Source organism: Pseudomonas chaetocerotis (assembly GCF_015712105.2).
GTDB lineage: Bacteria > Pseudomonadota > Gammaproteobacteria > Pseudomonadales > Pseudomonadaceae > Aquipseudomonas > Aquipseudomonas chaetocerotis.
The window spans coordinates 112,953-170,623 of record NZ_JACFYX020000012.1 but is presented as its reverse complement, the minus strand read 5'-3'; the positions used below and the strand labels follow the sequence as shown (position 1 = coordinate 170,623).

Genomic DNA, 57,671 nt, shown 5'->3' with positions numbered 1-57,671 from the left:
TCGCGCATGACGCCGGCAATCAGGGTCAGCGGGTCGCCAATGATCGGCACCCAGCTCAGCAGCAGTGACCAACGACCGTAGCGGTGGTAGGCCCGCTGCGCGCGGGCCAGCTTGTCGTCACTGACTGGAAACCAGCGCTTGTGCCGGTAACGCTCAATGTAGAGACCGAGCAGCCAGTTGAGCGCGGAACCCAGAACGTTTCCTGCTGTAGCCACCACCAACAGCATGACCACCGAGTAGTTGCCACTTATCAGCAGGCCGGTGAGCACTGCCTCGGACTGTGCAGGGATCAAAGTCGCGGCACTGAAGGCCGCGAGGAATAGGCCCAGGTAGCCTGATAGCTCCCACATTTAGGCGGTCAGACCGACCCAGCCATGAACGCCGACATAGATACCGACACCAATGATGAGCACGCTCGAGAGGTAGGGCGCACGACGCGCGACTGCCCCCAGCCATGGCCAACGATTAGAGGCCTGGCGAGCGCCTACTGCGGCAGCTGCACCGACGGACACCAGCGTCAGCGCCAGACCGACACTAAAGCACAGCACCAGAACAGCCCCGAGTGCGACTTCCTTCACCTGCAGGCACAGCAACAACACCGTGATTGCGGCGGGACAAGGGATCAGTCCCCCGGTCAGGCCGAATAGGATGATCTGCCCAGTGGTGACGTTGCGGTTATTGAAGCGGTTGCGGATGTCGTTGGCGTGGGCTCGCTCATGAGCGTCCTGATACCCCTCCACCGACAGCTCTAGACCCTGCAGATCGGAATGGTTGTGGCCGTGGTCGTGCTCATGCTCATGGAAATCGAGGTCGTAATCGTGCGAATGGCCCACGTGACCAAGGCTCAGGCGCGCGGTGAACTGATGTGGTTCGGGGATCTCTGACTCCGACTCCAGGTACTCGCCGCACTGCACAAAGCGGAATTGCTGAGCTGTTCCGTCTGGGCGTGTCGTCGACAAGCTCACGTCCTCTGCCGGCCAGGAATGGCCACTCAGGGTGCGCAAGCGCCAGCGCGGGGGAACACCTTCTTCAAAGATCGAAAGCTCGATGCGCCCGTGTCCGGTATCGATTCGGCGGGTCTCATCGTGATGGTGATCATGCGCGTGATCACCTTCTTCGAAACGCCACATCTGCTCGCCACGCCAGGTGCGCCAGAGCATCCACAACGCGATGGTGATGATGATCGCGGCAGAAGCGAGCTGGAAGTACGGCTCTGTCGTTTCGGCATTCAGGTTCTGGCCCAGATACATGCCACCCATGGCCACCAGCCAGACCACTGCTGTGTGCGAGATTGTCGCTGCCAAACCCAGCAGGATTGCCTGCTTTACGGTGCCCCGGATGGCGACGATGAAGGCCGCCATCATGGTCTTCGAGTGGCCGGGCTCCAGGCCATGCAATGCACCCAGGAGGATAGCGCTGGGGAAGTACAGCCAGGCGTGAGATGCACCCTGCTGCAGTAATTCGGCAAAGCTCGACATGGGGTTACCTACAGGTACTTCGTGATCTGCTTGAAGTCTTCAAGGGAGGTACGCTCGCCAGTGGCGAGGGCGTCCATCGTGTGCTCCAGGCAGTGATCGATGTGATCTTGAATCAGGGTGCGCTTGGCTTGGCATACGGCCTTCTCAACAGCGTGCAGCTGCTGTGCGATATCCACGCACTCACGACCATCCTCGATCATGGTGATGATGCTGCGCAGATGACCCTCGGCGCGTTTCAGGCGCTTCATGACATCGCTGTGGCTCTGGTGTCGGTGGCCATGGCTGTGTTCGTGATCGCTCATGCCTTGAGTCCTATGCCTTGATGATTTACGCTCGCATCCTATCCCCCTGGGGGGGATACGGTCAAACGACCCCGTTGGCCCTTTGCAAGATGCAAGACATAGGAAAATGGCTCGCCGTAGTGCCTCGAAGAAACCCGTTATCGTATTGATACTGGCCTTACTGTTGGCCTGGGTAGGGCATTCGCTGGCCGCCATCAAGGCACCGCTGACAACGCGGGATTACTCTGGCGTTGTGTCCCATGGTCATTCCCATGACGTGGACGCGCCAGCGTTAACGAGCCACAAACATGCGGCTGACCATAGCCATGAGATCCCCTATCTCGGGTCGGTGCTGACGCTGCCGTCACGCCCCGAGCGGGAAACCCCTCCCAGCTCGTTGCGGACAACTGTCCCTGAAGTGCCGATCTACCTGATCGAACGGCCACCACGCTCTAGGTTCGTGTTCTGAAACCGGCCGCCTTGCGGCCCAGACCACTACAACCTAGGAAATCGTTATGAATTCGCTTCCCATGAGCGGGGCAACGGCGCTGATCGCACGCCTGCGTCGACCGCTTTTTCTGCCCCTGCTTGCCTTCGCTCTACTGATGGCAGTCATGCCTGAGGCGCTGGCCCACGGTGTGCCCGAAGGCGACAAAGGCTTCATCCAGGAAAGTACCGGCGTGATGTTGATGCCCTTCATCTACATGGGCGCCAAACACATGATCACCGGCTACGACCATCTGCTGTTCCTGTTCGGTGTGATTTTCTTTCTCTACCGTCTGAAGGACGTAGGGCTGTACGTCACGCTGTTCGCAGTTGGCCACTCGATCACTCTGCTCTTTGGAGTGCTCAGCAACATCAGCATCAGCTCGTATGTGATCGACGCGATCATCGGCTTTTCGGTCGTCTACAAGGCCCTAGATAACCTCGGCGCCTTCCAGCGCTGGTTTGGCTATCAGCCCGATACCCGCTTAGCAACGCTGATCTTCGGCCTGCTTCACGGCTTTGGTCTGGCCACCAAGATCCAGGAGTTCGAGATCTCCCCTGACGGCCTGATCGCCAACCTGATTGCCTTCAACGTAGGTGTCGAGATCGGCCAGTTACTGGCTCTCGGCGGCATTCTCATTCTGATGGGCTACTGGCGACGTACTGCCAGCCTCTGGCGCCATGCCTATACCGCGAACGTCGCCATGATGAGTGCCGGCTTCTTGCTCATGGGCTACCAGATCACCGGCCTGATCGTCTCTCAGTAAGGAATTCTTTCTATGTTCAATACCAAGCTTCCGACCCTTAACGAACTCCCCTCGACAGCACAGCTACTGCGCTCCACGATCATCGCGGCAATCATTGCCTGCGCGCTTCTGGTTACCGTGGTAATGCCTTCGGAGTATGCGATCGACCCCACTGGCGTGGGCCGAGCACTGGGTCTCACTCAGATGGGTGAGGTGAAGATCCAGCTGGCTGAAGAGGCCCGCGCCGATGAGGCCGCAGCTCAGACTCCCACTCCGCCGCGAGCTGAAACTATCGCCACAGAACCTGCAGTCCCTGCCACTACCCCGGCCGCTCCTGCCGAGGTCATTTCCGCTCCGGAGCAACCGGCTGCGCCTGAGCAGGCTGCCCTGCAGCATGAAATGAGCATCACCTTGAGCCCGAACCAGGGCGCCGAAGTGAAGCTGGAAATGAAGCAAGGTGCCAAGGTGAACTACCGCTGGACTGCCAATGGCGGCGTCGTTAACTACGACACCCATGGCGATCCTTACAACGCGCCGCGCGACTTCTACCACGGCTATGGGAAAGGACGTTCAACCCCGGAAGACTCGGGTGTTTTGGAGGCCGCATTCGATGGTAAGCATGGTTGGTTCTGGCGGAACCGCTCGAACAAGCCGGTTACCGTCACCCTGCGTACTCAGGGTGAATACATCAGCATCAAACGGGTGATCTAACACATCACCAGGCAGCCCCGTATGGGGCTGCCACTAGCCCCTGCGCCGGCGGATCTCTTGGAACAGGGTGTGGACAGCCTCGATGTCCTGCAGAAGTTCGGGCGGTTGCGTTACGGGACGCTGCTGGCCAGCCGCGTGTGAGTGCGCACGCACATTGCGGCAGCATCTGTCGTGCAAACGCTGTACTTCGCGGTACTCAGCCTCCTGCACGATCATCACTCCATCTAGCCGGCCGACCGAGATGCCGTCGCGGAATCGCACCACGGTTTCATTGAGGATCGTGTCCTCGATACCTACCTCGATCGTGACGCGAAGATCGTCGTAGGCATTTCGCATCGCGAGCCGCTCAGTATCCCCTGGTGGATTATTGAAGCTGGCGGCAATCCGCTGGTGGTCAGCACGATGGTATGCAATGCGATCGCGGTGTCTGCGCATGTCATACGGCAAACCAGCATCGATGTAGCCCGGACCTTCAGCCCGGTAGGTGATCGACCTGATCTCGGGAACCAACTGAGCATCTTGGCAAAGAGTGACCAGCTCTCCGAAGAACACTGCATCATGAGTAAACACAATGACCTGCCGTAGGGTGGACTCCTGAACAATCCGCCGCGCGACGGCGGTTCGATGGTTGTGATCGAGGCTGGAAACCGGATCGTCGAACACGATCCCGGACGAGGAGCCAGACTGCTGGAGCTCTGCGAAGAAGTACGCGAGCGCACACATGCGCTGCTCCGCTTCGCTTAGGACCAAATGGGGATCAAGCTGGCACTCCTGGAGCTGGATACCGAGCCGTACCGCTCCCGCATCACCGCTTGAGCTAACGCCGGCCCGGATGTGGTACAGGTCTAACCTGTTGAGCTCATCGTTCATCGTGCCGGCCAACGTCTCGCTAACATATGTCTTGGCCAACTGGCCCGCGAGCATGCTGATAGCGCGAGTGTTACTGAGATCCTCCTGGCAGCGCTGAAGCTTTGCCTTCTGAGCGAGGTTGTCAGTCACTCTCGCGATGGCCTCGATATGCTCGGAAAGTGTCCGTCTGGCCTCCAACTCCTTCAGTCGTAGCCTCTTTGCCGCGAGGGCTGCAGCATCAAGATTCGCGCGCAGTCGAGCCGCTTCGGTGCGCAAGTCTTCGGCGATTTGATGGAGTGAAGCCGTTGGGTTTGCACCGCGATACGCCGGGCGATCCTGCCATTCACCGCGGAGAACAGCGGCTTTAAGCCACTGCTGCCGAGTGGTTAGGTCTTCCTGGAAGAGCCTAATCTCGCCAGGCAGCGTTGCTACGCGTGTGCTTAAGCTTTCCATCATGTTCGGCGGAGCAGTGAAGGCAACGCTCTCTTGGCCGACATTGCGCACGATCTGCTTCCAAGCGTTACGGGAAAGCTGGGCGGTTTCCGCCGCCTTGTCCCGAATGTAGCGATCAAACCGCTCCAAACGATCCTTCGCTTCCGGCGTCAGATCCTGCTGGCAAAGCACGCAGACAGCTCCTTCGCTGGTAACCGGGAAGGCCTGCCCAGGATATGCCGTGCTGGTCGAATACTCGCGCGCAGCGTTGAACAGCGACGCCCAGGGACCTTGCCCCGTTCCGGCGAGCAACTGCATGGCATCTTCCGCCTGCAGCAATTCAGAGGCCGCGCGCTCCGCTGCTTCTGCTTCGACCAGATTACGATGCGCCGTCTGCCTGGCATCCAGTGCCTCATCAGACACGATGTCGGCGGCTGCGGTAATTGTGTTGGCCAGCTCATCTACCCTCGTTGCAGCGTTATCGAGGACTGCTGCCTTGGCAGTGGGGTCTGCTTCGCTGATCTCTTGCGGCAGCCTCGCGAGTTCTGCTTGCTCCTCCGGCGTAAGCACGGCTAAAACGTGGGCCCGCGTCAGATCGGTGGTTGGACCAATCGGGTGCACGGCCCGGCCGGCCTCAGTATCGGCGGGAACGACATTGAACGGCGCAATGTCTGTGGCGAGACCTGCGATCTCTGCCTGAAGCCGTGGACGCAGAGCCTGATTGAGACCATTAGCCAGTTGCTGGAGATAGCTCAGAGCGGACGGCTGAAAGGTAGCGGTCTCTTTCGACTGGAGGTAGTGGCGTGCGCAGTCGCCATCGAAGACGGAGATGCCCCTGAGTTCGGGCCGCGAAACATGGCCTCGCTGGCCACTCCAGATTGCCTGCTCTGGGACGCCATTCAGCTCGAAGTCGATAGTGGCACTCGGTGTGAGCTGCTTATAGTCCTCGGCATAGGCATTGGCGTAGACGGTTCCCGGGCTCCTGGCTCTGCATGCCTGTTTCAACACTCGCGCATAGCCGGACTTTCCGGTGCCATTGCCCCCGTACACGATAGTGAGCCCCTGGGCCTGAAATTCCAGAGCTTGGTCGCTCGGGATTTTCCCCACATTGGTCAGCGTGTGCAGGGACCTGAGAACAACGGCCTGGTCCTGATTGGCTTCTGCGGGAAAGTGTTCTGCAGCGAATCTGATTGGCTGTGGAGAAGGTGCGAATGCACTGGCAACTCCATGATGCTGCTTGGCGAGGTCAAGAATTTCTCCAAGATCCTCTTCGCTCCAACCGCCCTGAACGCATAAGCGACGCAGGGCATCGTGGCGCCACGGCGGCAGCCTATCCGCCCACGCCAATACTTCCTCGTAAATGGCCATATCCATGCTCCGTGTCCCCAAAGGGGATTAGCACAGGAACTATCACCACGCCATCAGTTGGCCGCTGCAGATAATGGCCTAGGTCTCTGAGGTGAGTGCCCGGAGCGAATGCTCGACGGTGGCGTTTGACGCGAGGCGCCAAATAAAAAAGCCCGCCATAGGAAGGCGGGCTTTCGGATGTCTCCAAGGGGAGGCTAAACGCCAACGAATTCTCGGAGCAAGCAGCCTGAGGATACACGGTGCGTTACGCGCGCTGCTACTGACTGGAGTGCGGCTGGATATGGGCCACAGGCGACCAGCAAATGCTGCCGCGACAATTACGGGCTGAAGAGCTGGCTAGAAAGCGATCAATTATCTATGCCGAGATAATTGTAGATAATTCCCCACAACGCCCTGGGCCTGGTTAAAAAACGTTCAATTATCTAAGTCGAGATAATTGCAGATAATTCCTGCAATCCCTGGCCTGGCAGGCTGTCCAGCGCTGAAATGCTATCTCAGAAATGACAAAGGCGGCCTCAACGAGACCGCCTCAAACCAAGTTTCATCACCGGTATACACACCCGGGAGAGGAAGCTCTTGGGCAGGATCCAAGAATAACACCGATCAAGGCTTCACCGCGAAGACGATGCCGCCACGTCGAGCCGCCTTCAGGTAGACCGCAGATCCGCAACCTCAGCGTGGATACCACGGAGAATCTGATCTGCCTCTCCCTCCGGTGCCTGTTTTAGATAGGCCAGGATGAGTAAGGAGGCTGGGTGAACCGAAAGAACTGCTGCGACTTGCTCGATCTTCTCCAGCGAAGGCTTCCACTTGCCGCGCTCAATCGCACTGATGTAGCTCTGGCTGGGGCCCAGTCCTTCCTGGGGCAATTCCCTCTGTTGCCGAAGCTCTTTAATCACCAGCCCAAGCGCTTCATTCAGTTCCACTTTTGCTGCCTCGCAAAAGGAACGATGAAGCCTTTTCGAGGACGAATGAGCTATGCTGTATATAGCTTAAATGTGGAAAGCCATCGATGTTCACCACCCACCGGTATGCTGAAATCCCGCTCGCGCCAATATTTGGGGAGCCTTACCAGCTGTGGCGCTTTGTTGAGCTCGAGCAGCATCGTCCCTGGTTCTGCGTAACCCTGAACATCGGCAAGGGGCGAGCAAACTGGAGAACGATGTACCTTGTTGCGTCCGAGGCCGAGCTGGAACAAATGCTGGAAGATACAGCTGCCAACGCCAAGGTAGAGGATGTTCAAGTCATCACTCCCGCACGGCTGAATGGAACCGGCGCATGGCAGATGGAACCGCTTGCAGAGCTGGTTCGCATCTTCGATACCGATGACAAGGTATTGGGCTATGACCTCAAGACCGCGTCAGGGATTATCTACTCGGATAGAGATCACATCCCCTCGGCCGACGTGGGACGCGCTCAAATCTACCGCTCCACGGCTGCCTAACTGCACGCGCCATGAGCAGTCTCGCTGAGCTAATACTCACGCGAGTAGGGCGTCTACCTGAAGGGAGTCTGCTGTCGACTCGAGACCTTCTGCACCTAGGTAGTCGCAGTGCAGTGAACCAGGCTTTTTCCCGGCTAGCGAAGGATGGGCATTTGCTACGAGTGGCGCGCGGTCTATACGTAGCGCCAGTAACCACACGCTTCGGTAAGCGTTCTCCTGTGCCGGAGATGGTGATCCGTTCCCTGGCTGTGGCAACCCGAGAGGTGATCGTCGCCAACGGTGCATGGTCGGCCAATGCCTTAGGCTTGACGCGGCAGATGCCTGTCCGGCAGATATTCCTCACCGGTGGTCGGTCGCGAATCCTGTATTTGGGTAAGACCGAAATAGTGATCAAGCATGCGCCGAAGTGGCAGATTGCTCTCGGAGACTCCTTCGCGGGTCAGGCGGTTCGAGCACTGGCCTGGTTGGGGCCACCTCACTCACGTGGGGCCGCGGTGAAGCTGAAAAAACTGCTGCCTGCTAGCGAATGGCGGGCTCTGCAATCAACTAGATCCCTGCTCCCGGCCTGGATGGCGGAGCTTATCTGACACACAAGGCGGGATCTCTGAGATATGACAGTCGGAGCACTTCATCGTCGGTTGGGTTTACCAACAACGCATTACCAGATGCACCATGCTGCTCTGGATGGACTCCCGACAAAACTGGCTGCAGATCTAGCACATGAGTTAGGCCTGCCATGCTCTCAGGTCGCAAAGTGGGTCGGAGCATCATCTCGCCGGGCCGTCATGTCTCCACGGTCAAGTGAGGTCCTCTATCACCTTGTCGAGGTTTTGGATGCTCTTCTGGATCTCTATGACGGCAATCTTGATGGAGCCCTTCGATGGCTGACCTCGCCTAATCTGGCGCTGGCAGCTGAAGGGCCGGTAGATCTGCTTGTTACGGAGCCTGGCTGCCGGGCAGTGCTCCAAGTCATCCGTTCAATGGAGCATGGCCTGCCTGTCTAACAGCCTCTGATCGGTTTAAAGAAGCGCACGCCTGGCCCATCTGGCCCGACGTGCGCTCTGGTTACACGGAAGACTTCTCCAGGGCCTTGGTCACAAGCCCCTTCACCTTCCGCAGGGACTCTCCAGCGAACTGCATGTGGTGCGAGTTGTGAATCACGCGATCCATCACTGCATCGGCGATCGTCTTGTTATCGAAGAGGTCATGCCACAGGTTCATCGGTACCTGGCTGGTGATGAGCGTAGAGCGTGCTCCAAGACGCTTGTCTATCAACTCAAGGAGGTTGCTTTGCGTATGGCGGGAGAACGACTCCAAGCCCCAATCGTCCAGAATCAGTAGGTCGAAACGATGTAGCTGCGCCAATTTCTGCGCCAGATTGGTTGTCGCTCGTGCCGTCGTCAGCATTTCGGTCAGAGCTGACATGCGAATGAAGTGACAGGACAGCCCTGCACGACATGCGGCATTTGCAAGCGCGCAAGCAAGCCACGTTTTGCCTGTGCCGGTTGGCCCCGTCAGAACCAGGTTCTGCTGGTGTCTGATCCAGTCCAACCCGGCCAAAGTCAGAAATGTGGCCTTATCCAAACCACGCTGCGCTCGATAGTCCACATCCTCAACGCTGGCTGCTGAGATTGGCAGGCAGGCCTTCTTGAGTAACGCCTGTAAATGCTTGTGCGCGCGAAGAGTGATTTCGTGATCAGTAAGGCTGTTCACTCGCAGCTCGAACGGCAGGTCGTTCGCCCCAGGTGTCATGAGCTGCCGCTCAAACTCTTCGGCCATGCCCGGCAGCTTCAGGGAGAGCAGCTTGTCGATGGTGGGATTGTTCATCATGACTAGGCCTCATCCACGTCGGTGGAAAGCAAGTTGTTGTAGTAGTCGGCTCCGCGAATATTTTGATGGTCACTCACGAGCGCTTGAGGGGGGATGGGGTCCTGGGCGAAAAGGCGATCGAGACGCTTATCCAGCACATTGCGCAGGTCAGTGCCCTTCGTTATGCCGTGTGCAGCAGCGTAGGCACAGACCTCCTCCAGGCGCACTTGGCCATGGGCTTTGAGCAGTGCCTTCATGGTCTGCGTTGCGCGATAACCCATTAGCACACTGCTGACCCCCTCGAGCTTGGCCTGCAGAACCGCAGTAGTGTTCGGCCCGATGGCAGATGCCCAAGCCAAAGCCTCATCCCGGTCCCATTGCATTTCACGATGTTCGCGTGGCTGATGCGAAGACTGGGTGCTCGTTTGATCCTTCTCGAAGCTGCGAGGATGAACGGCCTCCGATTGGCCATTGAAGATCAGCTCCACCACCGTGTCTGTCAGGCGGTAGTCGAACTCTTTCCCACGGAGTTGATATGGCACGCTGTAGGCGTGCCCATCGATGCGAACATGGTAATCAGTACCCGCGCGAACTTTGCCCCATTCAGCGAATTCGTAGGGCTGAGCTGGAAGTGGTTGAAGAGTAGGAAGCTCATGCTCCAACCACCGGCTATGCCGACTGCCGACCCGCTTTTGAAACGGCTTGTGGTTGAGTTTGTTAAGCAACTCGCGAATCTCGCGATTCGCCTCTTCAAGGGAGTAGAAGGTACGTTTGCGCAGAGAAAACAGAATCCATCGCTGCGACAGATTCACTGCACCTTCGGCTCGTGCCTTATCTTTGGGCTTTTTTGATCGAGCAGGAAGCGGAGCGATGCCGTAGTGGCGGCACAGTGCCTCGTAGCTTGGGTTAATTTCCGGCTCATGACGGTGAGCCTTAGTCACGGCAGCTTTGAGATTGTCAGGCACCAGAATGCGCGAGACGCCGCCGAAATACTCAAACATGCGGACGTGCGAACTAATCCAGTCGCGAATTCGCTGTGACCAGGTCGCTTCGCAGTAGGTATAAATGGAGCCTCCCAGCACACCGACAAAGACCTGTGCCGATCGCGTTTCGCCAGTTTCCCGGTTATGGATAATGATGGTCATGCCGGAGTAGTCGACGTAACAGTTCTCTCCAAAGAGCTCTGTACGTCGCATCGAGAGGCGTAGTGACGCCACATATTCGTTGTAGCGCCTGCAGTACTGCGAGTAGGAGATAGGGATCTCCATGGAGGTATGTTCCTCCCACTCTGCGTGAAGTACCGATAGCGAGGAGCCACGCTTTCGCATCTCGGCATGGACATAATCAAAATCGATGTCGTCGGCCTGGCCTTGAACCACTACACCAGGGAAGAGCTTCTTTTCCAACGCGGCATCGTCAAGCTCCTCCGGTAACGGCCAAGGGAGTCCTGACGCTCTGTAGCGATTCAGGTAACTGCAAACCGTTGAAGGGTGAATGCCGATGATTCTTCCAACTTTGCGGGAAGGAAGCCGTTGATCAATTGAATACACCAGAGCATCGCGGATTTTCCGCATGTAGATCCTCCTATTAACCATAGAACGCAGCCTTGAAGACAGCATGCTTCGGTACCCATGGCCGCCATTCGGCGGGCAGCCGAGCAGATAGCAACCAAGGGAAGGTCGTTGTTGACAGGGGTATAGGGGAGGAAGATACTCAGCGTCAGATTGGTGCCAACCAATGCGCTGTACAAGGGCTGATGAGCTGTAACTCATCGGCCCTTTTCTCTTTCTGCCCTCTCAAAATTAGGGCTAGATCATGGTGTACCTCCTTTCGCGATTGACTCGGCAACGGCACGCTCACGTTGCGATGCGAGCCAAGCAGCCACATCCTTTGTCAGCGCGAATTTTCCACGCCGCCTCTCCAACGTAAAAACCGGGATCGGAATTAGGTTCCGCGCATACGCCTGGCGAAATGCCTCTTGCGAGGAATACCCCAGCGCAGCCCTAAGGGCTTCGCCTGTCATCATCGGCCCCAGTTGTGCAGTCAGCTCGCGCTCAAGCACAGTGGCGAGTGGTTCATCCAGATTGGGCTCAGTCATGCGAGGTTTGCACCAGTCACGCAAAGATATCGCCGGATGCTACTAACTTGCAGTGCAGTTACATACCTACGTCTGCGCCGTTAAAGTTGCTCTCGTGGCAGCAAAACCCGAAGGATAAAAATAAGCCCAACTAGTTGATTTTATTAGCAATCATCTCTGGCCGCCCTCACACCTTTATGACAACGATGACGCGAAAGTCGCGCGCTCCAAGGCGAGACGATGAGGTCGACGCCGTAAGGACGATCTTCTGGTTTCAGTGCTTGGCAGAACGTTTGGGAAAGCATGAGGCACGTGCAATTCAGCGTGCAGTTGCGCCCGACACCATCGGCGTGGATGACCGCGGCGAACCCATCAAAAATGGTAAGTTTCTGGCTTATGAGAGAGGCGAGAGGACACCGTCCACCCGGCTAGTAGAGCAAATTGAGCAGCAGGTACCGCGATCAGCGCGTAACCTGGATCATCCGCTTTGGCAGGTCTTTCGGACGTCAAAGCCGATCAAAACCTCAGCGTGCCATTGGGTCCGCCAACTTGATCCTGAGATTCAGCGCTTTGCGTTATCAAACGGAGAGGTGTCGATGGGCTGGGGGCGCCACACCTTGGAGCCTTTGGAGCGGCGTGCAAGCCTGGATAGCCTTACCGCTCTCACAATTATGCTCCGTCTCCATCATGAGCAAGGAAACCTGCTGGCGGTGTCGGATTGCGCTCAAGTGGTTTTTAGAGTGCTGCTTATGTTGGGCCCGATGTTCGAAGAACGTACTATCGCAGAGCAGATCTTCAAAATTTACGTCTCTAGGGTGTTCAGCCTGGTAGTGCTTCCAGGGAAGCGTATTGCATTGGAAAACTACGACTACCTAACAAGGTCCCGCCTGCTGAGTCTGCTAGCTGATGAAGTACGCGCACAGTCCGAAGCACAAGCAGCTCGTCGATTGCCGACCTTCTATGCATTGCAGGTATTGGATGGTAAGCGCCAGCAACGAGCCCGATTGCTCTTCACTCTGCCGGTGACAGAGGTGGCTTGAGCCGCTCTAAGATGGGCTTTATAGGTTTTTATAGTCGATTATAGAGCGATTATAGAATTCGCTCTGAACGCCTGATTGGCGCTGTCCGCTTACTGGGTAGAGCAAGGCAAAGGCCAAAGGGCCCAGGACCCTAGCGGCGGACTATGCGAAAGCCTGTCGGTTTTGCGTGCGGCGGAATGGCGGCGGCCGATGCGAACGCCTGACGGTTTTCATGCGAATACTCAAGCTATGGCTCCGCTGGTCCAGTTGCACAATCAGATCAAGTGACAGCTCGGTGTTTTCGGGGCAGAACCCAAGAGTGTTATTTGATTGGCGAAATCGTCGTCGAGACGGCCAAGCAATGATTTGCGTGGCCTCGTATTCAGAGTGCGACTTCGAATGTCGCAGATTACCAAGTTGCATAGCAAGGTATTGACTGACGCACCTGGACTGCGGATTCCACGCCATCCGGCCACCCAGTCCGCTCTCATCTGGCCAGGCATTCCACTCTCATCTGGCCACCTGTTCCACGGCCATCCGGCCGGGCAGTCGGAGCGCAGCAACCTGGACCATTGCGACTAACACAAAAGCCGCGCATGCGAGGTTTTTGTATGAGCGGATCCTATGACTCTGACTGACCTCAACAGGCCGGTCACGATCGATGTGGGCCAGCAGATCTGTCTCGTAGCGCCGCGTTAGAGACATGACGATTTTTCCGCGCATGCGCGGAATTTTGAACAACTCAAAAAAATTAAATTTACCTGAAGCGCAGCTCTACCCCAAAAACCGTGCCCTTTGCTCTCCCACTACCAGGTATTAGTCCAAATAGAGAGAGCCCAGAAGATGCAAAATACATTCAATCATTCGGCGAGTGGAGATCAGCCACACATCAGCCCTGACTCACGGCATGCACAGCTGCTAGCGTTGGCTGCAGATGCTGGGCGTGATGTTGGTGTGATAGCGGAGATGCTGAGGTTTCTGGATGTTCATTCGCAGCTAATTGATTTCCCGCGAGTCATGCAGGGGTTTGTGAATGCGCTTGATGCCATGGACGTAGCGCCAGAGCTCAGCCTAGGTGCGCGCGATCTCAGAGCCTGGCGGGACGAGTGCTGCTGGATTATTTCAATCCGAAACAATCCTGATTTTATTGCGACTTTGGGCCCCATGTTTTACCAGGGAGATGAGCGGCGTACGCGCAATCCGGTCATCGGTAAGGGCGTACAGGATCACGCCTTCCCCTACGCGACGCTGTGGCATGAGCCTGCGGATTCAGAAAGCCAGCTGGATTACTACCGTCTCATTGGTCAGCTTCTTGTAGCCTATCAGCAACGGGCAGATGATCTGGGACTGCGCGGTCAGAGATACAGCGCTTACCTTGAACTCCGAGCACTCTGCGCACTGCAGATACTGTCTATACCAGATGATCTTAATATATGGTCCAGCTCTGCTGTATTTGCGCAGGGTTGCCGCCAATTCGACGCCGGCAGTTCAATCGATTACCTAGCGGAGTACTACCCGCCAATAGTTCGTCTCGTCCGCTACCTCGGTGGTGAGGAACCGCCGGAACGTCACGGTGGTGGTGGCCATCGTCAGCATGGCGGCTCAAATAGCGCAGGCCTAGGCGTACTAATTAGCCAGGGTGCCACCGAGTTCCCGCTCGAGGATCCAGACGACCCAGATTTGCTCCCTGGATATATAACTTTTGTGGCGTCTCAACCGCTAGACGATAATTTAGATGAAGCACTGCCGCCTGGCGAAAGAACTGCTGCACGTGAAATATGTTTGATCGATACAAGAGGTGAGGTCAGGCCATATGTAGCTGAATTGCTCAGCCATGAGGGTATGCTCGCTCATATTGCTCGCAGTCGGCAGTTTTTACCGTTTGGCTACAACCTGCTCACGCAGTATGAACTAGCAAACCTACTATTCGGTGTCACTGATGAATTTTTGCTCTGTCGGGAGCGAATTCGTAATGCTCCTGCCCAAGAGCAGATAAAGAATCGGAGGCGCTTGGAGGCACTGCTGGTACTTCATCTCATGCTCTGGTTCGGTCGTTCACTTGAGGACTGCAAAAAACTACGGATAACTGAGCGCAATGCGCGCCCGAGCTCGGTGCTGGAGTTGGTTCTGGCTGATGAGGCAGGGCCGGCGGAGTTCAGATTTTTTGCACCTACACCGGACTATGCAGCGGAAGAGCACTTGCCTCGAAAGGCCGTTCGAGCATCTCAGCCAACAATATCGGTACCGGACATGGTTGGGGCAGCTGCGCTAGTTATGGCAGTCAGGGACCTGTCGCCGGTGAATGGTTCTGCCGTTATCACCTGCAAGATCAAAGACCTAGAACGTGAAATCCGCACTTTGTTGAGCGAGCTTGGGGGCGAAGATCCTCGCTACACGATGCACAAAGTGCGCTCCTACCTACATCGCCAAATCATCACAGACTCTCACGATGTGGTTGCAGCCACCATGCTATCGGGGATGCCTTGTCTATCGGCCAACACACCACTGTATTACAGCCAGTACAGCATTAACTATTTACGAGGCCTTTATCACCAGTCGGTTCAGAAGGTTTTAAATGGGGTTTATGCCACCGTGGGGCTGGAGGCGCCGAGTGCCCCAATGCCCTCCGTTCCGGAGGCGGCTGTTGGTGCCCGAAATTGCCTTAGACTGGATACGGTAAAGGCTAATCTCGAGGCGTTGCTGGTAGTGCTGCGTAAACGCCCTCGAAAAAATCTTCAGCAGCTTGTCCATTGGCATAACTGCTTTTCGCTGTGGACGGTTCAAATGTTCTTTATGGCGACCGGATGTCGAGCTATTCGCGACCCGTTGAAGCAGGAAGACGAATTTATATCGCCTGGGGGACACGGCGCACTGGGGGACAAAGGCTCAGATGATGGGCATATGAGCCGCCTAGTAGTGTTGACTGACCTGCTAAAACGACAGTTAAAAGCCTATAAGGTTCACTGCAGAGCAATTACCGCACAACTCGAGTTACATGCACCGGCTCCTACCAACGGATTTTTCCTGCGCTTAACCGATGATGGTTGTCTTTGCTACGAGGAAATTCGGCCGCTCCATATCAAAGCTGTAATGCGCCAAATTGAGGGTTTCACACCTCATGCAGTAAATGGCTTCCGTAAGTTCTTGAGAACTGAGCTCGCCGAGCGCGGATGTCCGCCTGAGACACTGTCGGCTCTGATGGGCCATTGGCTGAGTGGCGAAGAGCCACAAGATATTTACTCGAGCTTTTGTCCGCGTACCTATGTCCAGGGCCTTCATACCTGCTTGTTGTCACTCATGCGGGAGCTCGGTTGGACGGTTCGCAACAGCCACCTGGTTGTGGAGGCTGATGCATGAATAGCTCACGACTTTCGGATGAAATGCTGTCTGTTGTCTGGAGCCCGGATAAACATGATCCAGAGTGGAAAAGCGAATATCTGATAACACTCCGGGAGCGCTGCCAAAACTCCGGCAACAGCATTGGTGAATGGCTCTGCGGACAACGTTCGCTGCGTAGCTTTCCCATCAAGGAGATGCAAAATCTCGAGAATCAGCTCGAAAGCTCGACATTGCGCAACACACTGCTAGATGTGACGCGTCGGGCACAGCGTTTTAATCCGAGCTTGCCGCTGGCTCGAATAGCGATCGAAACGCAGCGCCGCCCTAATCCGATTAACCCAGACCTGTACAACTCAGAGAATCTGTCGGCCAGTCAAGACTTGGTTGATTCGATGGGGCGCGCCATCAGGCGTGATCTAGATGAACTCACACCCCATGCGCGGATTGGGCTGCTGCTACTGAGTGCTGCCTATTATGGCGCTCTGATGGACATTCCCCAACTGAACGCGCTGACTCAGCTTGATCCTGGGCAGGTCATTTGGATATCCGGAATACCAGAGTTCCGGTTGCAACTCTCAATCCGAGGTCAACCTGAGGCTGAGAACCGGCAGTGGTTTCCAGACCCAATAACACTCTCGCTTCTGTCGCGCTGCGCTGCAGATTTAACCGAGAACCGGTCTTACTTGGCTCGAAAGGACGGGAAGTTAAAGTGTATTCAAGCGGCGCTGGCCACAGGAAAAGTTTGCCCTGATAACCAGCCAGCCTCTCTAGAGCGAATGTTTGAGTTGCTGCGTATCAAGCGTCAAACACAGTTGCCACAGTTGTCAATAAATTATGCTACAAGATCAAACTTTGTGTCGCATTCTGTTTTGTCGGACTCTTGGCAGCATTTGAACAGGAATGCACCGGTACCAAGTAGCGAAGAGAAGCAGAAACGGAAAAAGCACCGGTTTCGCAGACCCCGACAAAATGTTCCCGAATGGTTGACTGTATTGTGCCGAAAAGTCCGCAAGCGGCAAATTTCACCAGTCGATAATATACCTCCACCTCAGACGCTCGAAGCTTTGATCAATGGCTGGGCGGCACTCCTGCTTCACGGCCGCTCGTTTTACGGCAACATGTTACAGCCCAAAACAGTTGCCAACTATGTTCGGGATGTCGGTGTAGGTTTGGACAATCTGCTCTGTGCCGACTCGATCTTGGAAGTTTCGCCGGATGCGCTTGAGGAGCTCTATGAGCTGATGCTAGAGGCTCAGCCCACCTCGTCTATGAGGAGGAATCTCGCCAAGGGATTGTTGGAGTTTCATGGTCACCTGCAGAAAACTTTTGCGTATCCGCCAATCAGCCCCTATAGCACGCTGGGCATTGGGAAAACACCTCAGTTCGTCGATGCTCAGATCCTCAATGAGGACCAATATCGTCTGGTCCTCCGGGACTTAGCCACAGGCCCTTTGAGCCTGCGCTCACCACGTCTCGCCATCGTTGCTCAAGCCATGATGATCTTCGGATTTCGTCTGGGATTGCGCCGCAATGAGGCGCTGAAATTGCTGCGCAGAGACCTGCAATTGCCTTCGCTGCCTGATGCGCGAGCCGCTGCAGTAAGGCGTCGACATCAGAACCTCAAGCGGCTATCGCCTGAGCGATTTACTGTTCTTGAGCGAGCGATCAACTTGCTTATTCGACCACATGCCCAGCGTGCGTTAAAAACACGCAACGCGACACGGACGCTGCCACTTCACGTGTTGCTTGAGCCAGATGAGTTGCAACTCATTGAGCGCCTGGCCCAGCTGCGCGATGACGAAGAGATGAAGAGCCCATATTCGGAATTCTTGTTCTGTATCCCGGAATTCCAGACTCGATGGGTATCTGAGTCGACATTGATGCCGGCTATTCATGACGCACTACGCCGTGTCACTGGGTGCAGCGACATGCACTATCACCACCTGAGACATTCCGCCGCGACGTGGTTGACGTTCAAGTTAGCCGCGTCAGCATTCGGTGCTGCTCAGGAGACTGGATTACTGTTCGGTGAGCATCCGCAAACCATGAAATGGCTGCTGGACACAGAACGGTTCAACCGGGCCTTTCTTCACTCACCGAAGTCCGCCACTCGACGCGTGGTCCACATCACCAGTGCTATTCTAGGGCATGCGAGTCCCAAAACATCCCTGCTCCACTACATCCATTGTATGCCATGGTTATCAGCGCTGTGCTGGCAGTGGAATCCTGCACTTTGGCCGCCTGGCCATGTCATCGCGAAAATTGCCCAGGTCAGTTTGCCAAACAAGCCGGACGACCTACCTGCACCTGGCCTGCCTGCAGAGATTCGGCACATGCGGAGAATCATCGGCCGCATGCGGGTCTATAGGCGCAGCAACCAAGGAAAAATTAAGCGTCCGCTGATTTCCCATCAGACGAGTGAGGGTGGATGGGCACTGACGAGAATGAATGAAATCTCATCCATGCTCTCCTATGAGGCATACGCGGAGGCATCGGGGCAGTCGGTCAACATGGACTGGGTTGAGTTTACCGAGGCTGATCGATCAGCCATGTTGGAACGGGCGAGGTACATTAGCCACCTCGGCAAGCATCGCCTGCAGAGCCCAGCAATTTCTGACTCAGATCATAGAATTGAGCTTGTCCCAAGACCCCCTAAACACGGAGGTCTGGCCGGGGTGGTGGCCTATGCGGATCAGCTCTATCGCCTGCTAAGCAGCCGGCATAAAGCCAAAGCTGGTCGAGTGCTGGACGATTTCGTGGAACGCTGCTGGGCGAGCGAGACGACACTGCGCTTCTACCCCGGTAGGGATGATCAGAGTGCTCGTGAGTACCTGTGGCTGTTATCTGAGCTGGGCGTCCCTTGGGCTGATATTGAGTTCATCATTTACGATGAACGCACGCCCAGGCAAACCAAAAGTCGTTGGCGCACGGTTCTGGGAAAACCTCGTTTGAGGATCATTGAACAAGTCCCGGAGAATCGAAGCAGCCAGAACAGTCACATAGGCATTCGAGTGATGCTGCGTTTGCCAGGTGCCAAGCCCACTGCTCAGGAGCAGAACCATCACTCCGGCGCCGCCTTGCGCTACCTGATGCTGATGGCCTCCATCGACTGGCATTTCCGTGCCTGACCAAGTCCCGGAGGGCATTCAGCCCTCCGGATCATCCTGCAATTCCAGCAAATCTCCCACCTGGCAGTTCAGGTACTGGCAGATTATTTCCAGGTCCTTGAGCTCCACCCTCTGCGCGGTCTCGTGATAGAGCCGCGTGAGGGTTCCGCGGTTGATCCCCGTGTCCCTGACCACGTCACTGATCTTCAGTTTCCGCTCGCCCAGTAAGCGAGACAAATGGCACTTGACCATCTAAATCTCCAAAAATGATCTACAGAGGATCATTTTGTCCTTGCAAAGCTCAAAATGAGCGTTATATTGATCTGCAGGAGATCATTATGAGGCCTCAAGAGCTCATAAGAATCCGCTGTCGTTCAATTTAGCAGAGAGGGCATTGCTATGTCTCACACCTATCTGACCACCGAGGAGCTGGCCACGCGTATGAAGTACGACGTGCGCACCATCCGTAACCGCCTGAAGGACTCGGTACTGCTCGAAGGCATCCATTACTTCCGCCCGTTTGGTGGTCGAAAGATCCTGTTCATTTGGGAGGCCATCGAAAAGGACATGCAGAAGCATTCTCGCACTTCCAGTTTGATACCTATGGCCGGCGGAGGCATTTGCCATGGGTAAGATTCGTGCCCGTGCCGACAACGAAAAGTTGTTCTTCGACTTCACTTATCTGGACAAGCGCTGCCGTGAGCAGACCACGCTGCCTGATACGCCAGCTAACCGAAAAAAGCTGGAGAAAATCCTTGAGCGCATTGAGGCAGAAATCACGCTGGGAAGCTTCGACTATGCCACTTACTTTCCGCAAAGCAGTAAGGTTCAGGAGTTCGCAAGACTGCAGGCTGGCTGCGCGATACTGAAGACTCCACCGTTCAGGGACTTCGCCGAACGCTGGTTCGACGAAAAGCGTGTGGAGTGGCGCGACACACATACGACGACGGTACGTCAGACCCTTGATAAATACCTGCTACCAACATTCGGCAGACAAGAAGTCAGTGCCATCACCAAGGCAGAAATCCTGTCCTTCCGCTCGGCACTCGGCAAAGTTCCCGGGCTGAAGGGGCAGGCTCTGTCAGCGACGCGAATCAACCACATCATGACGCCATTGCGCATGATCCTTAGTGAGGCGGCTGACCGGTTCGAGTTTACTTCACCGTACCTCAACATCAAATCGCTGAAGGTTCCCAAGACCGATGTGGAGCCGTTCACTCTGGATGAAGTGCTGCAGATTCTCGGTGCCGTGCGCGAGGATTTCCGCAACTACTACACGGTGCGCTTCTTCACTGGGATGCGCACGGGAGAAGTTGACGGCCTGCAGTGGAAATTCGTCGACTTTCAGAGGCGGCAAATCCTTATCCGCGAAACTTGGGTTGGTGGCCGGCTCGACTACACGAAGAATGATGGCTCGCAACGCGAAATCGACATGTCTGGTCCGGTGTACAAGGCCCTGCTCGATCAGCAGAAGAAGACGGGCAGTGGTCAGTTTGTCTTCTGTTCTCGGGAAGGTACGCCTTTTTCGTACCGCAACATCAACAACAGGGTTTGGTTTCCGCTGCTGCGTCATCTGGGACTGCGCCAGCGACGCCCTTACCAGACCCGCCATACGGCTGCGACCCTTTGGCTGGCTGCAGGCGAAAACCCGGAATGGATCGCCCGGCAGATGGGCCACACAACTACCGAGATGTTGTTCCGCGTCTACTCGCGCTACGTACCTAACTTGACCCGACGTGACGGAAGCGCATTCGACAACCTGATCCAAGCCAATTTGAAGGTCTGAGGAGTACTTACATGAAACTGATCAAGCGCAGCAACGTCACGCACCTGCATCCGGCGATGGAAGCTCGTGAACACCAGTACTTGAAGCATTTGGCCTCGGCCATGGGCCACTACCTTGAGAATCCTCGCGGAACCGAGTTGATCTGCATTCTTGGATCCGGTTTCGAGAAGGACAACCGTCAGGCACTCGATACCTGGGTTGCCTACCACCGCAACGAGGTCTTCGAAAAGCGCCTTGAAGGCCGCAGCCCGCTGGATTTCCTGATCGCGAAGCTGGAGGACCTGCTCAACAACTGAAGTGATGGCGGGGCCGCGAGGCCCCGCCACCACTTCAGGCGAAGAGGACTGCTCTTTCCTCCTCGATCTTCTGTCCCGCAAAAGTTTAGAATGCACCACACTAGGGGGATTTCTGACCATGATCGATGCCGTTGACCTTTTCTGTGGCGCTGGGGGCCTGACCGCTGGCATGCGTGCGGCCGGCATCGCCGTACGCGCCGGCTACGACATCGAGCGTCAATGCGAGTACGCCTACACCGAGAACAACGGTGCTGCGTTCGTCGCCAAGGACGTCACGAGCGTCGAAGCGGATGAGCTACGAGCTTGGTATCGCCCGGGACGCTACAGGCTGCTCGCCGGTTGCGCCCCTTGCCAGCCGTTCTCCACCTACAACCAGGGTAAGGACACCCGTAACGACCGCAAATGGCCGCTGCTCTATGCCTTCCGCCGGTTGATCGAGGAAACGCAGCCTCATCTGGTCACGATGGAGAACGTACCGGACGTGACCAAGCATGAGGTCTATCACGACTTCGTCGCTGGTTTGCGAGCACAGGGCTACGAGATCTGGGAAGGCCGTGTTCACTGTGTCGACTATGGGCTACCGCAACAGCGTCGCAGGCATGTCCTGCTGGCATCGAAACTGGGTCCCATCGTACTCATTGAGCCGACTCACAAAGGGCAGCCGGTCAGCGTAGAGGAAGCGATAGGTAAGCTACCTCCTATCGCTGCCGGTGAATGCCACCCGGATGATCCGCTGCACAGGGCGGCTGCGCTGTCATACCTCAACCTAAAGAGAATCGTTCACTCCAAGCCTGGCGGCACCTGGAAAGATTGGCCGCCGCACCTGGTTGCCGATTGCCACCGCAAGGCCAGTGGCAAGACTTACCCGAGCGTCTACGGTCGCATGAAGGCGGAAGAGCCCAGTCCGACGATGACCACCCTTTGCTACGGTTTCGGCAATGGCCGCTTCGGTCACCCGAACCAGCACAGGGCGATCTCCCTGCGCGAAGCGGCGATTCTGCAATCGTTCCCGAAGGACTACGTCTTCCTCCCGCCCGATAAGATCAACTTCAAATCCGTCGGCCGGATGATCGGAAATGCAGTTCCGGTGCGCTTGGGCGAAGTGATCGGCGAAAGCCTGGTGCGCCACGTCAGGGCGTTTGGCTCGGATCAGCAGCCTGCTCAGGAAGACCGAATTCGTGCCTGAGGCGCGTCACCAGCTCTCCACGACCGCGTGTCTCGCACTCCCATACGACCAAGACCCTCCAGCCCAGCTCGCGTAGCTGGGCCTCCTTTCGGGCGTCCCGCTCGACATTCGCCATGAACTTGGGCAGCCAGTATTCCTGGCGGGTCTTGGGGGTGGTCGCATAGCGGCAGCCGGGATGGCGGTGCCAGAAACAGCCATGGACGAAGATGGCCGTACGGAATCGGGGCATGACGATGTCCGGAGAGCCCGGTAGATCGCGGCGCTGGAGTCTGAACCTGAGCCCTAGTGCATGCAGCATCTGGCGTACGATGATTTCTGGTGCGGTATGCGCATGCTTCACCGCCCTCATGATGTCGCTGCGTGACATTCGTTTCCCCATCAGACCCCGGCTGGTGCGATCACTCCCGTGACTACAAGCGCCTCCAGGTGGCGATGCAATTGGTCAGGCAGCTGCTTTCCTGAAACGAGAACCCCAGCTTCCATATTCTGGTCCATGGCATAGCCGGTGAGGTTGGCGCTGGTGATGAAGCAAAGCGTCCGATCGGCGACGGCGACCTTCGCATGCACGCTGCCATTCACGAAAGCTGCGGCCTTGTTCTTCCAAACGTAGAAGTTCGCGTCGGGAACGATCTTACGCAGGTTGGCGATCGGGTCCGTACTGACCTTGCCTCCCTGTGCGCTCGACATCTCCACCAGGAAATCGATCCGGACATCCCGCTCGGCCGCCGACCTCAGTGCCCTGGCGATGGATTCGATGTCGTAGGCGACGTAGCTGGTGATGAACAGCCGTTGCCGCGCCGCATCGATCACCTGGATCAGCGCCTGCTCGGTCCTTCGTGCAGGAACCAGCTCGGTGGTCGGGCCTGTCCATACCAGCTCGACCTGCTGGCTGCTCTCGGCCAGACGATAGGCGTCGCTGGCAGCCAGGAGCATGGCCGCCAGCGCTCGACCATCGATGGTGGATACTTTCCAAGCTTCGATCAGCGTCTTGAGCGCATCGCTCGCCTGCGCAGACTGGACGTTGGCACTCAGGCTTCCACCTTTCGAAGCGTCAAGGTTGCTGATCCGAGCCGCCAGAGCAGCGACCCGGTCAGCGGAGACGATCGATACCAGCGCAGAGATCGCCTTCAGCAGTTCCTGCATCTCAAGCGTCCTGGAAGAAAGCTGTCGCCGCGTTCTGTACCGTGGGTACGACCATCGCTCGATCGAGGTATCGGTTGCTGGACTCGCATGAGGTTTCCGCGACGAAAGAACAGGCATGGCAAGCTGCTGCGTGCAGGCTCTGATCCTTCTGTGGATCGTGCTCGGCGCAGAGTGGATCGGAGGAGCAGATCCGTGCCCGGCGCAGTGCCTGCGTGAGCAGTCGCTCAAGATTCTCCGGTTTACCCAGCTCCACCAGCCCCCCCAAGGTGCCGTCGGAGTCGGCTGCGGCGGTGTAGATGATGAAGCCGGCCTGATTGCCGTCCTCATTCACGCTCGCATAGATCCGCTCGCGAATGCTCGCTGCGTTGTACCCGCACTCGAGTGCCAGCTCGCGGATCAGTAGGTGCGCCAAGGTGTGCAACAGCACATAGCGCGCCCCCGGATAACCAGCTTCGGCAGGGCTGAGATCACGCCGGTTCCGCCACCCTTTGTGCCCGCCTCGCAAGCGAGCGTCGGCCTGTTGCACGGCAGGGTTCTGCTCCCATGCGGCGATCGCAGCCTCGTCGAACTGGATGAAGATGCCTTCGCCATGAACCTGGTTGGCAGGTATCCAGTCCGGCCTGGATGACGACAGGGGGGCCGAAACCGGACCCGAGCCAGCAACGCCGATCTCGTCGGGAGACTCCACGCGCGTGAAGCCCAGTAGCGCATTCACTTCGCGCAGGCGTTTCAGGAGCAGCACGCGCGCGATGACGGACTGGAAGGACGCCGGAGGGGCCGTTTCTTCGGAGAGAAAGTTGGGATAGTCGTTCACCGGAGTCGGGTCGGTCAGCACCCGCCACTCCGGCCCCTTGATATCCGGTTCGTCCTCGTCTTCAGCGTCAGCCCCTGAGCGATGAGCTTCGATCGCCGCCCAGACGACCTCTGGGGTGTGAGCGTCGAGGCCGGCGGCCTCGCCGCGCTTCGTGAGGGCCTTGATGGTCCCCTTCAGCTCACCGACATCCTCGACATCGGCGAAGTCATCCCAGTGGTCGATGATGATCTGCTGCAATGGCGATGCATTCGGTCGTGGTATGGCGAGAGCGGATATGGATACCGGGAACCAGCTGTTCGTCGCTCCCAGCAGAACGGCTCGTGCATCCTCGTCGCACTCATGGTCGAAGCGATCGAGATGCGGGTGTCTGCCCCGGCAACCAGGCAGATTTTCCTTGCCCGCCTTGCCGAAGGCCTGTGCCAGGCTCTTTGCTGCTTCGCATTTGTCACACCTGACCCACAGATTTTCCGTCTGGAGGGAAGCGCCGCTCTCGAAGAAGCGCAGGGTTCCCCTGCAAGTGCTGGGACCGCTATGCACGAACCAGTGCCAGGGGAAGTCGTCCAGATGTCCGTTCCGGCAGGCCAGCAGCATACGAGCGGGGACCGCGTCAGCATCTTTGGGTGGAAGTTTACCGTCCGAACCTCGGCAACCAGCATGCACGAAACGAGTCGACTCTGGGCGATAGGGATTCTCTTTCAGCTCGAACAGACCATTGTCGTAAGGTGCCAGCAGCCCGCACTTCACGCAGCGCAGCCAGCGCGGGAAGGGGCGAACCGGTACGCCGACTCTGGCTTCGGCGGAGAGCCGGTCGGAGGTCTCGCTCTTGCTGAACGGTGCCATGCGAAGCGATTCGACCTGCGCCCCCAGCCTCTGCTGCACCGCAGCCAGCAGGCGTGCTTCGGTGATGACCGCACAGCGCTCCTTCTGCCAGATATCGATGCCCGAGGTGATCACCGACAGGTTCGGCAGATCGACGAGGGCGCCAGGTCCATAGGTCCACAACAACTGGCTGGGTCGTACCGAGCCGACGACGGTCTTTTCGTTCGCCATGTTCATTCGTCCTTATCGCTCACGGCGGGCCGAGCTTTCCACGCCGGTTCATCCTGGAATTTCGAAGAGTTCATCACCAGGTTGACGCCTGGCTCTACCTCTCGCATCGACATCGGCACCGTCCAATTGTCCCAAGGCTTCACGCCAGGGGTTTTGATCAACGGGGCCGTAAGATCCATGCCCTGGCCTCGCTTCTCGTAAGCGAGCAGTCGATTGCCTTGCATCACGGCTTTTACCCACTCATCGGCGCGCTGCTTCAGCATGCTTCCGATCAGCTGTTCCGATTTCGAATCCGCCACGTTGCCGCCACGCATTTTCAGTACCTGCTGAACCTGCTGCATTTCCAGCTGATCGGCCTTTTGCAGGTTCTCGGCGCCAACGTTCGGAGCGAAATCGTCGTACTTGCCGCGCATCAACGACAGCATCGCTCCGGTGAGGCCCCGGTCCAGCGCTCTGGGCGAGAACGGCGTGACCGACTGGGCTTCGACGTGCTTGTAGAAGGTCGCGTGGTAATGCTCGAACGTCTCGTAATGGGAGAGATCGCGCGGCTTGGCCCAGGTCAGTACGGTGCAGACCAGACCGGGAGACTGGCGACCGACCCGACTGGTGGCCTGGATGTACTCTGCAGTGCCCTTCGGCTGGCCATTGACGGCCATGATGCCGAGTCGATTCACGTCGACACCGACAGAGAGCATGTTGGTGGCCAGCACGATGTCGATGGGGCGTGGCTTGCCCTTGTCTTTTTCGTCCCAGCGGCACAGGTATTTGCCCTGGCTCGCATCCCACTCGGGCTCGAACTTCACCTCGAGCTGATCGAGATACTTGGGAATATCCTGGTTGGAAACGCGTGAAGTCAGCTCACGGATGTTCATGATGCTGCGCTGCGCCAGCCCCGGCCGCTCGACCAGGCTCATCTGCACACGGTATGCACGAGTCTGCACGTCGTCCTCGGCCAGGCGCTTCATGCCGCCGAGCTCGCGCAACGAATTGAAGTAGCCGACCATCGTCATGTAAGGGTCGGCCAGACTGCCGAAGCGCTCGAACAGCCCCTGAGCGGCGGTCATCGCTGCGGTGTAGACGCGAATCAGCATGGCAGGGCGAGAGCTGCCGGGGGCGCATATCCCCAGATAGCGGCGACCCGAGCGCTTCTCGATCGGGCGCTGAACCGAGAAGAAGTTGTCCTCCACATCCAGGCCATGGGGTGGGAAGACCGCGACATGGCGCATGAATACGTTGCTCACCTGCTGGTGGGCTCTGCGCACGGTCGCCGTCGAAGCGACCACCTTCGGCCGGATGGGCTGCCCGTCCAGCGTCCAGCTGCACAGCTCATCGACCGCGCTTTCGTAGAGGCCGACCATAGTGCCGAGCGGACCGCTGATCAGGTGGAACTCGTCCTGGATGATCAGGTCCGGTGGCCGTACCGGCGAAACCGTCGTGACCTTCGCGGCAGGATGCCCCTTCGCGGCCGTGTGGCCGGTATTGCAATCGGCACCAGGCCACAGCAGGCCGTGCCGCGAGCACTCCCTGGATACATGACCGAACAGGTTCCGCACGTCCCCACGCCAAGCCATCATCGCGAATTTGTCCACGGTGGCGATCATCATGGACGGAGGGCGATGGTACATCTCCTCATCGACCACCATGACCGGCAGACCAGGATGCGCCAGTTTGCTCGAGCGCCCACGCGAGAAGTCGCACTTGCCTTGCTTGTCTCCGCAGTAGATCGCCGTGCGCTTGACCACCCTGTCGACGTCGATATCCCGGCCGGGAGCGATTTCGGAGCCGCACCATGGACAGCTCGTCAGTTGCGCTGGTGAAGTCATTCCGGCGGTGTATCTCTCGGCACGAATGGCTTCCACGAACGCATGGCTGTCATCGGTCTTACCTGGTGCCACCTTGTTGCCGACCCAGAGCCCAATGGTGAAAGGCACCTCGCCCAGAGACCTGTCGCCCTTGGCGAGCGCGGTCCGGCGGATGTGCTCCATCGCGCAGATCAGGGCTGTGGCACGCTGGAACTGCTGCAAGGTGAGCAGGCGCAGGGTGTAGCGCATGATCACTGCCAAGCCGCGCGATGCGTCGTAACCGCCGAGATTTCCCTGCATGCGACGGATGGCCATGGTGAAGGCCGCGACGCCGAGATAGGCCTCGGTCTTGCCACCACCGGTCGGAAACCACAGCAGGTCGGCGTGCGCCTGGAGTGGCTTGATCCGATCGGCATGCCGGGGATCGGTGAGTCCGGGGATGGAAAGGAGCAGGAAGGCCAGCTGGAACGGGCGCCACGAGTAGTTCCTGGCGTCCTTTGCGAGCTCCGCGACCTCGATGCGCTTGCCGCGCCGTCGCTCCAGAGCGTATCTGCTATGGATTCGCTGGAGGCCCATGGCCTGGTTGGCGAATTGGAAGGCGGCCAGTGCCTCGGAGCTCTCGGCCAACAGGCGAACGCCCTCCCGCAGCCGCAGCATGATCGCCTCGCACCGATCCATCGCTTCTTCCGCCTGCTGGGCATACTCCGCGACTTCGCTTCCGATGCGTGCGCGCTGCTCTTCGATCCAGGCCGCGTAGTCGTCGGTCAGTACGCTGAGCGTGGCGACCAGCTCCTCCTGGGACATCTTCGCCAGGCGCAGCATGTCCAGCGAGCCGTCGGTCAGCATCTGGCGCATCGCCTGGCGGTCCTCGGCTTCGCCACCAGGCGTCTCGGTGAAGGGCACCTCGTATTGCGGCATCACCACGGTACGCAGTTCGGTCGCACGGGTAGCGTCATCTTCCGTGACGGCATGCACGGATACGCCATGCCCCACGGCGAACTCGACCCGCTCGCGGTAGATCATTTCCAGTGCGAGGCGTTCGCGTAGGTCCGGATCGTCCAGATCGCTGCCCTCCGCCTCGAATGCCGGGCGGCGGCAGAAGATCGCCTTGGATGGACTCCCTTCGCTCGCGCGAACGACGATCTCCGGCTGGAACACCCAGGCCGCATCGCGGTTCTCCTTCGGTTCCTTCTGGCCGTTGACGATGAACAGGGTGATCAGGCGTTCGCCTTTTTCGTTGAGCGGTCGCACCGCGCCCTGCAAGCGAATCTCGGGATGCGTGTCGTCCAGCTCGACCGGCGTGATGACGCCATCGGTCAGCGCCAGCGACACGCGCTTGAAGGAGGGAATGCGCTTCCAGACCTTGGCCTTGATCACCTTGCCGGTCTTCTTGTGCACGCGGGCATGGGCAGGGTCGTCCGACTCGATCCGCTCGTAACGCCCCCAGGCGACGGCGACATCCAGAGTTTCGGCCCGACCATCGACGCAGAAGGTGAAGCCCATGCTGGAGGGCACCAGCGATTGGTTGGAGGTGAGATCCAGCTCCTCGCCAGACTCGCTTTCGGCACCATCGGAAACCTTTTCCGGCTCGAGCCCGGGCTTCAGCCCTTTCGGTACGAGGTCATCGGGCTGTTCTTCGTCCTTGCGCTCGGCTGGCGGGAGATCCTCACCACGCTCGGCGTTCTCCATCGGTGCCAGCTTGCCCACCAGGTAACGGTCGCGGACGCTCATGTCGACGATGAGCTCCTCGGGGCCACCGGCCGGGCCGAGCAGATCGTCCATGATCGCCAGCTGCAACAGCTCCCGGATGTAGGCCTCGTCCTCAATCGTGGGCACATCCGCCAGCGTGATGCTAAGGGCGCGCGGAATGGCTTCGGCGAACTCGGTCCAGGGCACGGGCACGATACTGCCTGTACTCGGCGGCACCAGGCCTGTCGCGCCGATGGATACCTGCTGTTCGATAGTTCGCGCCTTGTCGAAGTAGAGCGCAGTGCTGTCCACGTCGATGCGGATGCGCAGCACCTGGCCAATGCGCTGGATACGCCCGTCCGTAGCCAGCACCAATACCCAGGCACCTTCGCGCAGAGCTTTATGTCGGCCCTTCAGGCGGATGCCTTTGTCCTTCAGGCGTGCATCACGCTCCGGCTCTCGATCGACGACGATCCAGGCTTCCGGAGCTCTTTCGTTCTTGCGGTCATCCATGGTCATGCCTCAAATCCCGTTGACGATATCTTCCAGCTTGTCGAGCTTCTTGGTTTTCTCGATGTACGCGGAATAAGCCTCCTGAGCCCCCTGGATCAGCTCGTCGTAATGCCTGATTCGGCTACCAGGTGAGATAGCGGCCATCGATGACTTCAGCCGCTCCGGGTTCGAGATCTCTTCATCCACGGTTTTGCCCAAGACGAACACCACTTCGATATCGGGGGAGGTTCTGCCCATCTGCGCCAGTATCTTGCGCAATTTGTCGACGTAGGTTTGCCCCTGCTCCTGCAACTCCAGCAGTCTCATCTTCCGGCCCGCCTTCTTGAGCTCGACGATGATGTGTTTGCCAGCGTTCGTGCGATAGGCGATGTCGACCCGGCCAAGCTCTTCTTTCTTGGTCATGTCGTCGGTGAAGATCCCTTCCTCAATCAGGCGAGACTCCATGATGGGGCTGTCCGTAGCGCGCTCCCAACCTGGATCCAGTAGCCAGAGATGGTCGAACAGATATTTCTGGAGCACCTTTTCCTTGGCGTCCTCATCAATCAGACTCTTGAATTCGCTAATCGCCTCGAGTCTCGACTTGACGATGTCTCGATATAATGAGGCCTCCAGAGAGTCTCGATCGGCGAGTATGGTCAGGAGCTTCTCGACGCTGTCGACATGTCGAGCCAGTTCCTCCGTCGAACCGCGCAATTGCATCCGCTCAAAAGCCAGGATGCCGTGACGATAAAGAACTTTCCGATCTTCCTCGTCGTCGACCGGCAGAGCGCTGAGTTTGGAAATGAGCGTTTCAGCGCTCTTCTTGAGGCCAGGGTTGAGCCCATCGAGCCACTCGGCTAGTTTGGGCGAGGTCTCCTTGGCTTTCTCGACCTCATGCTTGCGGCGCCATTCGCTCCAGCGCTTCTCGACCTGTGCCAGCCGTGATTTCAAGAAAGCGATGAGCTGGATATAGCGGGGATCGTCCTCCTGGACTCTTTGGCGATCGCTGGTAGCGATGTCGGGCTGATCATCGGCATCGAGAAAGTCCGCTTCGATCTGGCCTGTGAGGTACTTGGTATACAGGCGCCCATCGTTCAGCTTGTCGAGAATGTTCTCGTGGAACAGCCGTCCACGAGCGAACACGACGATCCCATTGAGGTTACCCGCATCCTCACTGTCCAATTGCTTGGGCTGGCCGGCTGTTCCGATCCAGCCTGTCACTCGCCAGTCCGTATCCCAGGCATCCAGGCGGTCGGAGAGCGCTTCTCGCTCGAGCAGTCCCTTCGCGGAGCCCAGCTCGATTTCGGAGTCGCCCAGACTCCAAAGGAACTGCACCACCGGGAGGTCCCCGCGCTCGTCCGTCGAGATGGGATGCCCATCGACGAGAATTTTGAAGCGGTGAGCTTCCCCAATGACCGAAAAGCGTCGAGCCAGGCGTTTGCGCAGCGCAGTGACGCTCTTGCCGAGGCGCTGGCGATTGATTTCGCGAAGAACGATTCGCGTCCCCTTCGTGACGGTGATCGCGTCATCCGCCAGGGGGGTAGGACTGTAGTAGAGCTCCTTCCTCTGCACCGATGCTTCGATGCCTTCCACCGACATCCGCAGCCCATGGGATGCTCCATCTTTCGCGGACTGGACTTCGATGACTTTCGCGACGGAAAACAAGGAAAGCTTGCCCAGCCCTTTCCGGCCCATGACGGGGCGACCTTTTGCAGTCACCCGACCATGCTCCGGATCTTCGTCACGCCGTCGATAGCCCACGCGCAGATACTTGGCGTTCATGTCGTCGATCGAGAGGCCAATTCCATCGTCCTCTATTTCTATCCACTGAGCGTCAGGGTCGATTCTGATCTCGACGGTTTCGGCATCCGCATCCCATGCGTTGGCGACAGCTTCGGTCAGGACGGCCGCGATGTTGCTATAGAGGTTGATCCCGAGATGGTCGAGCACATTGAGGTCGACCGTCATCTTGTATTGCTCAGTCATCAGAATCAGACCCCGTCTCTGCGTCAGTGGTATACGCCGCATTCCACCAGGTGTTGAATACAAGCCTCATGCCCAACCACCACGCGTAAATTGCATATGGGGAATGGCAAGAATCCTCGTCAAGCAGACCGTGAGCGAGCTCATTGCGAAGGTTCGGTCCGAAGGCATCGCAGAAAAGCGTCTTCAGCTCGAATGTGAGGTCTTTGCCAAAAACGGTTTCCGCTTCCGGCAAGTCCATCAGGGTGCTCATCCCGTTCTCGTTCTCGATGCCATCCTGGTCGAGATTGGTCGTCTTCGCACCAGCCTGTTTGAGGTGGACCCGCACCATGTGCTCAATCTGCGGGATGAGCAGGTGCAGCGCCGAAACGAAATCTCGCTCGTAGCCGCAGAACAGAGCCTTACCAAAGAGTCCCTCTCGCCCTTTAGGAACGATGGGTGAGTTGCGAGCCAGATCGATGAAATCCGCTTCGCGCAAGCGGTGCTCCAGCAGCATGGTCTCAAGCGCAGGCCAAATGTCTCCCTGGACGACGATGTGGACGAGGATTCCGTAGTCCTGAATCATCCCGGCGCGAATGGCAATCTCGTCTGAATCCGTGGCTTCGCTCCCGATATTCATGGCGGGGCGTTTGGCAATGACTCGTCCATCCCGGCTCATGACGGTCGCAGCGAAAAGGGATTGCAAAGGGAACTGTTGCATCCGATCGATGGCACCCTTGCGCAGCGTATCCACCCGTGCGCCCCGGTGCAGGTTGGCGAACGCCTTCAGTGCATCGATCGGCGACTTGCCGCTGACGGCTTTGCGCGCGTTTTCCACGAGTTCGGAGATGTCGACCCCCGGCGTGCTGATCACTCCCATCTCGCCCAGCGCCTTCTCGCCGGAGTCGCTGAGGTGTGTCCGCAGCTCAGCGATCCTATCGTCTACGCGGAATGCGGCCCGCTCCGTTCTTGGAACCGACCGATAGGTCTGAATGGCGTTCTCGTAAAAGCTCGCAGCTACCATGTGACTCGGAGTGCTCAATGAGGTCTGAGCGATGGCCTCTTTGACCCACCCTTCGGCAACGGACACGGTCATCTCGGCCGCTTTCGATTCGTCAGCTGAGAGTCGGTACCAGTCCGAAGCCACTGAGAAGTACTCGCGCGCGCGGTGCATATCACCCGTGCTATCGAAATCCCGGGCCAAGGATTCCAACCGTTTGGCGATGTCGGTTCGGCAATCTCGCGCCATGCCGTTCGTTTTCAGCAGATCGGCGAGCCAGAGCCCGAGGAAACCGTCCTGATGCCCCGCCGCATCGAGGACGGCTAGGATCGCAGCCTCCATTTGTTGCACCCGATCTCCTGCGCCGGCTTTCAGCATCCGCGCGAGGCTGATGGCGCGTCCCCAGCATTCCCTGCCACCCCGAACCCAAGTCTCCGTGTCCAGCGGAATGGTCCTGTAGGCATCGATGGCCGCCAGAGCATGAGCCACTAACTTGGGCTTTCGCTTCAACCAACACAGATCGGCAAGTCGGGCCTTCAACCAGATATCATCGATCGAGTCGATGAGCTCACTGAAGAAAGCGATATCCGAGTCGGTCAAATCGTCCGGGATCACAGACCTGCGATCATGGAACACTGCGATAGGTTTGAACGGTTCGTTCTGGCTCGCCGGCACCAGCATCATCGATGAGGCGTCCGCCAGTAACCAGAGCACCTTTCCATGCTTTTCGCGACCTTCTTCCATGGCCGTGCGTGCGGCAGCGGAGAGCGTCTGCCACATGGCCGAATAACCCTCACGTGCGGTCTGTTCCAGCACTTCCTTCCAGCCGCAGCTCGTGAAGTCCTGGGCCGAAACGATCAGATCTACCGGATAGCGTTGGTTCTCCATCAGTGCGCCTCCCCGACGAGGCGATACCGAGTGCCACGTTTTTCCCCCTGGCGTTCGACCTTGCCCTCGGCTATCAGGCTGGCGATCGTGGCGTTCCACTGCGCAGTCGGGATACCAGTCACTTCGAGGATATCTGACTTAGCATGCCAGCCCTGGTTTGCCTCAAGGAATCCGAGAATTTTCGCCGTCGGGTTCGAGCCATTCACGGTGGGCATCGGCGCTGCATTGAAATCCAACCCGGCTTGGACCGGGGTTGCACTACTGGTTCGGTTGGTACGCGGAGTGCGAGGAGAGGATCGTTTCGAACTGCCGCTATGCAGCCCTTGGGCCACTTCCTCTTCGTACCGCTGACGGTTCAACTCCGACAGCCGTTGGAGTACTTCATTGCGAGCTGTCTCCGAGATGGTGAAGCGGACGCGGTCGTTCTCCGGTAGGTACGACACCTCGTGGAAGCCATGCTCGAGGTTAAGGTCGTCCCAGCCATAGGCTCGCGCGACTGCGGCGTCCATTTCGCACTGCAATGCACGCAGCCCTTCAATGCGGGGATCGCGTTCGGTGTCGGTATGAAAACGGTTATAGATCTCCGTCAGGCCCAACCCGAACTCAGCGCAAATGAGGCGGCGAGACGCGTCGTAACGAGTAGCTATCTCCTTGAGGCAGTAGTCGCTGAAGTCGCAGAGTGGCAGAGTCTCGAACGCATCACTTGGAGAGTAGTTCAACCGTGTTTCCAAGGATGAGGAATTCTTCCGGGCCCACACGTCATTGATGGAAGACATCAGCAGCGCGAAGGTGGTCATTGAGTCCGTCGCAAAAACAGCAAGCCTATGCGCATACACCCACTGAGCATCCACTGCGGCGAAACTGAGAAACTTGGAGACGAGAGAGCAGGTCAGGACCACATCTTGTTGGTGCGAGGCGTTCCACTCCTTTGGATGCCGCTCAAATGAGTGGCCGCGACCGATTGCGTGATACAAAGCGGGACGCTTGTCGGCATACTGCCACCAACGGACAGGTAATGGGCTCCGCAGGGCGAACTCGCCCAGCTCATTACGGCGTTGTCGATCCGGCTTCACCCGCTCTTCGATCCATCGCCACGGCAACTCGTATTCCTGTGCCCGCTCTTCCGGCCAGTCCCAAAAATTAATCACCCAGCGGCTCGGCCGTTGCTCCGTGTCAGTATTGAGATCTTCACCGTTGAGGTACGGGAAGACCACTTCGGCATTCTTCGGATCGGCGTCCAGCATCCGGTGCGCCTCATCGGACGAGAGCACAAAGCCCATACCGAGCACGATCGATCCTTGATACGCGATTCCCTCGTTGGCTTTCAGGCGCCTCGGACTCCATTCCTCACGATCGGAAAGGAAGGCCGAAATGAAGGAGGCTGGTCGCCCAAGAAGCGAGCGATCGCCCCGCCACTCGCCCTTGCGCACATGCACGCGGCTGGTGACGACCGCCGCCTTTCCGGGCCATGGCTCGTTCGGGTAAGCAGAATGGATGGTGGCTCCCGCGCCGACCATGGCTTCCAACCCGACCTGCCGTGTGTCGCCTTCCGCGATGGTGTTGACGGCGAGCAGCCCGAAGCCGCCCCCCTCACGCAGAAGACTCCAAGCCCGTAGGAAGAAATAGGCGACCAGATCCGCCGAGCCGCGTCGCCCATCAGCTATGTGAGCGACCAGCCAATCGCGGAAAACAGTGCCAGCGACACCGGTGATGCGTTTTCCTCCCAAGAATGGTGGATTGCCGACGATACCGTCGAAGCCGCCGCGCTCATACGCGAACACCTCCGGAAACTCCAAAGGCCAATGGAAAGGCCTGCGTCCGGATTTATCGGCTGGCAGATCGGTCGCGAGTGCAACGGCCGATCTTTGACGCATCGTAGCGAGCACATCCCGATCACCATCGATGGCCTGGCCAGCTTGAATGGCCAAGGATGCCAGTGCGCTTTCCAACACTGAGCCAGTACTGCCTGATGAGAACACTGCACCGATGAACGTATCGGCGATGCATTCCGGCACTTCGAGCTTGCGTCGGGCATCGGCGTCCAGGTGTGCCATAGCCTCCACATCTCGGATATCGCGGATGGGCATTTCGCGCAGACGCGTTCGCAGCTCGATGGCCTCACGCACGGCCCGTTCGATGTTCTGGCCGAACAGCCGCAGTTGCCCCTGGCCAGTGGGGGTCATCGACAGCTCGGTGAGCTGATCCAGGCGGTGGATGCCGAGCAGGCTGTCGCCGCAGCGCAAGTTGTGGTCGAGGAAGCCGAAAGGGCGCCCCTTGGCCAGTGTCACCAGCCAGATGGACAGCTTGGCCAGTTCGACCGCCAAGGGATTCAGGTCGACGCCGTAGAGACAGCGCTCGGCGATCAGGCGGCGAGCGATGGTGATGCGTGCCTCGGTATCGCTTGGCAGCGGCTCCTGACAAGAAGCAGCGTCCGCCACCCGGCCATCGGCGTCGATCGTCACGCCTCGATCTTCGGCCAGCGTCCATGCTTCCACCAGTCGCTCGGCCAGCCAGCGGCAGGCTTGCACGAGGAAGGCACCCGAGCCCATGGCCGGATCGCAGATCTTCAGGTCGAGTAGTTCGGCGGGCGACTTGAGCGTCCACTCCGCACGCGGCAGTCCTTCGGCGGGGCCGACGTAGACGATCGGGGTGAGCGTCTCGGTGACGATGGTTTCGGTGAGCGATTTCGGCGTGTAGTGGGTCCCCGTCTCACGGCGGTCGCTGCCCGTGGTGACGATGAAAGCATCCTTCGGGTAGATCAGTGGATAGCCCCAGGGATCGGTGCGCAGCAGATGGAAGAACGGTAGTGCGCGATCGCGGAGAGTTTCGTCCCCGCCGCAAGCGGTCAACAGACGATTGGCTTCCGCAGCATCGACGGCACGCCCGAGATCCCGGCGAATGGCGCTGACGCTGCGTTTGATGGCGTCGGCACCGGAGAGCTCATCCTCCAGTGCATCGTCACCACGGCGATGCAGCACTTCGAGCTCGTCCAGACCATACAGGGTCTTCTTCGCGCCCTTGCCGGCGCTCAGCTCAACGGTCACCTGCGTGGTGCGGGTGACCGTACGCTCCAGCAGGCCTTCGTAGACATAGCCGATCTGCTCCACGTCCAGTGCACGGTAGGACAGGGTTCGACCTTGGTACTGCTGGATGGCTTCCAGCAGGAGCAGCACAGTGCGGTTGTCGATGGGCAGCGGTCGAGCGATATCGATCTTCCAGTCGGAGCCCTTGGCACGGCCCTCCAGGAAGGGAAAACGATCCGGATCGAACAGCGAGCCACCCAAGGCAGGCAGGCGCAGGGTCTCATGCTCGATACCGCCGTAGACCGCGCGGAAGGTGGCCAGCAGGCGAGCCCAGGCATCGTGGCGGTGCTCCAGCACCTCTTCGGTTTCCTGACGCAACTGCATGCGCAGGGTGGAGATGGCGTAGTCGCTCTCGTAGGTCTCGTCACCCATCAGCAGCAGGCCGCGCTCCTCGGCCGAGAGCAGGAACACCAGACGCATCATGATCGTCAGTCCTGCCTCGTAGAGCTCGGCTGGCTCGACGCCTTGCAGCAGGGTACGGGAGCGGTCGCGATCTTCCTTGTCCAGCGCCTGAATCAGCACTTCCACGGCCCGGCGCACCTGCTCGCCTAGGGCATCGGTCACCGCCTCCTGGTGTTGCAGCGATTCGTCGAGCAGCGCCGGCAGCGTTTCGTCCTCGGCGCCGAAGAAGCGGGCGATACCCAGCAATGCCACGAAGGCTTGCAGGGTCTGGCGTTCTTGGCTCCACAGGCGTGCGTACCAACTGGCATAGGTCACCACCGCACCCACGGGCGCGTCGACCAGCATCCAACGCTCGCCATCGGTGACCAGTCCGAGGCGGCAGCCGCTTGCCCGGCACAGGCGTTCCATACGCTCGGCGGGGCTGGCGATCCAGCCATCGATCTTCATGGTCGCGGTGAGATCGGTTCCGGCCGGGTAGCTCTGCACCAGCAGCAGCGGCTTGTCGTTGGATACCAGCGCGTAGTCGGGCACCAGCGTGACGCCATGCTCGGACAGGGTGACGCGCACGGAGTCGGGCAGTCGTTCGCCTCGCCGCAGCAGTTCGCCGCTATCGTCCTCGTCGTATTCCAGGCCCCGTGCGAGCACTTCGTGGATCCAGGCTCGATGCAGCTCGGCGAAGCGCGGATCCTCGTTGTCGCGTGCCTCGCACCATTCGTCATGCGCTTGGCGCAGGTACTGGCGAATGCGCTGCTCGACCGCCGGTAGGCCGGTGGAGAACGCTCGCTCGAGCACGGGCGTGGCGAGGAAGGGGCCGGAGACCTCAATCAGCGACAGCCATTCGTCGTGGATATCACGGGGTTTCATGCACGGTCTCCCTGGGCGAACGATGCGGGTACGGTGAAGATGACGGCGACCGGGAAGATGCGATCCTGCGGTTCGGCATAGCGCGTGGCGATGCCCCGGGTCTCCTGTTCGCGTTCGCTGGGAATGCGCTCCAGGCGGGCTTTCAGGGCGGAGCTGTCACGCCGCACCTGAGTGCGTTCGTCCTCGCTGAACAGGGAGAACTGCTCGGGCTGCTCGTCCTTGCCCAGCTCGTGACGGATCGCTTTCTCCAACTCATCGAGCACGGCATGGATATCCGCCTCTTCCTTCTGGCGGCGCGTCTCCAGAGTGTTGCCAAGATGCTCCAGGCGATTGCGCGAGCGTGCTTCGATAGCTTGGAGGATGGCCCCTTCGGCAGTGGCGAAGCGCGATCGGAGCATCTCGAATGTCGAGTCATTGAGGCGACAGGCTTGGCCATCGTCCAACCAGGCCTGCACCCGGCCGACAGCTTCCTCGCGCTTGAAGCCGCGCTCGCGCAGGTAACCTCCCACCACGGTCAGCTCTTCGTGCAGCCGGTGGTGATTGCCGCCGGTGATGACCAGACGGGACACCACCACGACGGCGGGCGCCTCCAGGCGATCGTCTGGCAGCACGCGCACCGTCACGCGGTGCAGTGGGCTCTTGCCTTCGCGCTCCCACACTTGGGCGCGCAACAGACGCAGGCACATCTGCACCAGGCGGTGGTTGAGATGGATGAGCACCAGATCGTCACGGCCCTTGGCGACCTCGTGATCGAAGGTCACCGGGCGGATCTTGCCGGTGAAGGGGTGTGCCAGGCCCTCGCGGCAACGCTCCCAGGCACCGCCCAGCGGTGGCAGCTCGAAGACCTTGTCCTCCTCGACGCCATCCAGCTTCAGGGGTTTCAGCTCGGGCTTTTCTGCCAGCGCCAGTCCGGTCTCGACCGTCTTGAGGATGTGCTCCGGCGAGAGATGAAAGTCCTCGCGAGTCTCGAGCAGACGCTCGTGCAGCTTGGCCACGCGCTTGTCGATGTCCTTTTCGCTGCGGACGAAGCGGCGCGTGCGGGCGATCTTCGCCTCGGCCATGCGGGTGTCCAACTCGCGCAGCGAGCCTTCGATCAATCCGGACATCTGCGGAGCGATCACCGGGTTCACGCTGCCCATGTCGGCGCGCATGGAGTCGAGCTTGCGCAGCGCGCGCAAGATGTCGTCCTTGTGGCCACCGACCGCTTCGGCGTCCTCGCGCGCGTCGACCGGATGCCAGATCAGCACCTCGCTCTCGCGCTGGCCATGGCGATCGATACGGCCGTTGCGCTGCTCCATGACGTTGGGGTTGTAGGGGATCTCCAGATGGATGAGGTAATTGCAGTGGTTCTGGAGGTCGATACCTTCCGAAGCCGCATCGGTGGCCAGCAGGATGCGGACCGGAGAAACGTCCGGCGCAGCCTGGAAGGCGGCCTTCACCCGCTCCCGATCGTCGTGATCCATGCCGCCATGCAGGGTCATCAGGCGATCCCCGCCCAGGTCATGGGAAGCCAGGATCTGGTGCAGCCAGTCGAGGGTGGTGCGGTACTCGGTGAACAGGATCACCCGTTTGCCATTCCACTCGCCATCAGTCTTCAGTCGTTCGTCGATCCAGGCGAGCAGAGCGTTGGCCTTGGAGTCCGGGCGGTGCATCGCCTGTTGCGCCCAGTCGAGCAGGTCGTCGAACAGCAGGCGCTCTTCAGCGCTCAGCGAGCGCATCCGGCGACTGGCTTCTTCAATCGCCTCCCCCTGAGCGCTCTCGACCTCGGCGTCGTCGGCGTAATCCTCTTCGGCACGCTGGATGGCCTTGAGCAGGATGCGCTCGGACAGGTCGTTGCGCTCCTTGCGGTTGCCGCCGCTCTCCAGGGTGGCCTCGTGCTTCGCCAGCGTGACGGCGAAAGCTGCCGGTGACGAGAACAGGCGCTTGCGCAGCAGCTGGTTGACGAAGCTGATGCCTGTCGCGCCGGCACCATCGTCGGCGGCCGCTTCACGGCTTGCGCAGAACGCTTGCAGCTTGCGATGGATCTCGCGCTCCTTGGCGGTGTAGTCGATGGCGAAGGCCTCGAGTCGCCGCTTGGCGTAGATTGGTCGGCCGTCCTTGTCGGTGATCTCGCTCTTTAGGCGTCGGATCATCACCTGGGCCAGCTGTTTCTCGAACGTTTCCGGCATTATGTTCCGGGCGAAGCGCTGGTCGTCGAGTAGCTCGAGCAGCGAGGTGAAGGACTCGGTGTAGCCGTTGTGCGGCGTCGCAGTCAGAAACAGGTGGTGCTGGAAGTGCGGTGCGATCATGCGGATGAAGCGGGTCCGTTGGCTCTCGATCGCATACTGGGTGCTGGCCGATGGCGCCACGTTGTGCGCTTCGTCGACCACCAGCATGTCGAACTTGCGCGGATAGCCGATGTGCGGCGGCAGGATGTCGCGGAAGGCGCGCAGGCCATCGCCCATCTTGGCCCAGTCCATGGAGGTGATTAGGCGGGGGAGCGATACCCACGGATTGGCGTGGATACCGCGTTCGCGGCGCAGCTCCCGGATGTACTCGCTGTCGACGATACGGAAGTCGAGACCAAACTTCTCCAGCATCTCGAGACGCCACTTCTCCTGTAGCGAGGCCGGGCAGACGATCAGCACGCTACGCGCCCGATGGCGCAGCAGCATTTCCTGGATGACCAGGCCAGCTTCGATGGTCTTGCCGAGGCCCACGTCGTCGGCGATCAGCAGATTCACCCGGGCCATGTCGATGGCGCGTACCAGAGGATCGAGCTGGAAGTCCTGGATGCTCACCCCGCTGCGGAATGGCGCCTGGAGGAAGCCGCGATCCGCATTGGTTGCCGCGCCCCAGCGCACGGCATCAAGGAAGGCCTCCAGCGTATCGGAGTCATCCTGTCCGGTGATCGCCGGTAGACCAGCACGCTCGATGACGTGCGCACCCGGCTCGATCTCCCAGATCACCCGGAGCTCCTCACCCAGGGCATCCTCACCAATGGAGGACAGAGTAACTGCGTGCTGACGCTCGGCTCCCTGAGTCGAAGCATCCACCTCGGCCACTACCCACTGCCGCCGCCGCACTTCGACGAGCTGGCCAGGTTCTGGGGGATTGCGGTAGATGCCGGCTTCCGATGCTGCTGTCATTTAAAGCTCCTGGTACGGGCTGCCTGCGTGGTGGGCGGACAGTGAAAAACGTTCTGGCGTCAGCCAGCAATTATCGCGGCAGTTCTAATTAGTCGGGAGGGTAATAGTTATTTCGAGTGGGAAAAAAGCAGGGGAATCCATCCCTCGTGGATCCGGCACAAATACCGCAATGCTGGGATTATCCTCCAACGTCGCACAAGTCGTCAGAGCGAATAGCTAATGATGCATGCGGTTCGCTCAAGCCCTGAGTACATCTGCTGCGCGCGGAACCGTGCGTCAAAGCGATTCAGCGAAGCAGCCATCAGGGCTGTGCCAAGCGATGGCTAATACTCAAGAACAGGCTTTCCTCGCAGCCCGTTTCGGAGCAGGCGGCACGGTTTGGGCACAGAATTGGCACAGCCTGAAAAGCCGCCGCTAGATGACACTGAGGGCAGTGCTCATCGCAGCCTGAGGGCTGGCATCAAGGGAATTTTGCTGGAGGGCGCCGGTTCAGGAGCGGAAGCGGCGAAGCCTTAGAAAAAAGGCCATTGAATCAAGAGGATATGGCGCACCTGGCGGGATTCGAACCCACGACCCTTGCCTTCGGAGGGCAATACTCTATCCAGCTGAGCTACAGGTGCGTATGTATTGCGGCGAACTATTTGACCACTAGCCTGCACCCTTCTCAACTCGATGATCACTGCCTTCGGAGGGCAGTACTCTATCCAGCTGAGCTACGGATGCGTTGCGGGGCGCAATCATACGCATCTCGGCGGTTAGCGTCCATTCTGCATGAGTGTGCGTTATTCAGAACGGACTTTACACTTTCGGGCCGCCAGAACCTGCATTTCAGAAGTTTCTGCCATTATTTTGCGGATTTTGACTGGCCGCCTATTGCCCTTTACCCCTGCCGATCCTAGGATTCGTTTGAGATTTCAAACGGCGTGTTCGGTCATTCTGAACCCTCGCACGTTCAACGGCTCTGAATCCATTACCAGGCCCCGCTCGGCTCAATTTCGGCCTGCGGGCTCTGCCCGTGACTCCAACGACTTACGCCGACGCTCGGGTGTCGGAACTGAAGGAGACTGCCATGCAACTGAAAGACCCCCAGCTGCTGCGCCAACAGGCTTATATCGATGGCCAGTGGTTGGATGCCGATAGCGGTCAGACCATTGCCGTGAACAACCCGGCCACTGGCGAGATCATCGGCCATGTACCGAAGATGGGCCGCGCCGAGACTCGTCGCGCCGTGGAGGCTGCCGAGAAGGCGCTGCCGGCCTGGCGTGCGCTGACCGCCAAGGAGCGCGCGAACAAGCTGCGCCGCTGGTTCGAGTTGCTGATGGAAAACCAGGACGACCTCGGTCGCCTGATGACCCTGGAGCAGGGCAAGCCGCTGGCCGAAGCCAAGGGCGAGATTGCCTATGCTGCGTCCTTCATCGAGTGGTTCGCCGAAGAAGCCAAGCGCGTCTACGGTGACGTGATCCCGGGCCACCAGCCGGACAAGCGTCTGATCGTGATCAAGCAGCCGATCGGCGTCACCGCAGCCATCACCCCGTGGAACTTCCCCGCCGCGATGATCACTCGCAAGGCCGGCCCGGCACTGGCCGCCGGTTGCACCATGGTGATCAAGCCGGCCTCGCAGACCCCGTTCTCCGCTCTCGCCCTGGTCGAATTGGCCGAGCGTGCCGGCATCCCGAAAGGCGTGCTGAGTGTGGTCACCGGCAGCGCCGGCGAGGTGGGTGGCGAGCTGACCAGCAACCCTGTCGTGCGCAAGCTGAGCTTCACCGGCTCGACCGAGATCGGTCGTCAGCTGATGGCCGAATGCGCCCAGGACATCAAGAAGGTGTCGCTGGAGCTGGGCGGCAACGCGCCGTTCATCGTGTTCGATGACGCCGACCTGGACGCCGCCGTTGAAGGCGCGCTGATCTCCAAGTACCGCAACAACGGTCAGACCTGCGTTTGCGCCAACCGCATCTATGTGCAGGACGGCGTCTACGATGCCTTCGCCGAAAAGCTGATCGCCGCCGTGGGCAAGCTGAAGATCGGCAACGGTCTGGAGGACGGCACCACCACCGGCCCGCTGATCGACGAGAAGGCCGTGGCCAAGGTCCAGGAGCACATCGAGGACGCTGTGGGCAAAGGCGCCAAGCTGGCCCTGGGCGGCAAGCCGCATGCCCTGGGTGGCACCTTCTTCGAACCGACCATTCTGCTCGACGTGCCGAAAACCGCCGCCGTGGCCAAGGAAGAGACCTTCGGCCCGCTGGCGCCGCTGTTCCGCTTCAAGGACGAGGCCGAGGTGATCGCCATGGCCAACGACACCGAGTTCGGCCTGGCGTCCTACTTCTACGCCCGTGACCTGGGCCGCGTGTTCCGCGTGGCCGAGGCGCTGGAGTACGGCATGGTGGGTATCAATACTGGCCTGATCTCCAACGAAGTCGCGCCGTTCGGCGGTGTGAAGGCTTCCGGCCTCGGCCGCGAGGGCTCCAAGTACGGGATCGAGGACTACCTCGAGATCAAGTACATGTGCCTGGGCGGAATCTGATTCGGAAGTCTTCGGATTTCCAAGACGGGGCAAGGTGCGAAAGAGCGTGCGGCGCCCCGGTTGTAAGTCGTAACCCTATTGAGTCCCTCGCGGCTCGGTTCAGTCGATCATCGCATGCTGAACCGACTTCCCGTCGGGGGACGACCATGAGGACACCATGAGCAAGACCAACGAATCCCTGCTGCAACGCCGCCAGGCCGCCGTACCGCGCGGCGTCGGCCAGATCCACCCGATCGTCGCCGAGCGCGCCGAGAACGCCACCGTGTGGGACGTCGAGGGCCGCGAGTACATCGACTTCGCTGGTGGCATCGCCGTGCTGAACACCGGCCACCTGCACCCGAAGGTGATCGCTGCCGTTCAGGAGCAACTGACCAAGCTGACCCACACCTGCTTTCAGGTGCTGGCGTACGAGCCCTACATCGAGCTCTGCGAAGAGATCGCCAAGCGCGTGCCGGGCAACTTCGCCAAGAAGACCCTGCTGGTGACCTCCGGCTCCGAAGCCGTGGAGAACGCCGTGAAGATCGCCCGTGCCGCCACCGGCCGCGCTGGCGTGATCGCCTTCACCGGCGCCTACCACGGCCGCACCATGATGACCCTGTCGCTGACCGGCAAGGTCGTGCCGTACTCCGCTGGCATGGGTCTGATGCCTGCTGGTGTGTACCGCGCCCAGGCGCCGTGCCCGCTGCATGGTGTGAGCGAGGACGAGTCCATCGCCAGCATCGAGCGCATCTTCAAGAACGACGCGCAGCCGCAGGACATCGCCGCCATCATCATCGAGCCGGTGCAGGGCGAGGGTGGTTTCTACGTCAACTCGCCGGCCTTCATGCAGCGTCTGCGCGCCCTGTGCGATCAGCACGGCATCCTCCTGATCGCTGACGAAGTGCAGACCGGCGCGGGCCGTACCGGCACCTTCTTCGCCACCGAGCAACTGGGTGTGGTGCCAGACCTGACCACCTTCGCCAAGTCCGTTGGCGGCGGCTTCCCGATCTCCGGCGTGTGCGGCAAGGCCGAGATCATGGACACCATCGCCCCCGGTGGCCTGGGCGGCACCTACGCCGGCAGCCCGATCGCCTGCGCTGCGGCCCTGGCCGTGCTCAAGGTGTTCGATGAAGAGAAGCTGCTGGAGCGTTCCAACGCCGTGGGCGAGAAGCTCAAGGTGGGCCTGAAGACCATCGCCGAGAAGCACAAGGTGATCGGTGACGTGCGCGGCCTGGGTTCGATGGTCGCCATCGAGCTGTTCGAGGGCGGTGATCACAGCAAGCCGGCGGCCGAACTGGTCGGCAAGATCGTCGCCAGGGCGCGCGAGAAAGGCCTGATCCTGTTGTCGTGCGGTACCTACTACAACGTCATCCGCTTCCTGATGCCCGTCACCATCCCTGACGCGCAACTGGAAAAAGGTATCGCCATCGTCGCCGAGTGCTTCGACGAACTGGCCTGAGCCCAGGATCAGGGCACGCCTGGTGCGTGTCCGCCGTGATCAAGACCCGCCTGCGTGCGGGTCTTTTTTGCCTGGACGTTTCAAGGTGCGCGCCGTGCAGCGGACAGAAAAAGGCCCGCACCAGGCGGGCCGAAGGGTGACAAGCAACAACAGGATTCGGTGTGGCGGGAACCTGACAGGCGCTCTCCGGTCAGGTAGTTACTTGGGTTCGAAGATCACGTAGACCTTGCGGCAGGCTTCGAGCACTTCCCAGGTGCCGGAAAAACCGGCGGGAATCACGAAGCGGTCGCCGGCGCGTACGGTCTTGGAGTTGCCATCGGCATCACGTAGCACGGAAACGCCCTGGAGAATCTCGCAGTACTCGTGCTCGGTGTAGCTCACCGTCCACTGGCCCACGGCGCCTTCCCAGATGCCGGTGCTGAATTGGCCGCAGGGGCTGCTGTAGTGGTTGCGCACGCTCTGCTCGGGGTCGCCCTTGAGCACTTTTTCCGGTGCGGAGCGATAGTGCTCGGCGGCCGTGCCGGCCTGGGCGAAGTCGACGATCTGCTCGATGTTCATCTGGCTGTTCCGTTGTGTCGGTGGCGGCAACCGCGCGACCAGCAAGGCCTTCGCGGGAAAGTCGTGGCAGCAGTCTATGTTTAAAAAAACGAACATGACAAGGGCTTTTGCCGGCCTTTGTCAAAAATATTGAAAAGCCACAGCCCTCTGGTTTAGTGTGGCGAACAGGATTTGGCCAGCGATCTGGCCTTGCAGAATTATTGACAGTGCGCGCCCTCGCGGACGCCGCTTCCACCCATTGAGAGGATGCCGGAATGACTAGCCTGACTCGTGCCGACTGGGAACAGCGTGCCAAGACCCTGACCATCGAAACTCGCGCATTCGTGCATGGTGAGTACTGCGCCGCCGAGTCTGGTGCCACCTTCGAATGCATCAGCCCGGTCGATGGCCGCCTGCTCGGCATGGTGGCCAGCTGTGACCAGGCTGACGCTGACGTGGCGGTCAAGGATGCCCGCGCCACCTTCGAATCCGGCGTGTGGTCACGTATGGCCCCGGCCAAGCGCAAGAAGGTGATGATCCGTTTCGCCGAGCTGATCGAAGAGCATGGCCAAGAGCTGGCACTGCTGGAAACCCTCGACATGGGCAAGCCGATCAGTGACTCGCTGAGCATCGACGTTGGTAGCGCCGCCAATGCCATCCGCTGGAGCGGCGAGGCCATCGACAAGATCTACGACGAAGTCGCGGCCACTGCCCATGACGAGCTGGGCCTGGTCACCCGCGAGCCGGTCGGCGTGGTCGCCGCCATCGTGCCGTGGAACTTCCCGCTGCTGATGACCTGCTGGAAGCTTGGCCCGGCGCTGTCCACCGGTAACTCGATCATCCTCAAACCGTCCGAGAAGTCGCCGCTGACCGGTATCCGCATCGCCCAACTGGCCATCGAGGCCGGCATTCCGGCGGGCGTGTTCAACGTGCTGCCAGGTTTCGGCCACACCGTGGGCAAGGCCCTGGCCCTGCATATGGACGTCGACACCCTGGTGTTCACCGGCTCGACCAAGATCGCCAAGCAACTGATGATCTACGCTGGCGAGTCGAACATGAAGCGCGTCTGGCTGGAGGCCGGCGGCAAGAGCCCGAACATCGTCTTCGCTGACGCGCCGGACCTGCAGGCCGCTGCCGATGCGGCTGCCAGCGCCATTGCCTTCAACCAGGGCGAAGTCTGCACCGCCGGTTCGCGCCTGCTGGTGGAGAATTCCATCAAGGATACTTTCGTGCCCATGGTGGTCGAGGCCATCAAGGCCTGGAAACCGGGCAACCCGCTGGACCCGGCGACCAATGTCGGCGCGCTGGTCGATACCACGCAGATGAATAACGTGCTGAGCTACATCCAGGCCGGCCATGACGACGGCGCCAAGCTGGTGGCCGGCGGCAAGCGGGTGATGGAAGAAACCGGCGGCACCTATGTCGAGCCGACCATCTTCGACGGCGTCAACAACGCCATGCGCATCGCCAAGGAAGAGATCTTCGGCCCGGTGCTGTCGGTGATCGGTTTCGACGATCAGGACGAAGCCATCGCCATCGCCAACGACACCGTCTATGGGCTGGCCGCAGCGGTATGGACCAGCAACCTGTCGCGCGCTCACCTGGTCGGCAAGGCATTGCGCGCCGGCAGCGTGTGGATCAACCAGTACGATGGTGGCGACATGACGGCACCGTTCGGTGGCTTCAAGCAGTCCGGTAACGGTCGCGACAAGTCGCTGCACGCGTTCGATAAGTACACCGAGCTGAAGTCCACCTGGATCAAGCTGTAACGCTGTATCGCGGGCGGCCGTTGGCCGCCTGAAGGTCCGCCCTTCGGGGCCGGCTCCCTGCGAGCCACACCTGCGGCCGGGTTTCCTTGGGGAAGTCCGGCCGTTTTGTTTGCTGACGGATCGATACCCCCTGGGATCCAGTTGCCGCCATCGAGCGTGTGATGGCCCGGTTCATAGGGTGCGCCGCGCGCACCAGCCTCGTTCATCTGGTGCCGACGCAGGTGGTGAACCCTGGTGCGCACAGCGCACCCTGCGTCTTGCTTTAGGTCGAGCAGCGTAGGCAACACAGGATCGGAGCATGGCTTTCTGTTTCAGGGCCACGACATAAAGGAGTCTGGCAATGCGTTGGGGCACCTATTTCGCCGTCTGTTCGGCGGTCATCAGCATCGGGCTGGCACTTGGCGTGACCATGCCGCTGGTTTCGCTGCGTCTGGAAAGCTGGGGCTACGACGCCTTCGCCATCGGCGTGATGGCGGCGACTCCGGCCGTCGGCGTGCTGCTCGGCGCTTCGCTGGCTGGCCGACTGGCGGCGCGTTTCGGTACCACGGTGTTGATGCAGCTATGTCTGCTGCTGGGCGCGGTGTCGGTGGCGGGGCTGGCACTGGTGCAGAACTATGCTGTCTGGGTCGGCCTGCGCCTGTTCATTGGCGTGGCCCTGACCGTGGTGTTCATCCTCGGCGAAAGCTGGATCAACCAACTGGCGGTGGAGAAGTGGCGTGGTCGTCTGGTGGCGCTTTACGGCACCGGCTATGCCCTCAGTCAGCTCAGCGGCCCGTTGCTGTTGACGGCGCTTGGCACGGCCACCGATGCTGGCTTCTGGACGGGCGTTTGCCTGCTGATCGGCGGTTCACTGATTTTGCTCGGGCGCACCGGCGCACCCAAGGTGGATGCGCACAGCGCTTCCGGGCGTGGCCTGCTGGTGTTCTGCCGCAAGCTGCCAGCGATTGCCTGGGCGGTGATGTTGTTCGCAGCCTTCGAAGCGATGATGCTGACCCTGTTGCCGATCTACGGTCTGCGCCAGGGCTTCACCCAGGAGGTGGCGCTGTTCATGGTCAGCGTGGTGGTTGTGGGCGATGCGGTGCTGCAGCTGCCCATCGGCTGGCTGGCTGACCGCATGTCGCGGCAGTTGCTGTTCCGCGGCTGCGGCATCGTGCTGCTGGTGTCCAGCCTGGCGATTGCGCCGCTGTTGCATACGCCGGTGATCTGGCCGGTGCTGGTGGCCTTCGGTGCCAGCGCGGGCGGTCTGTTCACTCTGTCACTGATCATGATCGGTGAGCGTTACCGCGACGACGAGCTGGTGCGCGCCAATGCCCATGTCGCCCAGCTGTGGGGCCTGGGCTGTCTGATCGGGCCACTCACCACAGGCGCCGTCAGTCAGTGGCTGAGCGGCCATGCGCTGCCGCTGATGATGGCTACTGGCGCCTTCGTGTTCATCATCCTGGCGAGCAAGCGCGGAGCCTTCAGCGAGATGGAAGTGGCGCGTTCCTGAACCGGTTCAGCGCCACTGCCCGAGATCCTGCGTGTGCTGCAGGTCGGCTTCTTCGATCAACTCGGCGATGGTCGCACCGACCTGTTTCACCGCCGCCTCGATCACATCGCTCGGCGGTTCGGCGTAGTTGAGGCGGATGCAGTTACGGTACTTGCCCGCCGCCGAGAAGATGCTACCCGGCGCGATCTGGATCTTGTGCGGCAGCAGGGCGCGGTTGAGCTTCTGGCTGTCGAAGCCCTGGGGCATCTCCACCCACAGCATGAAGCTGCCCTGCGGGCGACTGACCCGGGTGCCGGCCGGGAAATAACGGCTGACCCAATCCACCATCAGGTCGCGGCTGCGCAGGTACTGCGCACGCATGCGCCGCAGATGCGGTTCGTAGTGCCCGTCTTTGAGAAACTCGGCCAGGGCCAGCTGCGGTAGCTGCGCGGTGCTGCCGGTGCCCAGGTACTTCATGTGTACCACCTGCTCCAGATAGCGCCCGGGAGCGATCCAGCCGACGCGCAGACCCGGTGCCAGGGTCTTGGAAAAAGAGCTGCAGAACAGCACGCGGCCGTCCTCATCGAAGGACTTGATGCTGCGCGGGCGTGGGTAGCTGTAGGCGAGGTCGGCGTAGACGTCGTCCTCGATGATGGCCACGTCGAAGCGCTGCGCCAGAGCCACCAGCGCACGCTTGTTGGCGTCGGGCATGATGTAGCCGAGCGGGTTGTTGCAGTTCGGCGTGAGCTGGATGGCCTTGATCGGCCATTGCTCCAGGGCCATTTCCAGAGCGTCGAGGTTGATTCCGGTGAGCGGGTCGGTGGGCAGTTCCAGCGCCTTCATGCCGAAACCCTTGAGCGCCTGCATCACGCCGTGGAAGCTCGGCGAGTCGACTGCGACGATGTCGCCGGGCTGGCAGATGGCGCGCACCGCCGCCGACAGCGCCTCGTGGCAACCTGTGGTGACCACCAGATCTTCGGCCTCCAGCTGGCAGCCGGAGTCGAGCATCAGTCGGGCGATCTGTTCGCGCAGGCGAGCGTCACCGCGAATGCCGCCGTAGGTGAGCACGTCCGGGTCCTGGCGACGCGCCTGGCGCGACAGGTTGCGTAGCAGCGGTTTCAGCGTCGGGCCGCTGATGTCCGGGCGACCGCGGCCCAGCTGCAGCATGTCTTGCTGCGGTGAGCTGCTGATCAGCTCCAGCACGTGATCCCACTGCGAAACTTCCACTGGCCTCTGCGCCGCGCGGCTGATCTGCGGCAGCGCGGGCATTTGTCGCCCCAGCGGTACGAAGTAGCCGGACTTCGGCCGCGGCGAGGCCAGGCCCATGTCCTCCAGATGACGGTAGGCCTGCTGCACGGTGCTAAGGCTGACGCCATGCTCCTGGCTCAGGCTGCGAACCGATGGCAGGCGGTCGCCGGGGCGGTAAAGCCCCTGCTCGATGCGGGTGCCGAGCAGCTCGGCCAGATTCAGATAGAGCGTCATGGCAGTCGTCCGGTTCGCCCAGGGGGTATTAACTGAGACCAGTACAGATCAGTGCGAAAATTCCCATTCAGGGGAAAATGTACGGAATCTGTATGGAGTTAATAAGAGTTTTTTGAATCTGTCATGGCTTTTCGTCTGACGGCATTCTGATCTCCCATGACAGAAGACAGCGGGAGAACAGCCATGACCGGGTTCAGCAATACAGATTTCGTAGCACTGGGTGAGGCCGTACGGATTGCGACGCACGAGGGCGAGGTTCGCTATTTCGGCAGCGACTGGCCGGCCTTCTGGCGGCGCCTGAACACCCGCCGCATGTTGCTCAAGCTCAATGACCAGCAATTGCGCGATATCGGCCTCAGCCGCGCCCAGGCCGAGCGCGAGGCGAATCTGCCGTTCTGGAAGCTATAGCCCGGATGCGATCTCGGCGCCTCCGCTGTCGTAGGAGCGGCTTCAGCCGCGAACCCTACAGCAGCTCTTTCAGCCGGTGCCAGGCCATGCCCATGGCCAGCAGCGGCGAGCGCAGGTGCTTGCCGCCGGGAAAGGTCATGTGTGGCACCTGGGCGAACAGGTCGAAGCCGCGGCTTTCCTGGCCGGCGATGGCCTCGGCGATCAGCTTGCCGGCCAGGTGCGTGGCGTTGACGCCGTGGCCGGCGTAGGCCTGGGCATGGAAGACATTGGGCTGGTCCTTGAGTCGGCCGATCTGCGGCAGGCGGTTGGCGCCGATGCCGATCATTCCGCCCCACTGATAGTCGATGCGCACGTCGGCCAGTTGGGGGAACACCTTGAGCATCTTCGGCTTCATGTAGCCAGCGATATCGGCCGGATCACGTCCCGAATAGTGGCAGGCACCGCCGAACAGCAGGCGACGGTCGGCGGAGAGTCGGTAGTAGTCGACGGTCACGCGCTGGTCGCACAGCGCCATGTTCTGCGGGATCAGCTGGCGCGCCTGCTCTTCAGAGAGCTGTTCGGTGGCGATGATGTAGCTGCCGGCCGGTAGCACCTTGCCGCTCAGGGTCGGGTTGAGGCCGTTGATGTAGGCATTGCAGGCCAGCACCAGGTACTTGGCGCGCACCTGGCCATTGGCGGTGTGCACGCGCACCTCGCTGCCATAGTCAATGCGCGTCACCGGCGAGTCTTCGAACAGCTGCACACCGAGCGACTGAGCGGCAGCGGCTTCGCCGAGCGCCAGGTTGAGCGGGTGCAGGTGGCCCGAGCCCATGTCGATCATGGCGCCGTGATAGTTGTCCGAACCAACCACCTCATGGATGCTCTCCTTCGGCACCATGCGCAGTTCGTGACGATAGCCGAGGCTTTCCAGCTCGGCCTTGTCTTCGGCGAAGCCCTCCATGTGTGCCGGTTTGTTGGCCAGGTCGCAATAGCCCCAGGTCAGGTCGCAGTCGATCTGGAACTGTTCGACGCGGTTACGCACAATCTCCACCGCCTCAAGGCCCATCAGCTTGAACTGACGCACGCCGTCCCTGCCGACCACCGACTCGAACTGTTCGACATCATGGCCAACGCCGCGAATTAGCTGTCCACCATTACGGCCGCTGGCGCCCCAGCCGATCTTGCGCGCCTCCAGCAGCGCTACCGACAGGCCTTTCTGGGCCAGCTCGATCGCAGTGTTGAGGCCGCTGAATCCGCCACCGACGATGCACACGTCCACCTGCAGCTCACCGCCCAGGGGCGGGTAGGCCTGCTGGCGGTTGACGCTGGCGGCGTAATAGGAAGCGGCATGCTGGGGGCTGTGGACGGGCTGGTGAACGCGGGCGTTCATGTGCGAAATCCTGATTTTGTTGTGTGGAAAATTCAACGCAGCATAAGCGCGTGATCCGTCCGGCGCCAAGAGGTCAGCGGAAAAAAGCGGTATGTTCCGCAGGTGGTGCAGGGTCGTCCAGGTGGTGCGCAGTGGTTCCTGGATTGCATCCGGGCTACGTCTGGTCTACGGGCGCTGTAAACTGCCCCCTTCATTTCAAGGCGTCCGAGCATGAGCTGCACCGACCGCAAGATCGACCACCTGCGCCGCCAGATCCCGCGTTTCGATTGTGTGCCAGGCTGCCACGACTGCTGCGGGCCGGTCACGGCATCGTCCGAGGAACTGGCGCGCCTGCCGGTCAAGAGTGACGCCGAACATGACGCGGCGCTGGCCGAATACAACTGCGTGCACCTGGGGCCGAACGGCTGCGAGGTGTATGACCAGCGTCCGCTGATCTGCCGCCTGTTCGGTACCACGCCGAACCTGCCTTGCCCACATGGGCGTGGCCCGGAGCAGCCCATCGAGCCGGCAGTCGAGCGTCAGGTGCATCGCCTGATCGCCACGACGCGGCAGAGGCTGGTGTAGGAGACGGCATGAGCCTCACCCTGCCGGGGAGGGGGCTGCGCTGGTCCGCTAATGCGCCAGCTACCCGCTGTTTCAAGCCTGTTCTGTCTCTGTGTTTTCTGTCTGTGCAGTCGAACGTATCCAGTCCCTCACGGCGGTGATGGCCGGGTTGGCGTCAAGGCGCGGTGGCCAGACCAGCCAGTAGGCATAGTCGTTGGCGATCCGCTGTTCCGGGCAGGGCATCACCAGACGACCGGCGCGCAAGTCGGCTGCGGCCAGAAACAGCCGCCCCAGTGCAATGCCCTGTCCATCGACGGCGGCCTGCAGAGTGATGGCGGAATCGGACAGGTTCAGTCCTGCGGGTACTGGCAGATCCGGGTATCCGGCGGCACTGAACCATCGGCCCCAGTTCCCTTTCGGGGTGTCATGCAGCAGGCGGTGCCTCAGCAGATCTGGTGGCGTGCAGGAAGCTGGCAGGGCCTTGCGTAGGGCTGGACTACAAAGCGGGGTCAACGTTTCGGTGGCCAGCAGGGCGCTATTCAGACCGGGCCAACCCCCGGGGCCGGATCGCAGGCCAAGATCGAAGCGAGTATCCCTGCCATCCCACAGGTCGGCTGTGGTGGTCAATTGCAGGTCAATCTCCGGGTGGGCTGCCTGAAAGGCGGGAAGGTGCGGCACCAGCCAGCGTGCGGCAAGCGACGGCAGAACGGTCATCCGCACTGGGCCATTGGCCGGGCGGCGAGCAATGGCGCTGGCGGCAGCGATACGTTCCAGCGCCGGGGTCAGGTCAGCGAGGTAGGCGGCCCCGATGGGCGTCAAGGCCAGCATCCGGCCACGGCGCTCGAACAGTGGTTGTCCCAGCCACTCTTCCAGCAGGCGTACCTGATGGCTGATGGCGGCTTGCGTCACCGCCAGTTCGTCGGCGGCGCGGGTGAAGTGCAGATGGCGGGCGGCAGCTTCGAATGCGCGTACGGCCCCCAGCGGCGGCAGACGGCGCATGAGCCTCTTCCATTAGCTGTATTTATCCAATGCCCGAGATTAGATCATTTCCCCGCCGCTGCAAACGCCGGTTAACTCCCTGAAATCGATTAGGAAATGGGAGGTTGTGATGTCGCCGGAGCTTGTCGCGGTTTTTCTGGGGTATGCGGTGCCGATGGTGATCAGTCCGGGGCCTGGCAACACGGTGCTGGCGTTGTCCGGGGCACGCTTTGGGGTGGGAGGCACAGTCCCGTTCTGGCTGGGGTTTGAAGTCGGCAATGTTCTGCTATGTCTGCTGTACGGGCTCGGTTTTGGGGCACTGCTACTGCAATACCCGCAAAGTCATACGGTGATGCTGTGGGCGGGGGCGGCCTATGTACTGTATCTGGCCTGGGGTTTCTTCCGCTCTGCTGCACCTGGCAAGAAGGCCCAGAGCGTGGAGCGCATGGGGCTGGTCAGCGGCATCGTTGCCGTGTTGCTGAACGTCAAGATCCACTCGATGGTGGCAGTCATGTTTGCCCAGTTCCTTCGGCCGGACCGGGCGTTGGTTCCACAGGTGGCAGTGCTGACCGGAGCTTTCCTGCTGGTAGGGATCGTTTGCCATTTTCCCTGGATATATGGCGGGCGGGTGATTCTCGGGCGATTCACATCAGACCACTCCCTGCGAATACAGGGCCTTGTTTTCGGTGGTTTGATGGTGGCGGTGGCGATCTACATGGTCTTGGGTTGAGTCCCGCTTGGCCCTTCTCTCACCGTCTCTCTGGCACGAGTGGCAGAGCCCGCGTCCGCAGGATCACTCCGGCACCGGCAGCGCCAGGCTCTCCTTCACCTCTTCCATGACGATATAGCTCTTCGACTCACGCACGTGCGGCAGCTTGAGCAGGATGTCGCCGAGCAGCTTGCGGTAGCTGGCCATCTCGTTGATGCGCGCCTTCACCAGGTAGTCGAAGTCGCCGGAGACCAGGTGGCATTCCAGCACGTGCGGCAGCTTGAGCACCGCACGGCGGAATTCCTCGAAGGTGTCGCCGGACTTGTAGTCCAGGCTGATTTCGACGAACACCAGCAGGTTGGCCTTGAGGTGCTGCGGGTTGAGGCGGGCGTGGTAGCCCATGATGATGCCTTCGCGTTCCAGGCGGCGTACGCGCTCGGTACAGGGCGTGGTCGACAGCCCCACGCGCTCGCCCAGCTCGGTGAAGCTGATGCGCCCGTCCTCCTGCAGGATGCGCAGGATGTTGCGGTCGATCTTGTCCAGTTCCCGACGGCTTTGATGCTGGGTTCTCATGGGGAATCCGCCTCTGTAAAACGACTTTTTGCCAAGAATTCTCGCCAAATATAGCTGTGTATATGGTGAAAAGCACTGCACGGCTCTTCCTATACTGCGCCCATCTACAACAATGGCCTGTAACGCACGCGCTCTGGGCGCGGCGGGGAGAAAAACATGCGTGTTCTGGTTCTCGGCAGCGGTGTGATTGGTACCGCCAGTGCTTACTACCTCGCTCGTCAGGGCTTCGAGGTGGTGGTTGTCGACCGTCAGAATGGCCCGGCGCTGGAAACCAGCTTCGCCAACGCTGGCCAGGTTTCTCCCGGATATGCCTCGCCCTGGGCCGCGCCGGGCGTGCCGCTGAAAGCCATCAAGTGGCTGCTGCAGAAGCACGCACCGCTGGCGATCAAGGCCACCGGTGACATCGACCAGTACCTGTGGATGGCGCAGATGCTGCGCAACTGCACTGCCAGCCGCTATGCGATCAACAAGGAGCGCATGGTGCGTCTGTCCGAGTACAGCCGCGATTGCCTCGACGAGTTGCGCGCCGAAACCGGCATCGTCTATGAAGGCCGCCAGCTCGGCACCACTCAGCTGTTCCGTACCCAGGCTCAGGTCGACGCTGCCGCCAAGGACATCGCCGTGCTGGAAGCCTCTGGCGTGCCGTTCGAACTGCTCGACCGCGACGGCATCGCCCGCGTCGAGCCGGCCCTGGCTGGCGTCAAGCACAAGCTGGCCGGTGCCCTGCGCCTGCCCAACGACCAGACCGGCGACTGCCAGATGTTCACCACCAGGCTGGCGGACATGGCCAAGGCACTGGGCGTCGAGTTCCGTTTCGGTCAGAACATCCAGCGCCTGGACGCCGTAGGCGACCGCATCAATGGCGTGTGGATCGACGGCAAACTGGAAACCGCTGACCGCTACGTGCTCGCCCTCGGTAGCTACAGTCCGCAGCTGCTCAAGCCGCTGGGTGTGCGTGCGCCGGTCTACCCGCTCAAGGGCTATTCGCTCACCGTACCGATCACCAACCCTGACATGGCGCCGACCTCGACCATTCTCGACGAGACTTACAAAGTCGCCATCACCCGTTTCGATGGCCGCATCCGTGTCGGTGGCATGGCCGAGATCGCTGGTTTCGACCTGTCGCTCAATCCGCGTCGTCGCGAAACCCTGGAGATGATCACCGCCGATCTCTACCCGCAAGGCGGTGATCTGCAGCACGCCGATTTCTGGACCGGTCTGCGTCCGGCCACGCCTGATGGCACGCCGATCGTGGGCGGCACCGCCTTCCGTAACCTGTTCCTCAACACCGGTCACGGCACCTTGGGCTGGACCATGGCGTGCGGCTCCGGTCGTCTGCTCGCCGACCTGATGGCCAACAAGCGTCCGCAGATCAGCGCTGATGGTCTGGATATCTCGCGTTACTCGCGCAAGGCGCGTGAAGTGCAGGGTGCACCGCAGCCGCTGCGCACCTGATAGCCTTCGCGCTTTCGCAACTCAAGGAGCTTTACCCTTATGTCGATTCAGCGCCTGCATGTGGCCAAACGCTACAGCGAAGTGGTGATCCACAACGGCACGATTTACCTCGCCGGCCAGTTGGCTGACGACTTCGCCGGTGACATCCGCGAGCAGACCCGCCAGACCCTGGCCAACATCGACAAGATGCTGGCCGAGGGCGGCAGCGACAAGAGCAAGATCCTCTCGCTGACCATCTTCCTCAAGGACATGGCCGACTACGACGGGCTCAACGCCGAGTACGACGCCTGGGTCGCCGACGGCAATGCGCCGGCCCGCGCCTGCGTCGAAGCGAAGATGTACAAGCCCGAAGTGCTGGTGGAAATGTGTGTGGTGGCTGCCGTCTGAGGTGGTCACAGCTTTTTGTTGCCTGCCATCCATGGCGGCAACCCTCCGGGCCGTCGCAAGCGACGTCAAAAAATTCTCCCGGAATTTTTTTGTGTTGGCTTTTCACCCGGCTCCCCCGCCGGGTTTTTTTTGAATGGCGACTTGTCGGTATGGCTTCGGATTTCATTCGGGCTACGAAAAACCGTCGCCTCAGCGAATGATTGAGAGATAAACGAACATGCGTCCTGCCCGTGCCCTGATCGACCTCGATGCCCTGCGTCATAACTACCGCCTGGCCCGTGAACTGAGCGGTGCCCGTGCCCTCGCCGTGGTCAAGGCCGATGCATACGGGCATGGCTCGGTGCGCTGTGCGCAGGCACTCGAAGCCGAGGCTGACGGCTTTGCTGTGGCCTGCATCGAAGAAGCGCTGGTGCTGCGCGAGGCAGGGATTGTCGCGCCGATCCTGTTGCTCGAAGGCTTCTTCGAAGCAGACGAGCTGGCGCTGATCGACCAGCATGATCTGTGGTGCGTGATTCATGCGCAGTGGCAGATCGAGGCCATCGAGCAGGCCCAACTGAGCAGGCCGCTGACCGTCTGGCTCAAACTCGACAGCGGCATGCACCGTGTCGGTCTGCATCCGGCCGACTACCAGGCCGCCTATCGTCGCCTGCTGGCCAGCGGCAAGGTCGGCAAGATCGTGCTGATGAGCCACTTCGCCCGTGCCGACGAGCCCGAGTGCGAGCGTACAGCCGAGCAACTGGCGGTGTTCCAGCAGGCTCGCGACGGTCTCAGCGCCGAGGTCAGCCTGCGCAACTCGCCGGCCGTGCTCGGCTGGCCCCAGGTGCCCAGTGACTGGGTGCGCCCCGGCATCATGCTGTACGGCGCCACGCCGTTCGAGCAGGCCCAGCAGCAGGCCGCGCGCTTGCAGCCGGTAATGACCCTGGAATCTAAGGTCATCAGCGTGCGTGAACTGCCGGCCGGCGAGCCGGTGGGGTATGGCGCGCGCTTCGTGGCCGAGCGGCCGACCCGCGTCGGCGTCGTCGCCATGGGCTATGCCGACGGCTATCCGCGGCATGCGCCGACCGGTACGCCGGTGACGGTGGACGGTCAATTGACCCGGCTGATCGGCCGCGTGTCGATGGACATGCTGACCGTGGACCTGACCGATCTGCCGCAGGCCGGCCTCGGCAGCCGTGTCGAACTATGGGGCAAGCAGGTGCTGGCCAGCGACGTGGCCATGGCTGCGGGCAGCATTCCCTACCAGATTTTCTGCAATCTGCGGCGAGTGCCGTTGCTCTATCTCGGGGGCTGAAACCCGTTAAAA

Annotated in this window: 45 protein-coding genes and 1 tRNA gene (1 of these 46 only partly in view); 23 read left to right on the top strand and 23 right to left on the bottom strand. The window is 60.2% G+C overall.

Annotation, left to right across the window (positions count from 1 at the left end; translation table 11 throughout):
- The 3 genes in view from H3221_RS20510 to H3221_RS20500 are tightly spaced (at most 8 nt apart) and all read right to left on the bottom strand, a layout consistent with a single transcriptional unit that may run on beyond the window.
- Window positions 1-350, bottom strand: partial view of a YqaA family protein gene (locus tag H3221_RS20510; protein WP_031653255.1) — the 5' portion only. It extends 91 nt beyond the left edge of the window; 350 of the gene's 441 nt are visible here — the first part of the coding sequence; its start codon is at window positions 348-350; its stop codon lies beyond the left edge, outside the window.
- Window positions 351-1,478: a nickel/cobalt efflux protein RcnA gene (locus H3221_RS20505; RefSeq protein ID WP_031653256.1), complete on the bottom strand. Its 1,128-nt coding sequence runs from the start codon at window positions 1,476-1,478 to the stop codon at window positions 351-353. It lies immediately after the preceding gene.
- Window positions 1,479-1,486: 8 nt separating this feature from the next.
- On the bottom strand, window positions 1,487-1,780 hold the full coding sequence (locus H3221_RS20500; RefSeq protein ID WP_003246772.1) for a metal-sensing transcriptional repressor: 294 nt from the start codon (window positions 1,778-1,780) through the stop codon (window positions 1,487-1,489).
- A gap of 494 nt (window positions 1,781-2,274) precedes the next feature.
- Here H3221_RS20500 and H3221_RS20495 point away from each other — a divergent pair, with 494 nt between their 5' ends.
- Both H3221_RS20495 and H3221_RS20490 read left to right on the top strand, forming a co-directional pair.
- On the top strand, window positions 2,275-3,012 hold the full coding sequence (locus tag H3221_RS20495; RefSeq protein WP_031653257.1) for a HupE/UreJ family protein: 738 nt from the start codon (window positions 2,275-2,277) through the stop codon (window positions 3,010-3,012).
- A gap of 12 nt (window positions 3,013-3,024) precedes the next feature.
- Entirely contained in the window at window positions 3,025-3,702 is a 678-nt protein-coding gene (locus tag H3221_RS20490) for a hypothetical protein (RefSeq protein ID WP_031653258.1), read from the top strand.
- Window positions 3,703-3,735: 33 nt separating this feature from the next.
- On the opposite strand, the gene H3221_RS20485 is transcribed toward H3221_RS20490, so the two are convergent.
- Window positions 3,736-6,351 carry an AAA family ATPase gene (locus H3221_RS20485; protein ID WP_031653259.1) on the bottom strand — a complete coding sequence of 872 codons (2,616 nt, stop codon included), beginning with the start codon at window positions 6,349-6,351 and terminating at the stop codon, window positions 3,736-3,738.
- A 647-nt stretch (window positions 6,352-6,998) separates the two neighbouring features.
- On the bottom strand, window positions 6,999-7,277 hold the full coding sequence (locus H3221_RS20480) for a helix-turn-helix domain-containing protein (protein ID WP_031653260.1): 279 nt from the start codon (window positions 7,275-7,277) through the stop codon (window positions 6,999-7,001).
- Window positions 7,278-7,363: 86 nt separating this feature from the next.
- Between H3221_RS20480 and H3221_RS20475 the strand changes: the two genes are divergently transcribed.
- From H3221_RS20475 to H3221_RS25930, 3 genes are read left to right on the top strand one after another with little or no spacing between them, the layout of a single operon-like run.
- Window positions 7,364-7,795 carry a hypothetical protein gene (locus tag H3221_RS20475; RefSeq protein ID WP_172664633.1) on the top strand — a complete coding sequence of 144 codons (432 nt, stop codon included), beginning with the start codon at window positions 7,364-7,366 and terminating at the stop codon, window positions 7,793-7,795.
- An 11-nt stretch (window positions 7,796-7,806) separates the two neighbouring features.
- Entirely contained in the window at window positions 7,807-8,382 is a 576-nt protein-coding gene (locus H3221_RS20470; RefSeq protein ID WP_031653263.1) for a DUF6088 family protein, read from the top strand.
- Between the two features lie 24 nt (window positions 8,383-8,406).
- Entirely contained in the window at window positions 8,407-8,799 is a 393-nt protein-coding gene (locus H3221_RS25930) for an antitoxin Xre/MbcA/ParS toxin-binding domain-containing protein (RefSeq protein WP_078465118.1), read from the top strand.
- 61 nt (window positions 8,800-8,860) lie between these two features.
- Here H3221_RS25930 and istB read toward each other — a convergent pair whose 3' ends face one another.
- From istB to H3221_RS20450, 3 genes are all read right to left on the bottom strand, one after another.
- On the bottom strand, window positions 8,861-9,625 hold the full coding sequence (istB, locus tag H3221_RS20460; protein WP_031653264.1) for an IS21-like element helper ATPase IstB: 765 nt from the start codon (window positions 9,623-9,625) through the stop codon (window positions 8,861-8,863).
- Window positions 9,626-9,627: 2 nt separating this feature from the next.
- On the bottom strand, window positions 9,628-11,178 hold the full coding sequence (gene istA, locus H3221_RS20455; protein ID WP_166794600.1) for an IS21 family transposase: 1,551 nt from the start codon (window positions 11,176-11,178) through the stop codon (window positions 9,628-9,630).
- A gap of 239 nt (window positions 11,179-11,417) precedes the next feature.
- Complete coding sequence (locus H3221_RS20450; RefSeq protein WP_078465120.1) at window positions 11,418-11,702, bottom strand: hypothetical protein; 285 nt, start codon at window positions 11,700-11,702, stop codon at window positions 11,418-11,420.
- A 260-nt stretch (window positions 11,703-11,962) separates the two neighbouring features.
- On the opposite strand from H3221_RS20450, the gene H3221_RS20445 reads away from it, so the two are divergent.
- From H3221_RS20445 to H3221_RS20435, 3 genes are all read left to right on the top strand, one after another.
- Window positions 11,963-12,721: a hypothetical protein gene (locus tag H3221_RS20445; RefSeq protein ID WP_128651062.1), complete on the top strand. Its 759-nt coding sequence runs from the start codon at window positions 11,963-11,965 to the stop codon at window positions 12,719-12,721.
- An 822-nt stretch (window positions 12,722-13,543) separates the two neighbouring features.
- Complete coding sequence (locus tag H3221_RS20440; RefSeq protein ID WP_132911505.1) at window positions 13,544-16,057, top strand: site-specific integrase; 2,514 nt, start codon at window positions 13,544-13,546, stop codon at window positions 16,055-16,057.
- A complete protein-coding gene (locus tag H3221_RS20435) occupies window positions 16,054-19,167 on the top strand; it encodes a tyrosine-type recombinase/integrase (protein ID WP_132911506.1) in 3,114 nt (1,037 codons plus the stop codon). The genes H3221_RS20440 and H3221_RS20435 overlap by 4 nt, the downstream gene beginning before the upstream one ends.
- A gap of 18 nt (window positions 19,168-19,185) precedes the next feature.
- On the opposite strand, the gene H3221_RS20430 is transcribed toward H3221_RS20435, so the two are convergent.
- Window positions 19,186-19,398, bottom strand: coding sequence for a helix-turn-helix domain-containing protein (locus H3221_RS20430; protein WP_060852959.1), 213 nt, complete (start codon window positions 19,396-19,398; stop codon window positions 19,186-19,188).
- A 147-nt stretch (window positions 19,399-19,545) separates the two neighbouring features.
- Between H3221_RS20430 and H3221_RS20425 the strand changes: the two genes are divergently transcribed.
- The 4 genes from H3221_RS20425 (at window position 19,546) to H3221_RS20410 (ending at window position 22,414) form a co-directional block, all read left to right on the top strand.
- The gene (locus H3221_RS20425; RefSeq protein WP_003282466.1) at window positions 19,546-19,779 is read left to right on the top strand and encodes a hypothetical protein; all 234 of its coding nucleotides are present in this window, start codon (window positions 19,546-19,548) and stop codon (window positions 19,777-19,779) included.
- On the top strand, window positions 19,772-20,932 hold the full coding sequence (locus tag H3221_RS20420; RefSeq protein WP_132911507.1) for an Arm DNA-binding domain-containing protein: 1,161 nt from the start codon (window positions 19,772-19,774) through the stop codon (window positions 20,930-20,932). Before H3221_RS20425 ends, H3221_RS20420 begins: the two co-directional genes overlap by 8 nt.
- Before the next feature lie 11 nt (window positions 20,933-20,943).
- On the top strand, window positions 20,944-21,228 hold the full coding sequence (locus H3221_RS20415) for a hypothetical protein (RefSeq protein WP_132911508.1): 285 nt from the start codon (window positions 20,944-20,946) through the stop codon (window positions 21,226-21,228).
- Window positions 21,229-21,346: 118 nt separating this feature from the next.
- The gene (locus H3221_RS20410) at window positions 21,347-22,414 is read left to right on the top strand and encodes a DNA cytosine methyltransferase (RefSeq protein ID WP_430522181.1); all 1,068 of its coding nucleotides are present in this window, start codon (window positions 21,347-21,349) and stop codon (window positions 22,412-22,414) included.
- Here the strand turns inward: H3221_RS20410 and H3221_RS20405 are convergent.
- From H3221_RS20405 to H3221_RS20365, 9 genes are all read right to left on the bottom strand, one after another.
- Window positions 22,359-22,781, bottom strand: a complete 423-nt coding sequence (locus H3221_RS20405) for a very short patch repair endonuclease (RefSeq protein WP_132911509.1) — start codon at window positions 22,779-22,781, stop codon at window positions 22,359-22,361. The genes H3221_RS20410 and H3221_RS20405 overlap by 56 nt on opposite strands.
- A gap of 11 nt (window positions 22,782-22,792) precedes the next feature.
- Complete coding sequence (gene drmC, locus H3221_RS20400; protein WP_134587592.1) at window positions 22,793-23,557, bottom strand: DISARM system phospholipase D-like protein DrmC; 765 nt, start codon at window positions 23,555-23,557, stop codon at window positions 22,793-22,795.
- A gap of 1 nt (window position 23,558) precedes the next feature.
- On the bottom strand, window positions 23,559-25,421 hold the full coding sequence (gene drmB / locus H3221_RS20395; RefSeq protein WP_207942731.1) for a DUF1998 domain-containing protein: 1,863 nt from the start codon (window positions 25,419-25,421) through the stop codon (window positions 23,559-23,561).
- A gap of 2 nt (window positions 25,422-25,423) precedes the next feature.
- Window positions 25,424-29,431 carry a DISARM system helicase DrmA gene (gene drmA / locus H3221_RS20390; RefSeq protein ID WP_134587591.1) on the bottom strand — a complete coding sequence of 1,336 codons (4,008 nt, stop codon included), beginning with the start codon at window positions 29,429-29,431 and terminating at the stop codon, window positions 25,424-25,426.
- Between the two features lie 3 nt (window positions 29,432-29,434).
- Complete coding sequence (locus H3221_RS20385; protein ID WP_132911513.1) at window positions 29,435-31,390, bottom strand: BbrUII/HgiDII family restriction enzyme; 1,956 nt, start codon at window positions 31,388-31,390, stop codon at window positions 29,435-29,437.
- On the bottom strand, window positions 31,383-33,254 hold the full coding sequence (locus tag H3221_RS20380) for a DUF4209 domain-containing protein (protein WP_132911514.1): 1,872 nt from the start codon (window positions 33,252-33,254) through the stop codon (window positions 31,383-31,385). The genes H3221_RS20385 and H3221_RS20380 overlap by 8 nt, the downstream gene beginning before the upstream one ends.
- Window positions 33,254-37,603, bottom strand: coding sequence for an Eco57I restriction-modification methylase domain-containing protein (locus tag H3221_RS20375; protein ID WP_132911515.1), 4,350 nt, complete (start codon window positions 37,601-37,603; stop codon window positions 33,254-33,256). Before H3221_RS20375 ends, H3221_RS20380 begins: the two co-directional genes overlap by 1 nt.
- Window positions 37,600-40,731 carry a DISARM system SNF2-like helicase DrmD gene (drmD, locus tag H3221_RS20370; RefSeq protein WP_134587590.1) on the bottom strand — a complete coding sequence of 1,044 codons (3,132 nt, stop codon included), beginning with the start codon at window positions 40,729-40,731 and terminating at the stop codon, window positions 37,600-37,602. Before drmD ends, H3221_RS20375 begins: the two co-directional genes overlap by 4 nt.
- Window positions 40,732-41,274: 543 nt before the next feature.
- Window positions 41,275-41,351, bottom strand: a tRNA-Arg gene (locus tag H3221_RS20365).
- A 449-nt stretch (window positions 41,352-41,800) separates the two neighbouring features.
- On the opposite strand from H3221_RS20365, the gene gabD reads away from it, so the two are divergent.
- Window positions 41,801-43,252, top strand: a complete 1,452-nt coding sequence (gene gabD / locus H3221_RS20360) for an NADP-dependent succinate-semialdehyde dehydrogenase (RefSeq protein WP_196475105.1) — start codon at window positions 41,801-41,803, stop codon at window positions 43,250-43,252.
- 157 nt (window positions 43,253-43,409) lie between these two features.
- Window positions 43,410-44,690, top strand: coding sequence for a 4-aminobutyrate--2-oxoglutarate transaminase (gabT, locus tag H3221_RS20355; RefSeq protein WP_196475106.1), 1,281 nt, complete (start codon window positions 43,410-43,412; stop codon window positions 44,688-44,690).
- Between the two features lie 198 nt (window positions 44,691-44,888).
- Here the strand turns inward: gabT and H3221_RS20350 are convergent, their stop codons facing one another.
- Window positions 44,889-45,248 (bottom strand): cupin domain-containing protein, encoded by a 360-nt coding sequence (locus tag H3221_RS20350; protein WP_196475107.1) that lies wholly within the window; start codon window positions 45,246-45,248, stop codon window positions 44,889-44,891.
- On the opposite strand from H3221_RS20350, the gene H3221_RS20345 reads away from it, so the two are divergent.
- The 3 genes from H3221_RS20345 (at window position 45,241) to H3221_RS20335 (ending at window position 48,485) form a co-directional block, all read left to right on the top strand.
- Entirely contained in the window at window positions 45,241-45,381 is a 141-nt protein-coding gene (locus tag H3221_RS20345) for a hypothetical protein (protein ID WP_196475108.1), read from the top strand. The genes H3221_RS20350 and H3221_RS20345 overlap by 8 nt on opposite strands.
- 121 nt (window positions 45,382-45,502) lie before the next feature.
- Window positions 45,503-46,996, top strand: a complete 1,494-nt coding sequence (locus H3221_RS20340; protein WP_196475109.1) for an aldehyde dehydrogenase — start codon at window positions 45,503-45,505, stop codon at window positions 46,994-46,996.
- A 340-nt stretch (window positions 46,997-47,336) separates the two neighbouring features.
- Window positions 47,337-48,485, top strand: coding sequence for an MFS transporter (locus H3221_RS20335; protein ID WP_196475110.1), 1,149 nt, complete (start codon window positions 47,337-47,339; stop codon window positions 48,483-48,485).
- Between the two features lie 6 nt (window positions 48,486-48,491).
- Here the strand turns inward: H3221_RS20335 and H3221_RS20330 are convergent, their stop codons facing one another.
- Window positions 48,492-49,946 carry an aminotransferase-like domain-containing protein gene (locus H3221_RS20330; protein WP_196475111.1) on the bottom strand — a complete coding sequence of 485 codons (1,455 nt, stop codon included), beginning with the start codon at window positions 49,944-49,946 and terminating at the stop codon, window positions 48,492-48,494.
- A 183-nt stretch (window positions 49,947-50,129) separates the two neighbouring features.
- On the opposite strand from H3221_RS20330, the gene H3221_RS20325 reads away from it, so the two are divergent.
- Complete coding sequence (locus H3221_RS20325; RefSeq protein ID WP_196475112.1) at window positions 50,130-50,354, top strand: DUF1127 domain-containing protein; 225 nt, start codon at window positions 50,130-50,132, stop codon at window positions 50,352-50,354.
- A 55-nt stretch (window positions 50,355-50,409) separates the two neighbouring features.
- Here the strand turns inward: H3221_RS20325 and H3221_RS20320 are convergent, their stop codons facing one another.
- Window positions 50,410-51,723, bottom strand: coding sequence for an NAD(P)/FAD-dependent oxidoreductase (locus H3221_RS20320; RefSeq protein ID WP_196475113.1), 1,314 nt, complete (start codon window positions 51,721-51,723; stop codon window positions 50,410-50,412).
- Window positions 51,724-51,933: 210 nt separating this feature from the next.
- Here H3221_RS20320 and H3221_RS20315 point away from each other — a divergent pair, with 210 nt between their 5' ends.
- Complete coding sequence (locus H3221_RS20315) at window positions 51,934-52,287, top strand: YkgJ family cysteine cluster protein (RefSeq protein ID WP_074677774.1); 354 nt, start codon at window positions 51,934-51,936, stop codon at window positions 52,285-52,287.
- Between the two features lie 72 nt (window positions 52,288-52,359).
- Here the strand turns inward: H3221_RS20315 and gcvA are convergent, their stop codons facing one another.
- A complete protein-coding gene (gene gcvA / locus H3221_RS20310) occupies window positions 52,360-53,265 on the bottom strand; it encodes a transcriptional regulator GcvA (protein WP_196475114.1) in 906 nt (301 codons plus the stop codon).
- A 109-nt stretch (window positions 53,266-53,374) separates the two neighbouring features.
- On the opposite strand from gcvA, the gene H3221_RS20305 reads away from it, so the two are divergent.
- On the top strand, window positions 53,375-53,974 hold the full coding sequence (locus tag H3221_RS20305; protein WP_196475115.1) for a LysE family translocator: 600 nt from the start codon (window positions 53,375-53,377) through the stop codon (window positions 53,972-53,974).
- Between the two features lie 63 nt (window positions 53,975-54,037).
- Here H3221_RS20305 and dadR read toward each other — a convergent pair whose 3' ends face one another.
- Window positions 54,038-54,526, bottom strand: a complete 489-nt coding sequence (gene dadR, locus H3221_RS20300; RefSeq protein WP_013713454.1) for a transcriptional regulator DadR — start codon at window positions 54,524-54,526, stop codon at window positions 54,038-54,040.
- 156 nt (window positions 54,527-54,682) lie between these two features.
- Here dadR and dadA point away from each other — a divergent pair, with 156 nt between their 5' ends.
- The 3 genes from dadA to alr all read left to right on the top strand — a co-directional run bounded on the left by dadA (window position 54,683) and on the right by alr (window position 57,659).
- Window positions 54,683-55,981: a D-amino acid dehydrogenase gene (gene dadA / locus H3221_RS20295; protein WP_196475116.1), complete on the top strand. Its 1,299-nt coding sequence runs from the start codon at window positions 54,683-54,685 to the stop codon at window positions 55,979-55,981.
- A 39-nt stretch (window positions 55,982-56,020) separates the two neighbouring features.
- A complete protein-coding gene (locus tag H3221_RS20290) occupies window positions 56,021-56,368 on the top strand; it encodes a RidA family protein (protein WP_074915290.1) in 348 nt (115 codons plus the stop codon).
- Window positions 56,369-56,585: 217 nt separating this feature from the next.
- Window positions 56,586-57,659 carry an alanine racemase gene (alr, locus tag H3221_RS20285; RefSeq protein WP_196475117.1) on the top strand — a complete coding sequence of 358 codons (1,074 nt, stop codon included), beginning with the start codon at window positions 56,586-56,588 and terminating at the stop codon, window positions 57,657-57,659.
- Window positions 57,660-57,671: the final 12 nt, after the last annotated feature.

Bases quoted from the DNA above. Each gene is read 5' to 3' on its own strand.
- H3221_RS20375 (WP_132911515.1), bottom strand. From the start codon at position 37,603: ATGAAACCCCGTGATATCCACGACGAATGGCTGTCGCTGATTGAGGTC.
- H3221_RS20440 (WP_132911505.1), top strand. From the start codon at position 13,544: ATGCAAAATACATTCAATCATTCGGCGAGTGGAGATCAGCCACACATC.
- H3221_RS20415 (WP_132911508.1), top strand. From the start codon at position 20,944: ATGAAACTGATCAAGCGCAGCAACGTCACGCACCTGCATCCGGCGATG.
- H3221_RS20405 (WP_132911509.1), bottom strand. From the start codon at position 22,781: ATGTCACGCAGCGACATCATGAGGGCGGTGAAGCATGCGCATACCGCA.
- H3221_RS20345 (WP_196475108.1), top strand. From the start codon at position 45,241: ATGTTCATCTGGCTGTTCCGTTGTGTCGGTGGCGGCAACCGCGCGACC.
- H3221_RS20475 (WP_172664633.1), top strand. From the start codon at position 7,364: ATGTTCACCACCCACCGGTATGCTGAAATCCCGCTCGCGCCAATATTT.
- drmC (WP_134587592.1), bottom strand. From the start codon at position 23,557: ATGCAGGAACTGCTGAAGGCGATCTCTGCGCTGGTATCGATCGTCTCC.
- H3221_RS20435 (WP_132911506.1), top strand. From the start codon at position 16,054: ATGAATAGCTCACGACTTTCGGATGAAATGCTGTCTGTTGTCTGGAGC.
- drmB (WP_207942731.1), bottom strand. From the start codon at position 25,421: ATGGCGAACGAAAAGACCGTCGTCGGCTCGGTACGACCCAGCCAGTTG.
- gabT (WP_196475106.1), top strand. From the start codon at position 43,410: ATGAGCAAGACCAACGAATCCCTGCTGCAACGCCGCCAGGCCGCCGTA.
- H3221_RS20290 (WP_074915290.1), top strand. From the start codon at position 56,021: ATGTCGATTCAGCGCCTGCATGTGGCCAAACGCTACAGCGAAGTGGTG.
- H3221_RS20315 (WP_074677774.1), top strand. From the start codon at position 51,934: ATGAGCTGCACCGACCGCAAGATCGACCACCTGCGCCGCCAGATCCCG.
- H3221_RS25930 (WP_078465118.1), top strand. From the start codon at position 8,407: ATGACAGTCGGAGCACTTCATCGTCGGTTGGGTTTACCAACAACGCAT.
- H3221_RS20425 (WP_003282466.1), top strand. From the start codon at position 19,546: ATGTCTCACACCTATCTGACCACCGAGGAGCTGGCCACGCGTATGAAG.
- H3221_RS20450 (WP_078465120.1), bottom strand. From the start codon at position 11,702: ATGACTGAGCCCAATCTGGATGAACCACTCGCCACTGTGCTTGAGCGC.
- H3221_RS20420 (WP_132911507.1), top strand. From the start codon at position 19,772: ATGGGTAAGATTCGTGCCCGTGCCGACAACGAAAAGTTGTTCTTCGAC.
- H3221_RS20490 (WP_031653258.1), top strand. From the start codon at position 3,025: ATGTTCAATACCAAGCTTCCGACCCTTAACGAACTCCCCTCGACAGCA.
- H3221_RS20495 (WP_031653257.1), top strand. From the start codon at position 2,275: ATGAATTCGCTTCCCATGAGCGGGGCAACGGCGCTGATCGCACGCCTG.
- H3221_RS20485 (WP_031653259.1), bottom strand. From the start codon at position 6,351: ATGGCCATTTACGAGGAAGTATTGGCGTGGGCGGATAGGCTGCCGCCG.
- H3221_RS20335 (WP_196475110.1), top strand. From the start codon at position 47,337: ATGCGTTGGGGCACCTATTTCGCCGTCTGTTCGGCGGTCATCAGCATC.
- H3221_RS20350 (WP_196475107.1), bottom strand. From the start codon at position 45,248: ATGAACATCGAGCAGATCGTCGACTTCGCCCAGGCCGGCACGGCCGCC.
- istB (WP_031653264.1), bottom strand. From the start codon at position 9,625: ATGATGAACAATCCCACCATCGACAAGCTGCTCTCCCTGAAGCTGCCG.
- H3221_RS20325 (WP_196475112.1), top strand. From the start codon at position 50,130: ATGACCGGGTTCAGCAATACAGATTTCGTAGCACTGGGTGAGGCCGTA.
- dadR (WP_013713454.1), bottom strand. From the start codon at position 54,526: ATGAGAACCCAGCATCAAAGCCGTCGGGAACTGGACAAGATCGACCGC.
- H3221_RS20340 (WP_196475109.1), top strand. From the start codon at position 45,503: ATGACTAGCCTGACTCGTGCCGACTGGGAACAGCGTGCCAAGACCCTG.
- H3221_RS20410 (WP_430522181.1), top strand. From the start codon at position 21,347: ATGATCGATGCCGTTGACCTTTTCTGTGGCGCTGGGGGCCTGACCGCT.
- H3221_RS20500 (WP_003246772.1), bottom strand. From the start codon at position 1,780: ATGAGCGATCACGAACACAGCCATGGCCACCGACACCAGAGCCACAGC.
- H3221_RS20380 (WP_132911514.1), bottom strand. From the start codon at position 33,254: ATGGAGAACCAACGCTATCCGGTAGATCTGATCGTTTCGGCCCAGGAC.
- alr (WP_196475117.1), top strand. From the start codon at position 56,586: ATGCGTCCTGCCCGTGCCCTGATCGACCTCGATGCCCTGCGTCATAAC.
- drmA (WP_134587591.1), bottom strand. From the start codon at position 29,431: ATGACCATGGATGACCGCAAGAACGAAAGAGCTCCGGAAGCCTGGATC.
- istA (WP_166794600.1), bottom strand. From the start codon at position 11,178: ATGCGGAAAATCCGCGATGCTCTGGTGTATTCAATTGATCAACGGCTT.
- H3221_RS20385 (WP_132911513.1), bottom strand. From the start codon at position 31,390: ATGACTGAGCAATACAAGATGACGGTCGACCTCAATGTGCTCGACCAT.
- H3221_RS20305 (WP_196475115.1), top strand. From the start codon at position 53,375: ATGTCGCCGGAGCTTGTCGCGGTTTTTCTGGGGTATGCGGTGCCGATG.
- H3221_RS20430 (WP_060852959.1), bottom strand. From the start codon at position 19,398: ATGGTCAAGTGCCATTTGTCTCGCTTACTGGGCGAGCGGAAACTGAAG.
- H3221_RS20320 (WP_196475113.1), bottom strand. From the start codon at position 51,723: ATGAACGCCCGCGTTCACCAGCCCGTCCACAGCCCCCAGCATGCCGCT.
- dadA (WP_196475116.1), top strand. From the start codon at position 54,683: ATGCGTGTTCTGGTTCTCGGCAGCGGTGTGATTGGTACCGCCAGTGCT.
- drmD (WP_134587590.1), bottom strand. From the start codon at position 40,731: ATGACAGCAGCATCGGAAGCCGGCATCTACCGCAATCCCCCAGAACCT.
- H3221_RS20470 (WP_031653263.1), top strand. From the start codon at position 7,807: ATGAGCAGTCTCGCTGAGCTAATACTCACGCGAGTAGGGCGTCTACCT.
- H3221_RS20330 (WP_196475111.1), bottom strand. From the start codon at position 49,946: ATGACGCTCTATCTGAATCTGGCCGAGCTGCTCGGCACCCGCATCGAG.
- gabD (WP_196475105.1), top strand. From the start codon at position 41,801: ATGCAACTGAAAGACCCCCAGCTGCTGCGCCAACAGGCTTATATCGAT.
- gcvA (WP_196475114.1), bottom strand. From the start codon at position 53,265: ATGCGCCGTCTGCCGCCGCTGGGGGCCGTACGCGCATTCGAAGCTGCC.
- H3221_RS20505 (WP_031653256.1), bottom strand. From the start codon at position 1,478: ATGTCGAGCTTTGCCGAATTACTGCAGCAGGGTGCATCTCACGCCTGG.